The 56,546-nt window shown below is 71.8% G+C and carries 57 protein-coding genes (1 of these 57 running past the window's edge); 35 read left to right on the forward strand and 22 right to left on the reverse strand.

The features are described 5' to 3' along the window. The 3 genes from Csp2054_RS10670 to dxs form a co-directional block, all read left to right on the forward strand. A partial coding sequence (locus Csp2054_RS10670; protein ID WP_255252701.1) for a DUF3159 domain-containing protein occupies positions 1–812 on the forward strand: 812 nt, incomplete at its 5' end. A gap of 129 nt (positions 813–941) precedes the next feature. Next, positions 942–3,773 (forward strand): aconitate hydratase, encoded by a 2,832-nt coding sequence (locus Csp2054_RS10675; RefSeq protein WP_096899305.1) that lies wholly within the window; start codon positions 942–944, stop codon positions 3,771–3,773. A 132-nt stretch (positions 3,774–3,905) separates the two neighbouring features. Then, positions 3,906–5,846: a 1-deoxy-D-xylulose-5-phosphate synthase gene (gene dxs / locus Csp2054_RS10680; RefSeq protein ID WP_096899306.1), complete on the forward strand. Its 1,941-nt coding sequence runs from the start codon at positions 3,906–3,908 to the stop codon at positions 5,844–5,846. 90 nt (positions 5,847–5,936) lie between these two features. Here dxs and Csp2054_RS10685 read toward each other — a convergent pair whose 3' ends face one another. The 4 genes from Csp2054_RS10685 to Csp2054_RS10700 all read right to left on the reverse strand — a co-directional run bounded on the left by Csp2054_RS10685 (position 5,937) and on the right by Csp2054_RS10700 (position 11,255). Next, positions 5,937–8,075, reverse strand: coding sequence for a 3-hydroxyacyl-CoA dehydrogenase NAD-binding domain-containing protein (locus Csp2054_RS10685; protein ID WP_096899307.1), 2,139 nt, complete (start codon positions 8,073–8,075; stop codon positions 5,937–5,939). 2 nt (positions 8,076–8,077) lie between these two features. Continuing rightward, positions 8,078–9,319 (reverse strand): thiolase family protein, encoded by a 1,242-nt coding sequence (locus tag Csp2054_RS10690; RefSeq protein WP_096899308.1) that lies wholly within the window; start codon positions 9,317–9,319, stop codon positions 8,078–8,080. 105 nt (positions 9,320–9,424) lie between these two features. Further along, positions 9,425–10,678 carry an HRDC domain-containing protein gene (locus Csp2054_RS10695; protein WP_096899309.1) on the reverse strand — a complete coding sequence of 418 codons (1,254 nt, stop codon included), beginning with the start codon at positions 10,676–10,678 and terminating at the stop codon, positions 9,425–9,427. Beyond that, complete coding sequence (locus Csp2054_RS10700; protein ID WP_096899310.1) at positions 10,671–11,255, reverse strand: DUF3000 domain-containing protein; 585 nt, start codon at positions 11,253–11,255, stop codon at positions 10,671–10,673. The genes Csp2054_RS10695 and Csp2054_RS10700 overlap by 8 nt, the downstream gene beginning before the upstream one ends. Before the next feature lie 23 nt (positions 11,256–11,278). Between Csp2054_RS10700 and Csp2054_RS10705 the strand changes: the two genes are divergently transcribed. Beyond that, positions 11,279–12,502, forward strand: coding sequence for an alpha/beta hydrolase family protein (locus tag Csp2054_RS10705; RefSeq protein ID WP_141399227.1), 1,224 nt, complete (start codon positions 11,279–11,281; stop codon positions 12,500–12,502). A 72-nt stretch (positions 12,503–12,574) separates the two neighbouring features. Here the strand turns inward: Csp2054_RS10705 and Csp2054_RS10710 are convergent, their stop codons facing one another. Both Csp2054_RS10710 and Csp2054_RS10715 read right to left on the reverse strand, forming a co-directional pair. After that, positions 12,575–13,042 carry a SufE family protein gene (locus Csp2054_RS10710; RefSeq protein ID WP_096899312.1) on the reverse strand — a complete coding sequence of 156 codons (468 nt, stop codon included), beginning with the start codon at positions 13,040–13,042 and terminating at the stop codon, positions 12,575–12,577. Next, positions 13,039–13,950 (reverse strand): sulfurtransferase, encoded by a 912-nt coding sequence (locus Csp2054_RS10715; protein ID WP_096899313.1) that lies wholly within the window; start codon positions 13,948–13,950, stop codon positions 13,039–13,041. The genes Csp2054_RS10710 and Csp2054_RS10715 overlap by 4 nt, the downstream gene beginning before the upstream one ends. Positions 13,951–14,085: 135 nt before the next feature. Between Csp2054_RS10715 and zapE the strand changes: the two genes are divergently transcribed. The 5 genes from zapE (at position 14,086) to Csp2054_RS10740 (ending at position 19,218) form a co-directional block, all read left to right on the forward strand. After that, positions 14,086–15,120 carry a cell division protein ZapE gene (gene zapE, locus Csp2054_RS10720; RefSeq protein WP_255252703.1) on the forward strand — a complete coding sequence of 345 codons (1,035 nt, stop codon included), beginning with the start codon at positions 14,086–14,088 and terminating at the stop codon, positions 15,118–15,120. Between the two features lie 316 nt (positions 15,121–15,436). Beyond that, positions 15,437–16,711: an ammonium transporter gene (locus Csp2054_RS10725; RefSeq protein WP_096899314.1), complete on the forward strand. Its 1,275-nt coding sequence runs from the start codon at positions 15,437–15,439 to the stop codon at positions 16,709–16,711. A 285-nt stretch (positions 16,712–16,996) separates the two neighbouring features. Continuing rightward, positions 16,997–17,905: a DUF6177 family protein gene (locus tag Csp2054_RS10730; RefSeq protein WP_096899315.1), complete on the forward strand. Its 909-nt coding sequence runs from the start codon at positions 16,997–16,999 to the stop codon at positions 17,903–17,905. A gap of 1 nt (position 17,906) precedes the next feature. Continuing rightward, positions 17,907–18,260 (forward strand): hypothetical protein, encoded by a 354-nt coding sequence (locus tag Csp2054_RS10735; protein ID WP_096899316.1) that lies wholly within the window; start codon positions 17,907–17,909, stop codon positions 18,258–18,260. 301 nt (positions 18,261–18,561) lie between these two features. Beyond that, positions 18,562–19,218: a tyrosine-protein phosphatase gene (locus tag Csp2054_RS10740; protein WP_096899317.1), complete on the forward strand. Its 657-nt coding sequence runs from the start codon at positions 18,562–18,564 to the stop codon at positions 19,216–19,218. Positions 19,219–19,328: 110 nt separating this feature from the next. Here Csp2054_RS10740 and Csp2054_RS10745 read toward each other — a convergent pair whose 3' ends face one another. Next, on the reverse strand, positions 19,329–20,300 hold the full coding sequence (locus Csp2054_RS10745; RefSeq protein ID WP_096899318.1) for an aldo/keto reductase: 972 nt from the start codon (positions 20,298–20,300) through the stop codon (positions 19,329–19,331). 302 nt (positions 20,301–20,602) lie between these two features. Between Csp2054_RS10745 and Csp2054_RS10750 the strand changes: the two genes are divergently transcribed. Then, positions 20,603–21,571 (forward strand): beta-ketoacyl-ACP synthase III, encoded by a 969-nt coding sequence (locus Csp2054_RS10750; protein WP_096899319.1) that lies wholly within the window; start codon positions 20,603–20,605, stop codon positions 21,569–21,571. A 39-nt stretch (positions 21,572–21,610) separates the two neighbouring features. Here Csp2054_RS10750 and Csp2054_RS10755 read toward each other — a convergent pair whose 3' ends face one another. The 6 genes from Csp2054_RS10755 to flgN form a co-directional block, all read right to left on the reverse strand. Further along, a complete protein-coding gene (locus Csp2054_RS10755) occupies positions 21,611–22,600 on the reverse strand; it encodes a hypothetical protein (RefSeq protein WP_176491660.1) in 990 nt (329 codons plus the stop codon). A 116-nt stretch (positions 22,601–22,716) separates the two neighbouring features. Then, positions 22,717–23,640 carry a hypothetical protein gene (locus Csp2054_RS10760; protein ID WP_096899320.1) on the reverse strand — a complete coding sequence of 308 codons (924 nt, stop codon included), beginning with the start codon at positions 23,638–23,640 and terminating at the stop codon, positions 22,717–22,719. Between the two features lie 281 nt (positions 23,641–23,921). Beyond that, entirely contained in the window at positions 23,922–24,287 is a 366-nt protein-coding gene (locus tag Csp2054_RS10765; protein ID WP_096899321.1) for a flagellar assembly protein FliW, read from the reverse strand. Further along, the gene (locus Csp2054_RS10770) at positions 24,284–25,165 is read right to left on the reverse strand and encodes a flagellin (RefSeq protein ID WP_096899322.1); all 882 of its coding nucleotides are present in this window, start codon (positions 25,163–25,165) and stop codon (positions 24,284–24,286) included. The genes Csp2054_RS10765 and Csp2054_RS10770 overlap by 4 nt, the downstream gene beginning before the upstream one ends. 2 nt (positions 25,166–25,167) lie before the next feature. Then, positions 25,168–26,589 (reverse strand): flagellar hook-associated protein FlgK, encoded by a 1,422-nt coding sequence (gene flgK / locus Csp2054_RS10775; protein ID WP_096899323.1) that lies wholly within the window; start codon positions 26,587–26,589, stop codon positions 25,168–25,170. A gap of 2 nt (positions 26,590–26,591) precedes the next feature. Continuing rightward, positions 26,592–27,077 (reverse strand): flagellar export chaperone FlgN, encoded by a 486-nt coding sequence (flgN, locus tag Csp2054_RS10780; protein WP_096899419.1) that lies wholly within the window; start codon positions 27,075–27,077, stop codon positions 26,592–26,594. A gap of 460 nt (positions 27,078–27,537) precedes the next feature. Here flgN and Csp2054_RS10785 point away from each other — a divergent pair, with 460 nt between their 5' ends. The 18 genes from Csp2054_RS10785 (at position 27,538) to Csp2054_RS10870 (ending at position 42,972) form a co-directional block, all read left to right on the forward strand. After that, positions 27,538–28,356, forward strand: a complete 819-nt coding sequence (locus tag Csp2054_RS10785) for a sigma-70 family RNA polymerase sigma factor (RefSeq protein ID WP_096899324.1) — start codon at positions 27,538–27,540, stop codon at positions 28,354–28,356. Positions 28,357–28,472: 116 nt separating this feature from the next. Continuing rightward, positions 28,473–29,318 (forward strand): flagellin, encoded by an 846-nt coding sequence (locus tag Csp2054_RS10790; protein ID WP_217990907.1) that lies wholly within the window; start codon positions 28,473–28,475, stop codon positions 29,316–29,318. A gap of 159 nt (positions 29,319–29,477) precedes the next feature. Further along, complete coding sequence (gene fliD, locus Csp2054_RS10795; protein WP_096899326.1) at positions 29,478–30,887, forward strand: flagellar filament capping protein FliD; 1,410 nt, start codon at positions 29,478–29,480, stop codon at positions 30,885–30,887. 13 nt (positions 30,888–30,900) lie between these two features. Then, positions 30,901–31,374, forward strand: coding sequence for a flagellar export chaperone FliS (gene fliS, locus Csp2054_RS10800; protein WP_096899327.1), 474 nt, complete (start codon positions 30,901–30,903; stop codon positions 31,372–31,374). 31 nt (positions 31,375–31,405) lie between these two features. Beyond that, positions 31,406–31,693 carry a hypothetical protein gene (locus Csp2054_RS10805; protein ID WP_217990908.1) on the forward strand — a complete coding sequence of 96 codons (288 nt, stop codon included), beginning with the start codon at positions 31,406–31,408 and terminating at the stop codon, positions 31,691–31,693. A 321-nt stretch (positions 31,694–32,014) separates the two neighbouring features. Next, positions 32,015–32,359, forward strand: coding sequence for a flagellar basal body rod protein FlgB (locus tag Csp2054_RS10810; protein ID WP_096899329.1), 345 nt, complete (start codon positions 32,015–32,017; stop codon positions 32,357–32,359). Continuing rightward, complete coding sequence (locus Csp2054_RS10815; protein WP_096899330.1) at positions 32,356–32,751, forward strand: flagellar basal body rod protein FlgC; 396 nt, start codon at positions 32,356–32,358, stop codon at positions 32,749–32,751. The genes Csp2054_RS10810 and Csp2054_RS10815 overlap by 4 nt, the downstream gene beginning before the upstream one ends. Then, positions 32,751–33,101, forward strand: coding sequence for a flagellar hook-basal body complex protein FliE (fliE, locus tag Csp2054_RS10820; protein WP_176491661.1), 351 nt, complete (start codon positions 32,751–32,753; stop codon positions 33,099–33,101). The genes Csp2054_RS10815 and fliE overlap by 1 nt, the downstream gene beginning before the upstream one ends. Next, on the forward strand, positions 33,101–34,777 hold the full coding sequence (gene fliF / locus Csp2054_RS10825; RefSeq protein WP_096899331.1) for a flagellar basal-body MS-ring/collar protein FliF: 1,677 nt from the start codon (positions 33,101–33,103) through the stop codon (positions 34,775–34,777). The genes fliE and fliF overlap by 1 nt, the downstream gene beginning before the upstream one ends. A gap of 8 nt (positions 34,778–34,785) precedes the next feature. Then, the gene (fliG, locus tag Csp2054_RS10830) at positions 34,786–35,823 is read left to right on the forward strand and encodes a flagellar motor switch protein FliG (RefSeq protein WP_096899421.1); all 1,038 of its coding nucleotides are present in this window, start codon (positions 34,786–34,788) and stop codon (positions 35,821–35,823) included. After that, positions 35,816–36,484, forward strand: coding sequence for a hypothetical protein (locus Csp2054_RS10835; RefSeq protein ID WP_096899332.1), 669 nt, complete (start codon positions 35,816–35,818; stop codon positions 36,482–36,484). The genes fliG and Csp2054_RS10835 overlap by 8 nt, the downstream gene beginning before the upstream one ends. After that, complete coding sequence (locus Csp2054_RS10840; protein ID WP_096899333.1) at positions 36,481–37,818, forward strand: FliI/YscN family ATPase; 1,338 nt, start codon at positions 36,481–36,483, stop codon at positions 37,816–37,818. The genes Csp2054_RS10835 and Csp2054_RS10840 overlap by 4 nt, the downstream gene beginning before the upstream one ends. Then, a complete protein-coding gene (locus Csp2054_RS10845) occupies positions 37,818–38,249 on the forward strand; it encodes a flagellar FliJ family protein (protein ID WP_096899334.1) in 432 nt (143 codons plus the stop codon). The genes Csp2054_RS10840 and Csp2054_RS10845 overlap by 1 nt, the downstream gene beginning before the upstream one ends. After that, entirely contained in the window at positions 38,246–38,980 is a 735-nt protein-coding gene (locus Csp2054_RS17770; RefSeq protein ID WP_141399229.1) for a C40 family peptidase, read from the forward strand. Before Csp2054_RS10845 ends, Csp2054_RS17770 begins: the two co-directional genes overlap by 4 nt. Continuing rightward, positions 38,977–40,605, forward strand: a complete 1,629-nt coding sequence (locus tag Csp2054_RS10855; protein WP_096899335.1) for a flagellar hook-length control protein FliK — start codon at positions 38,977–38,979, stop codon at positions 40,603–40,605. Before Csp2054_RS17770 ends, Csp2054_RS10855 begins: the two co-directional genes overlap by 4 nt. A 23-nt stretch (positions 40,606–40,628) precedes the next feature. Then, positions 40,629–41,063 carry a flagellar hook assembly protein FlgD gene (locus Csp2054_RS10860; protein WP_096899336.1) on the forward strand — a complete coding sequence of 145 codons (435 nt, stop codon included), beginning with the start codon at positions 40,629–40,631 and terminating at the stop codon, positions 41,061–41,063. A 47-nt stretch (positions 41,064–41,110) separates the two neighbouring features. Beyond that, positions 41,111–42,286 carry a flagellar hook protein FlgE gene (locus tag Csp2054_RS10865; RefSeq protein WP_096899337.1) on the forward strand — a complete coding sequence of 392 codons (1,176 nt, stop codon included), beginning with the start codon at positions 41,111–41,113 and terminating at the stop codon, positions 42,284–42,286. A 158-nt stretch (positions 42,287–42,444) separates the two neighbouring features. Further along, positions 42,445–42,972 (forward strand): DUF6611 family protein, encoded by a 528-nt coding sequence (locus tag Csp2054_RS10870; protein ID WP_141399230.1) that lies wholly within the window; start codon positions 42,445–42,447, stop codon positions 42,970–42,972. Positions 42,973–43,156: 184 nt separating this feature from the next. Here Csp2054_RS10870 and Csp2054_RS10875 read toward each other — a convergent pair whose 3' ends face one another. Then, the gene (locus Csp2054_RS10875) at positions 43,157–43,768 is read right to left on the reverse strand and encodes a TetR/AcrR family transcriptional regulator (RefSeq protein WP_096899339.1); all 612 of its coding nucleotides are present in this window, start codon (positions 43,766–43,768) and stop codon (positions 43,157–43,159) included. Positions 43,769–43,907: 139 nt separating this feature from the next. On the opposite strand from Csp2054_RS10875, the gene Csp2054_RS10880 reads away from it, so the two are divergent. From Csp2054_RS10880 to Csp2054_RS10890, 3 genes are all read left to right on the forward strand, one after another. Then, positions 43,908–44,609 carry a stage II sporulation protein M gene (locus tag Csp2054_RS10880; protein ID WP_141399242.1) on the forward strand — a complete coding sequence of 234 codons (702 nt, stop codon included), beginning with the start codon at positions 43,908–43,910 and terminating at the stop codon, positions 44,607–44,609. A 29-nt stretch (positions 44,610–44,638) separates the two neighbouring features. Beyond that, a complete protein-coding gene (locus tag Csp2054_RS10885) occupies positions 44,639–45,640 on the forward strand; it encodes a serine hydrolase domain-containing protein (protein WP_096899340.1) in 1,002 nt (333 codons plus the stop codon). A gap of 211 nt (positions 45,641–45,851) precedes the next feature. Continuing rightward, entirely contained in the window at positions 45,852–47,786 is a 1,935-nt protein-coding gene (locus Csp2054_RS10890; RefSeq protein ID WP_096899341.1) for an ABC transporter ATP-binding protein, read from the forward strand. Positions 47,787–47,817: 31 nt separating this feature from the next. Here the strand turns inward: Csp2054_RS10890 and Csp2054_RS10895 are convergent, their stop codons facing one another. The 4 genes from Csp2054_RS10895 to Csp2054_RS10905 all read right to left on the reverse strand — a co-directional run bounded on the left by Csp2054_RS10895 (position 47,818) and on the right by Csp2054_RS10905 (position 50,222). Continuing rightward, positions 47,818–48,486 (reverse strand): Type 1 glutamine amidotransferase-like domain-containing protein, encoded by a 669-nt coding sequence (locus tag Csp2054_RS10895; RefSeq protein WP_096899342.1) that lies wholly within the window; start codon positions 48,484–48,486, stop codon positions 47,818–47,820. A 116-nt stretch (positions 48,487–48,602) separates the two neighbouring features. Beyond that, on the reverse strand, positions 48,603–48,926 hold the full coding sequence (locus Csp2054_RS18390; RefSeq protein ID WP_217990909.1) for a hypothetical protein: 324 nt from the start codon (positions 48,924–48,926) through the stop codon (positions 48,603–48,605). A 12-nt stretch (positions 48,927–48,938) separates the two neighbouring features. Beyond that, complete coding sequence (locus Csp2054_RS10900; RefSeq protein WP_217990910.1) at positions 48,939–49,886, reverse strand: NRAMP family divalent metal transporter; 948 nt, start codon at positions 49,884–49,886, stop codon at positions 48,939–48,941. A gap of 90 nt (positions 49,887–49,976) precedes the next feature. Continuing rightward, entirely contained in the window at positions 49,977–50,222 is a 246-nt protein-coding gene (locus Csp2054_RS10905; RefSeq protein WP_141399231.1) for a hypothetical protein, read from the reverse strand. 295 nt (positions 50,223–50,517) lie between these two features. On the opposite strand from Csp2054_RS10905, the gene Csp2054_RS18115 reads away from it, so the two are divergent. The 3 genes from Csp2054_RS18115 to Csp2054_RS10920 are packed head-to-tail and all read left to right on the forward strand — an operon-like array spanning position 50,518 to position 51,470. Beyond that, positions 50,518–50,658 carry a hypothetical protein gene (locus Csp2054_RS18115; protein ID WP_176491662.1) on the forward strand — a complete coding sequence of 47 codons (141 nt, stop codon included), beginning with the start codon at positions 50,518–50,520 and terminating at the stop codon, positions 50,656–50,658. After that, the gene (locus Csp2054_RS10915) at positions 50,658–51,101 is read left to right on the forward strand and encodes a bleomycin resistance protein (protein WP_096899345.1); all 444 of its coding nucleotides are present in this window, start codon (positions 50,658–50,660) and stop codon (positions 51,099–51,101) included. The genes Csp2054_RS18115 and Csp2054_RS10915 overlap by 1 nt, the downstream gene beginning before the upstream one ends. Positions 51,102–51,110: 9 nt before the next feature. Beyond that, the gene (locus Csp2054_RS10920) at positions 51,111–51,470 is read left to right on the forward strand and encodes a hypothetical protein (RefSeq protein ID WP_096899346.1); all 360 of its coding nucleotides are present in this window, start codon (positions 51,111–51,113) and stop codon (positions 51,468–51,470) included. A 27-nt stretch (positions 51,471–51,497) separates the two neighbouring features. Here Csp2054_RS10920 and mgrA read toward each other — a convergent pair whose 3' ends face one another. The 4 genes from mgrA to Csp2054_RS10940 form a co-directional block, all read right to left on the reverse strand. Continuing rightward, positions 51,498–52,541 carry an L-glyceraldehyde 3-phosphate reductase gene (gene mgrA / locus Csp2054_RS10925; RefSeq protein ID WP_096899347.1) on the reverse strand — a complete coding sequence of 348 codons (1,044 nt, stop codon included), beginning with the start codon at positions 52,539–52,541 and terminating at the stop codon, positions 51,498–51,500. Positions 52,542–52,678: 137 nt separating this feature from the next. Then, the gene (locus Csp2054_RS10930; protein WP_096899348.1) at positions 52,679–53,098 is read right to left on the reverse strand and encodes a VOC family protein; all 420 of its coding nucleotides are present in this window, start codon (positions 53,096–53,098) and stop codon (positions 52,679–52,681) included. Positions 53,099–53,180: 82 nt separating this feature from the next. After that, positions 53,181–55,472, reverse strand: a complete 2,292-nt coding sequence (katG, locus tag Csp2054_RS10935; RefSeq protein ID WP_217990911.1) for a catalase/peroxidase HPI — start codon at positions 55,470–55,472, stop codon at positions 53,181–53,183. Positions 55,473–55,487: 15 nt separating this feature from the next. Further along, positions 55,488–55,952 carry a DUF2231 domain-containing protein gene (locus Csp2054_RS10940; RefSeq protein WP_096899350.1) on the reverse strand — a complete coding sequence of 155 codons (465 nt, stop codon included), beginning with the start codon at positions 55,950–55,952 and terminating at the stop codon, positions 55,488–55,490. 159 nt (positions 55,953–56,111) lie between these two features. Here Csp2054_RS10940 and Csp2054_RS10945 point away from each other — a divergent pair, with 159 nt between their 5' ends. After that, positions 56,112–56,546 carry the 5' portion of a VIT family protein gene (locus Csp2054_RS10945; protein ID WP_255252704.1) on the forward strand. It continues 303 nt past the right edge of the window, so 435 of the gene's 738 nt are visible here — the first part of the coding sequence; the start codon lies at positions 56,112–56,114; the stop codon falls past the right edge of the window.

The following is a 56,546-nucleotide window of genomic DNA, read 5'->3' on the forward strand; positions in this document are numbered from 1 at the left end:
CGGGCGCGGCGCGCGGCGCGGGTGCGGCCGGCGATGCGGCCGAGGCCGACCGCTCCGCCGCCGAGGCCGACCGCTCCGCGGCCGAGCACGAGGAGCCGCTGTCGCTGAACGCCCAGCTCCGTGACGCCGTCCGCAACGCCGGCATCGCCCAGGTCGCCCCCGGCGAGGCGCCCTCCGGCCGAGCGCTCCTCACCGCGGTGGGCGGGGTCCGAGGCCTCGCGGAGTCCGTGTTGCCGGGGTTCGCGTTCCTCGTGGTCTACGCCGTCACGAAGGAGCTGGTCCCGAGCGTCGTCATCCCCGTGGTGATCGGCCTGGTCTTCGTCGTGCTGCGTCTCGTGCAGCGTCAGTCGCTCGCGATGTCGTTCGCCGGCATCCTCGGCGTCGCGGTGTCGGCCGGCCTCGCGCTCCTGACCGGCCGGGCCGAGAGCAACTTCATCCCGGGCATCGTCATCAACCTCGTGAGCCTGGTCGTGCTGCTCGTCACCCTCGCGATCCGCCGGCCGTTGATCGGGCTGATCGTCGGGCTGCTCGTGCCGCAGGACGAGGACGGCACCGGGACCGACTGGCGCCACGACCCCGCCAAGCGTCGGGTGCTGACCGTCGCGACCTGGCTCTGGGTCGGCCTGTTCGCCCTGCGCCTGCTCATCGAGATCCCGCTGTACCTCACCGCGCAGGTCGAACTGCTCGCCGGCATCAAGCTCATCACGGGCGTCCCGCTGTACGCGGCGCTGCTCTGGGTCACGTGGCTGCTGGTGCGGACGGCCTTCCGGAACGCGCACGGCCAGGACGGGGCGGACACCGCCGCGGTGTAGAGTTGTCTCGACATCGAGACACTTTCCCGTGGGCGACCCAACGGCCGCGGGATTAGGTTTGCCTTGCTGGTGGGTCGCCGTGCGGCCCGCTTGGATGGGGGCACACCGATCAACCAGGGAGGCGGCACAGTGGCTGCAGTCAACAGCTTCGGCTCGAAGGACACGTTGTCGGTTGGGGGTGTCGACTACGCGATCCACCGGATCGACACGGTGCCCGGGCACGAGAAGCTCCCGTACAGCCTGAAGGTGCTGCTCGAGAACCTCCTCCGCACCGAGGACGGTGCCAACGTCACCGAGGAGCAGATCCGCGCCCTCGGTTCGTGGAAGCCGGAAGCGGAGCCGGACACCGAGATCCAGTTCTCGCCGGCCCGCGTCGTCATGCAGGACTTCACCGGTGTCCCGTGCATCGTCGACCTCGCCACCATGCGCGAGGCGATGGCCGAGATCGGTGGGGACCCGAACAAGATCAACCCGCTGTCGCCGGCCGAGATGGTCATCGACCACTCCGTCATCGCCGACCTGTTCGGCCGCGAGGACGCGCTGCAGCGCAACACCGACCTCGAGTACGAGCGCAACGGGGAGCGCTACCAGTTCCTCCGCTGGGGCCAGACCGCGTTCGAGGACTTCAAGGTCGTCCCGCCGGGCACCGGCATCGTCCACCAGGTGAACATCGAGTACTTGGCGAAGGTCACGTACACGCGCGAGTTCGACGGCGAGCTGTACGCGTACCCGGACACCCTCGTCGGCACGGACTCGCACACCACGATGGTGAACGGCCTCGGCGTGCTGGGCTGGGGCGTCGGCGGCATCGAGGCCGAGGCGGCCATGCTCGGTCAGCCGGTGTCGATGCTCATCCCGAAGGTCGTCGGCTTCAAGCTCTCCGGGTCCATCCCCGCCGGGGTGACCGCGACCGACGTGGTCCTCACGATCACGCAGGAGCTCCGCAAGCACGGCGTGGTCGGCAAGTTCGTCGAGTTCTACGGCGAGGGCGTCTCCGAGGTCCCGCTCGCGAACCGCGCGACCATCGGCAACATGAGCCCGGAGTTCGGCTCGACCGCCGCCATCTTCCCGGTCGACGCCGTCACGCTCGACTACCTCCGGCTGACGGGCCGCTCCGAGGAGCAGATCGCCCTGGTCGAGGCGTACTCGAAGGCCCAGGGCCTCTGGCACGACCCGTCGGTCGAGCCGGCGTACTCGGAGTACATGGAGCTCGACCTCTCCACGGTCGTCCCGTCGATCTCCGGCCCGAAGCGCCCGCAGGACCGCATCGAGCTGTCGAAGGCGAAGGACCAGTTCGAGGTCGACCTCGAGAACTACGCCACGGCGGACCACTCGCAGCAGGACAAGGCCGTCGCCGACACCTTCCCGGCGTCCGACCCGGTGGCCGCCGCGCCCGGCGACGAGCACGCCGTGCAGGACGACGAGTACGCGCAGCCGTCCGAGACGCACGTCTCGAGCGCGCCGTCGACGATCACGAAGCCGACGAGCGTCACCGTCGGCGACGGCGACGCGTTCACGATCGACCACGGTGCCGTCGCGATCGCCGCGATCACCTCGTGCACGAACACGTCGAACCCCTCGGTGATGATGGCTGCCGGCATCCTCGCCCGGAACGCCGCGAAGAAGGGCCTCAAGGCGAAGCCGTGGGTGAAGACCACGCTCGCACCGGGCTCGAAGGTCGTCACCGACTACTACGAGAAGGCCGGACTCACCAGCTACCTCGAGGACCTCGGGTTCTACACGGTCGGCTACGGCTGCACGACCTGCATCGGCAACTCGGGCCCGCTGCCCGAGGAGATCTCGCAGGCCGTCCAGGACAACGACCTCGCCGTTACCGCGGTGCTGTCGGGCAACCGCAACTTCGAGGGGCGCATCAACCCCGACGTGAAGATGAACTACCTGGCGTCGCCGCCGCTCGTCATCGCGTACGCGCTCGCCGGGTCGATGCACTTCGACTTCGACAAGGACGCCCTCGGCAAGGACCAGGACGGCAACGACGTCTTCCTGCAGGACATCTGGCCCGATGCGGCCGAGGTGCAGCAGGTGATCGACGACTCGATCTCGACCGAGATGTTCACCCACGAGTACGGCTCCGTGTTCGAGGGCGACGACCGCTGGAAGAACCTGCCGACCCCGACGGGCGACACCTTCGAGTGGGACAGCGAGTCCACCTACGTGCGGAAGCCCCCGTACTTCGAGGGCATGACCATGCAGCCCGACGCGGTGTCGGACATCTCCGGCGCCCGCGTGCTCGCGAAGCTCGGCGACTCGGTCACCACGGACCACATCTCGCCGGCCGGCTCGATCAAGGCCGACAGCCCGGCGGGCAAGTACCTCGCCGAGCACGGCGTCGACCGCAAGGACTTCAACTCCTACGGCTCGCGTCGCGGCAACCACGAGGTGATGATCCGCGGTACGTTCGCGAACATCCGGCTGCGCAACCAGCTCCTGGACGGCGTGGAGGGCGGCTACACCCGCGACTTCACGACGCCGGACGGTGAGCAGTCGTTCATCTACGACGCCTCGCAGCACTACCAGGAGCAGGGCATCCCGCTCGTCATCTTCGGCGGCAAGGAGTACGGCTCCGGCTCGTCGCGCGACTGGGCGGCGAAGGGCACGAACCTGCTCGGCGTCAAGGCGGTCATCACCGAGAGCTTCGAGCGCATCCACCGCTCGAACCTCATCGGCATGGGCGTCGTCCCGCTGCAGTTCCCGGCGGGCGAGTCGGCGGAGTCGCTGGGGCTCGACGGCACCGAGGTCGTCTCGATCTCGGGACTGACCGAGCTCAACGAGGGTCGCACCCCGAAGACCGTGCACGTCACGGCCGAGCCGAGCGAGCACTCGCCCGCCGGCAAGCAGACGGTCGAGTTCGACGCGGTCGTCCGCATCGACACCCCCGGCGAGGCGGACTACTACCGCAACGGCGGCATCCTGCAGTACGTGCTCCGGTCGCTCGTCTGAGCAACGCGAGCACGGGTCGCTGACGCGACCACATGACGGACTGGAGGGCCCTGGCGACACCGCCACGGGCCTCCAGTCCGTCATCCGGTTGCGTGGATAGTGTGGGGACCTGCCCCACGAAAGGAGCGCCCCGTGGACCTGCTTCCGAGCATCACGTCGCCGCGCGACCTCAAGCGTCTGTCCGACACGCAGATGACCGATCTCGCGGCGGAGATCCGCCGCTTCCTGGTGGCCGAGGTCGCCAAGACGGGTGGGCACCTGGGGCCGAACCTCGGTGTCGTGGAGCTGACCCTGGCGATGCACCGCGTGTTCGACTCGCCGCACGACCCGTTCGTCTTCGACACCGGGCACCAGTCGTACGTGCACAAGCTCGTCACGGGCCGGCACGACTTCTCGAGGCTGCGGGAGCGTGGCGGCATCGCGGGCTACCCGCAGCGCAGCGAATCGGAGCACGACATCGTCGAGTCGTCGCACGCGTCGTCGTCGCTGTCGTGGGCGGACGGCATCTCCCGCGCCTTCCAGCGGACGGGACAGACCGACCGGACCGTCGTCGCGGTCGTGGGCGACGGTGCGCTGACCGGCGGGATGACCTGGGAGGCGCTCAACAACATCTCGGACAGCAACGACCGGCGCCTGGTCATCGTCGTGAACGACAACGGGCGGTCGTACGCCCCGACGATCGGCGGCATGGCGCGGTTCCTCAGCTCGGTCCGCACCCGTCGCGAGTACCGCGCGCTGTTCGAGAAGTCGCAGGCGGTCGCCTCCCGGTTCGGCGCACCCGGACGGGCGTTCTACCGAGGGATGCGCGGCGGGCTGCACGGGTTCCTGTCCCGGTTCACGAACAACGAGGCGCTGTACTCCAACCTCGACATCAAGTACATCGGTCCGGTCAACGGGCACGACCAGCGGGCGATGGAGGCGGCGCTCCGTCAGGCGAAGGCGTACGGCGCGCCGACCATCGTGCACGCCATCACCGAGAAGGGCCACGGGTTCGAGCCGGCGCTCCGTGACCAGGCCGACCAGTTCCACGCCGTCGGGCACATCGACCCGGAGACGGGGGAGTCGCTCGACGTCTCGTCGGGGCCCTCGTGGACGTCGGTGTTCGCCTCGACGCTGGCGTCGGTCGGGGCGGAGGACGAGCGGATCGTGGCGATCACCGCAGCGATGTTGCGTCCCACGGGGCTGCACCTCTTCCAGGAGCAGCACCCCGACCGGGTGATCGACGTCGGGATCGCCGAGCAGCACGCTGTCACGACCGCTGCCGGGCTGGCGTACGGCGGGCTGCACCCCGTCGTGGCGCTCTACGCGACCTTCCTCAACCGGGCGTTCGACCAGGTGCTCATGGACGTCGCGCTGCACAAGGCCGGGGTGACGTTCGCGCTCGACCGGGCCGGGATCACCGGGCCGGACGGACCCTCGCACCACGGCATGTGGGACCTCGCGCTCCTGCAGGTGGTGCCGGGCATCCGGATCGCCGCTCCGCGTGACGCCGCGACCCTCCGCGAGGAGTTCCGCGAGGCCGTCGCCGTCGACGACGCGCCCACCGTGCTCCGGTGGTCGAAGGGGCAGGTCGGGCCGGACATCCCCGCGATCCGCCGTCTCGACGACGGGGTGGACGTGCTCCGCGAACCGTCCGACGACCAGGAGCCGGACGTGCTGTTCGTCGCCGTCGGGTCGATGGTGCCGGTCGCGCTCGAGGCGGCCGCGCTGCTCGAGGCGCAGGGCATCGGCGCGACGGTCATCGACCCGCGGTGGGTGGTGCCCATCCCGGCGTCGCTCATCGACCTCTCGCGCGACCACCGTCTCGTCATCACGGTCGAGGACGGCGTGCGCGTCGGCGGTGTCGGGACGCGGTTGCGGCAGGACCTCCGGGCCGCGGGGGTCGACACCGGGGTGAACGAGCTCGGCCTGCCGGACGAGTTCATCGACCACGCGTCGCGGTCGGAGATCCTGCAGGACGTCGGGCTCACCGCCCAGGCGATCGCACGCGACGTGATCGACCAGGTGGTCGGGACGAAGGTGCCGCAGGCGAAGCCGGCGCGGTCGCGGCAGACGAGTTCCGCCGATCGTTGACGTGCCGGCTGCGAAACACCGTCGAACGGACACAGCACCGCGAAACGTCGCGGTGCTGTGTCCGGAACCAGGTTCCGGCGTTCGATCGGGTCAGCGGGAGGCGGGCCCCACGATGGCGGGGTCGTGGAACGTGCCGCCGAAGACGCGCTCGGACGCACCGGAACGATCGAGGTACGGGCTGATGCCACCGGCCTGGAACGGGTAGCCGGCGCCGAGGATCAGACCGAGGTCGATCTCCTCGACGTGCTGCACGACACCGTCCTCGAGCATGCGGTGCACCTCGTCGGCCAGGGCGTCCTCGAACCGCTGCTGCATGGTCGCGGCGTCGACCGGCGCGGCGTCCTTCTTCGACGGCGCGACGAGCTTCACGGCCGCGGGGTCGTACCCGGTCGCGTTGCCCTTCTTGTCGCGGGTCAGGATCTTCCCGTACTCGGCGATCCGCTTCAGCCCGTCACCGGGGTAGAACCGGTCGGGCCAGGCGGCGTGGTGCGAGTCGAGGACGTGCGCGCCGACCGGCAGCCCGACGAGCTCGAGCAGTTCGAACGGCGACATCGGGAGCCCCAGGGGAGCGGCTCCGTCGGCGACGACCTCGAACGGCGTGCCCTGCTCGACACCGCGCATGGCCTCGCCGAGGACGCGGGCGAGCACCCGGTTGACGACGAACCCGGGCTGGTCGGCCGTGATGATCGCTGTCTTCTTCAGGGTCTTCGCAACGGCGAGTGCGGTGGCGACCGTCTCGTCCGAGGTCGACGTCGTCCGGACCACCTCGAGCAGCGGCATCACCGCGACCGGGTTGAAGAAGTGGAACCCGACCAGACGCGACGGGTCGGCGAGCACCGATCCCATCTCGGTCACCGACAGCGAGGACGTGTTCGTGGCCAGGATCGCGTCCGGTGCGATCACCTGTTCGATCTTCCGGAACACCTCCTGCTTGACGCTCATCTCCTCGAAGACGGCCTCGATCACCCAGTCCGCGTCGGCGAAGGCGTCGTACGACACCGAGCCGCTCACGAGGGCCTTGATGCGGTTCGCGTCGTCGGGGGAGACTCGACCGCGCTCGAGCAGCTTGTCGACCTCGCCGTGGATGCGCGAGACACCGGCGTCCACGCGGGCCTGGTCGACGTCGGTGATGACGACCGGGACACCGAGGCGTCGGGCGAAGAGCAGCGCGAACTGCGACGCCATCAGCCCGGCACCGAGCACGCCGACCTTCGTGATCTTCTTCGCCTCGACGCCCTCGGGAGCCCCGACCGGCTTCTTCGCGCGCTTCTGCACGAGGTCGAACGCGTACATCGACGCGGCGAACTGGTCACCGGAGAGCAGGTCCGCGAGCGCGTCGTCCTCGTCGGCGAACCGCTCGTCGAGCGAGCCGGACTTCGCGCCGGCGACGAGGTCGAGCGCGCGGAACGGCGACTTCGGCACGGTGCCGATCTTCGACGCCACCTGGCCGCGGGCGACCTTCACGACGGTGCCCCACGCGGCCTTCTCGAGCATGCCGGGCTCGTTCTTCCGCACGACCTTGGTCCGGCCGGACACGACGCCGTCGGCCCACGCGACCGCCGAGGGCAGGAAGGTCACCGAGGGGATGAGTGCGTCGCCGATGCCGATCTCGACCGCGGCCTTCCCGTCCATGAGCCGGTTGTTCTTCAGCGGGTTCTCGACGATGACGCGCAGCGCCCTCTCCGGACCGATGAGGCGGGGGAGGAGGGTCGCGCCGCCCCAACCCGGGATGATTCCGAGGAACACCTCCGGCAGGCCGATCCCCTGCGCGGCCGACGAGAACACGCGGTAGGTGCAGTGCAGACCGATCTCGAGCCCGCCGCCGAGCGCGATCCCGTTGATGAACGCGAACGAGGGCACCCCGAGGTCGGACAGCTTGCGGAGCGTGGCGTGCCCGAGGGCGGCGAGGTCGTGGGCGACGTCCCGCGACGGCACGGACGCGGCCTGGGAGAGGTCGGCCCCGGCTGCGAAGCAGTACTCCTTGCCGGTGATCGCGACGGCCTGGACGGTGCCGGCCGACGCCTCCGCCCGCAGCGTGTCGAGCACGCCGGACAGCTCGTGGAGCGTGCGCGGACCGAGCGTCGACGGACGCTTGTAGTCCTTGCCGTTGTCGAGCGTGATGAGCGCGAGCGTGCCGCCAGAGGGGAGCGGGACGTGCTTGACGTAGGAGTGCGTGACGACCTCGTCCTCGCTGAGGGCGAGCAGCCGGTCGTTGTCGACGGTGGTCATGATCAGGCGTCCTTCCGTGCGGAGCGGGCGGCGGACTTCGAGTAGTTCGGGTTCTCCCAGATGACGGTGCCGCCCTGGCCGAGCCCGATGCACATGGTCGTGATCCCGTACTGCACGTCCGGGCGTTCGGCGAACTGCGCGGCGAGCTGGTTCATCAGCCGGACGCCGCTCGATGCGAGCGGGTGCCCGACGGCGATCGCTCCACCCCAGGCGTTGACGTTCGCGGAGTCCTGGGCGATCCCGTAGTTGTCGAGGAACGCGAGCACCTGGACGGCGAACGCCTCGTTGATCTCGAAGAGCCCGATGTCGTCGATGGTGAGTCCGGCCTTGCGCAGCGCCTTGTCCGTCGCGGGGACGGGACCGATGCCCATCACCTCGGGGTCCACGCCGGCGAACGCGAACGACACCATCCGCATCTTCTGCGGGAGCCCGTGCTCCTTCGCGGCGTCCGCGGAGGCGAGGAGGCTCATCGTGGCCCCGTCGTTCAGGCCGGCCGCGTTGCCGGCGGTGATCCGGCCGTGGGGGCGGAACGGCGTCTTCAAGCCGGCCAGTGCCTCCAGGGTGGTGCCGGGCCGCGGTGGCTCGTCCTTCGTGACGAGGTCCCAGCCCTCGCCGGTGTTGACCTCGACGGGGACCACGTCCGGCTGCAGCTTGCCGGCCGCCCACGCCGCGGCGTACCGCTGCTGGGACTGCACGGCGTACGCGTCGGTGCGGTCCTTCGTGATCGCCGGGAAGCGGTCGTGCAGGCGCTCGGCGGTGGAGCCCATCACGAGGGCGTCGGTCGCGACCATCCGCTCGGCGACGAAGCGCGGGTTGACGTCCGCTCCGAAGCCCATCGGGTGGCGTCCCATGTGCTCGACGCCACCGGCGATGGCGACGTCGGCGGCACCGAACGCGATCGCGCCCGCCAGCGTGGTGACGCTCGTCATGGCGCCGGCGCACATGCGGTCGATCGCGTAGCCCGGGACCGACTTCGGGAGCCCGGCGAGCATCCCGACCGTTCGGCCGAGCGTGAGCCCCTGGTCGCCCTGCTGGGTGGTCGCGGCGACGGCGACGTCGTCCACCGCGGCACCGTCGAGCGAGGCGTTCCGGTCGAGCAGGCCGCGCATGGCGTGCACCGCGAGGTCGTCGGCGCGGGTCTTCCAGAACACCCCCTTCTCGCCGGCGCGTCCGAACGGTGTCCGTACGCCGTCAACGAAGACGACGTCTGCTGCCTTGGGCAATCTGGGCCTCCAGATCCTCATCGATCGAGTCGGGGCACGTTCCGCCCCGACCGGCCGGGCCGAGCCCGGCGACGGTTCCGACGCTATGCCCGCAGCCTGGGCGGACGCATGCCGGTTGGGGTGTTCCTACGAGTCGGTGTTGCTCTCGGCAGCAGGCGCCTGTGCAGCCTCGACAAAGGCGTGCGCGATGATCGAGGCGGTCTCCTCGACCTGCCACGGCCGGGCCTCGTGTGCGGCGAGTGCAGAGCCGATCGTCTCGGTCGCGATCGGGGTGGGCGGTTCCCACGCGACCGTGCGGAGCGTGTCCGGCGTGAGCAGGTTCTCGACGGGGAGGTCGAGCGCCTCGGCCCGTGCGACGACGGCGGCACGTGCGGCCTTGTACCGCCGGTCGGCGTCGGGGTTGCGATCGGCCCAGGCCCGCGGCGGCGGGAGCGTCGGCTCGCCGCCACCACGGAGCTTCGGCAGGTCGTCGGTGGTGCGCCCGGCCTCGACCGCCGCCCACCAGCGGTCGATCTCGCTGCGGCTCGCCCGGCCCGTGAAGGCCTTGAGCCCGGCCAGCTCGCCCTTCGACGCGGGGTTCGCGGCGGCAGCGGCGACGATGGCGGCGTCGGGGATCGTGCGTCCGGGAGCGATGTCGGCGGCGCGGGCGTACTCGTCGCGGGCGGTCCAGAGGGCGCGGGCGATGGCGAGTGCCCGGGCGCCGCGGAGCGCGTGCATGCCGGACAGTCGACGCCAGGGCTCGGCGCGCGGCGGCTTCGGTGCGCGCGTCAGGACGGCGGCGAACTCCTCCTCGGCGATCCGGGTCTTGCCGGCCTCCTCGAGGACCGCGGCGAGGGCGTCGCGCAGGTCGGGGAGGAGCTCCACGTCGAGGGCGGCGTACACGAGCCACGACTGCGGCAACGGCCGGGTCGACCAGTCCGCGGCGGAGTGCGCCTTCGCGAGCGTGATGCCGAGCAGCTGCTCGACGACGGCGCCGAGACCGACCCGGGGGAAGCCGGCGAGCCGAGCACCGAGCTCGGTGTCGAAGATGCGCGTCGGGACGAGGCCGACCTCCGCCAGGCACGGGAGGTCCTGGGAGGCGGCGTGGAAGAGCCACTCCTCGTCGACGATGGCGTCCTGCAGCTCCGCGAACGACCCGATCGCGATCGGGTCGAACAGGAACGAGCCGGCGCCCCGGCGGAACACCTGGATGAGGTAGGCGCGCTGCGAGTACCGGTAGCCGCTCGCGCGCTCGGCGTCGACGGCGACCGGGCCGTGTCCCGCGGCGATCGCGGCGACCGCCGACTCGTACTCCGCGCGCGACTCGATGACGTGGACCGTGGCGTGGCCCTCTTCGAACGGCGACGCGGCAGCGCCGGTCGACGGAGCGGGGTCAGTCACGTGCGGTCCTCCTCGGGGCCAACAGGGTCACGCCGTCCGAGGTCGGCGGCAGTCCGGCGAGCATGGCGACGATCTCCTCCCACGCGCGGACGTGCGCCGTGAGGTCCTCGTCGCGCGGCGTCCACGAGGCGCGCAGCTCGAGCTGCGCGCCGTCGCCCTGCGCCGCGAGGTCACCGTACCCTCGGGAGATGATCTTGGTCGCCGTGCCGGAGGCGTGGTCGTACGTCGCCCCGTGCGCGGCGAGCGCGTCGACGAGCCAGCTCCACGTCACGTCGGCGACGAACTCGTCGACGCCGATCTCGGGTTCCAGCGGTGCCTGGGCGAAGGTGACGATGCGGAACGCGCCGTCCCAGCCCTCGGGCTCTGCGGGGTCGTACAGGGCGATGAAGCGGCCCGTGCCGAGGTCCGAGTCCACCCCGTGCACGGCGCCGGAGACGTCCGCCGCGAGGGCGAGCGAGTGCGGCGCGATCCGCGACGGCGAGGGGATCTCCGTCACGGTCGTCTCGGTGCGGGTCCGGTCTGACGCCACGAACGCGCGGAGCCGTGCGAAGGCGTCGGGCTCTCGGGTTTCGGACACGGATGCAGACTAGGCTCCGGACCATGTCCCGATCAGCGCGACCCGCCGAGGACGACGTCCAGCGATCGGCCAGGTCGGCCGGGTTCGTGGCGCTCGGGGCGGGGCTCGCGGTCGCCTCGGTGGGGGCCGCCGTGCTCGGCGGGTTCGTCGCCGCGGTCGCCCGCGCCGTCGTCACCCCCGACCGCAAGCGCACGGAGCGGGTGCCGATCCACGCGGTCGACCCGGTGTCGCGGACGGTGACGGTCGAACGCACCGCGGACACCGAGCTGCAGGGCCGGTACAGCCTGTGGTTCGGCGGCGGGACGGGCCACATGCGCGTCGGCGAGGTCCTCGGCACGACCGACACCACCGTGACCCGGCGCATCATCGCGATCGACGCGGGCGACCCGCGGAACGCCCGACGCGGACGCTGGGGCGGCTGGTTCTACCTGACCCCGGGGGAGCTCGACGTCCCGGTGGAGGACGTCGACGTCCCGACGCCGAACGGCCCGGCGCCCGCCTGGGTGGTCCGCGCCGACGACCCGGACGCCCCGTGGGCGGTGCTCGTGCACGGCCGAGGCGTCACCCGCGCCGAGACCATCCGCGCCGTGCCGGTGTTCCGCGCGGCGGGCTACTCGGTCCTGCTGGCGAGCTGGCGGAACGACGGCGTCGCGCCGCGGAGCGTCGACGGGCGGTACGGTCTCGGCAGCACCGAGTGGGAGGACGTCGACGCGGCCCTGCGCTGGGTCGGTGGACAGGGTGCCACGAGCGTGGTGCTGATGGGCTGGTCGATGGGCGGCGCGGTCGTGCTGCAGACGCTGCTGCGGTCGAGCGCGGCGCACCTCGTCGACGGGATCGTCCTCGAGTCGCCGGTCGTCGACTGGCACGCCGTGCTCAAGTCGCAGAGCCAGCTGCTCCGGTTGCCGCGGGCGGTCCGGAAGGTCGCGCAGTGGCTCCTCCGCGCACCGGTGCTGCACCGGGTCGCCGGGCTGCGGGAACCGGTCGACCTCCGCGAGCTCGACATGGTCGCCCGCGCGGACGAACTCCACGTGCCGATCCTGCTGCTGCACAGCGACGACGACGGGTTCGTGCCGTCGTCGGCCTCGCACGAGCTGGCCGCGGTCCGCCCGGACATCGTCCGGCTCGAGGTACAGCACACCGCGCGGCACACGAAGCTCTGGAACCACGACGCCGACTGGTTCGACGCCCGAATCCTCGCGTGGCTCACCGAGGTGGTGCAGCACCAGGGTGCGGCCCGCGCGTCGTAGACGCGACCCGTCAACGGACGGGAAGCCCGTGGCGGGTCCGCCACGGGCCTCCCGTCCGTCGGGTGCGCAGGATCAGGCGGAGGCCAGGGCGCGGACCTGCCGCTGCACCCGGCCGAGCATCCCGACCATGCCGCGGATGCGCAGCGGGCTCACCGCCTCGGAGAGCCCGATCGTGAGCGGGTAGTCGGCGGGCACGGCGAGGACCTCGTCGACCGTCAGGCCGGACAGGCCCTGGGCGAGGATCGACGCGAAGCCGCGGGTCGTCGGCGCCTCGCGCGGGGCGGTCGCGTGCATGCGGACGACGTCGGGGGCGTCGCCGTCCTCACCGACCGTCACCGTGATGAACACGGGGGACTGGCACTCCTCGACGCGCTCGAGCTCGTCCTCGTGGCCCCGCAGCCGCTCGGGCAGCGCCGGCAGCGCGTCGGAGAACTCGAGCAGCAGCTGGAGCCGGTCCTGCTGGGACAGCTCGAGGAAGTCGTCGCGGATCTCGGCGAGGGTGGTCGGCAGCGTTCCGTCGGTCGTCGGGCCCTCGGTCATCGGGCGGGCACCTCGCCCGGCTCCGAACCCTGTGCGATCGGGACGCGGACGGCGCTGCCCCACTCGGTCCAGGAGCCGTCGTAGTTCCGGACGTGCTCGTGGCCGAGGAGGTGCTGCAGCACGAACCACGTGTGGCTCGACCGCTCGCCGATGCGGCAGTACGCGATCACCTCGTCGGCGTCGCCGATGCCCGCGCCGTCGCGGTAGATCGCGTCGAGCTCCTCGCGGGTCTTGAACGTGCCGTCCGGAGCGGCGGCGGTGGCCCACGGGATGTTCACGGCGCTCGGGATGTGGCCCGCGCGGAGGGCCCCCTCCTCCGGGTAGTCCGGCGCGGTGGTCCGCTCGCCGGAGTACTCCGGCGCGCTCCGGACGTCGATGAGCGGCTTCCCGAGGTGCGCGAGCACGTCGTCCTTGAAGGCGCGGACCGGCTCGTCGCGGCGCTCGACGACCGGGTACTCGACCGGCGTCACGTCGGTGCGGTCGGTGGTGAAGGCGCGGTCCTCGGCGATCCACTTCGCCCGGCCGCCGTCGAGCAGGCGGACGTCCTCGTGGCCGAAGAGCGTGAAGACCCAGAGGGCGTACGCGGCCCACCAGTTGTTCTTGTCACCGTGGATCACGACCGTCGTGTCGCGGGCGATCCCCTTGCCGCCGACGAGCCGGGCGAACGCCTCGCCGTCGATGTAGTCGCGCTGCACCGGGTCGTTGAGGTCGGTGTGCCAGTCGATCTTCACCGAGCCCGGGATGTGCCCGGTCTCGTAGAGGAGGACGTCCTCGTCGGACTCGACCACGACGAGGTCCGGCGCGCCGACCCCGGCGTCGAGCTGCTCCTGCAGCCACTCGGTGGAGACGAGCCGCTCCGGGTGGGCGTAGGCGGCGAACTTCTCGGACGGGTCGACCGGTGCGGTCATGGCGGGGTACCTCCAGGTGGTGAGCGGGCGCCGGGCTAGGATCGGTCCTCGGTGCCTGTGGGCAACGGTACGCGTGCGCGCCGTGCTCCAGCCGCAACGTTGCACCGCACGACATGCTTCCCGGGAGGGGCTCCCTTGGCTGAACAGGCTGGACAGACGCAGGCGGCGCACGCGCACCTCGTCGACCGCGACCCGCAGGTGACCCCGCAGCAGATGGCGGCGGCGCTCGTGCCCCCGCCGCAGTTCGCCGACGCGTCCTTCGAGTCCTACCGGCCGGACCCGGAGTACCCGTCGCAGGCGTCGGTGCGGGACACGGTCGCCGCGTTCGTCCGCGGCGCCGGTGCCGAGGCCCCACGCCGCGGCCTGTTCGGTCGTCGTCGGGCGGCGACGACGGACGCGTCCGGCCGGTCGGGCGTGTACCTCGACGGCGGCTTCGGCGTCGGCAAGACCCACCTGCTCGCCGCGGCGTACCACGCGGCGTCGGGGCGGAAGACGTTCGGCACCTTCATCGAGTACACCGCCCTCGTCGGGGCGCTCGGGTTCCAGGGAACGGTCGACCTGCTCCGCGGCACCGCCCTGGTGTGCATCGACGAGTTCGAGCTGGACGACCCGGGCGACACGATGATGATGACGCGCCTGATCAAGGAGCTCGCCGACACCGGTACGCGGTTCGCGGCGACGTCGAACACCCCGCCGGGAGCCCTCGGTGAGGGGCGGTTCGCGGCACAGGACTTCCTCCGCGAGATCCAGGCGATGGCGGACCGGTTCGACACGCTCCGCATCGACGGGCTCGACTACCGTCGCCGTGCCGTCGACGAACACGCCGTGGTGGTGTCCGACGTCGCCGCGGCGCTCCCCGACGGTGCCGTGACGCTCGACGCCTTCGACGCGGTCGTCTCGCACCTCGGGACCGTGCACCCGTCGAAGTACGTCGCCCTGGTCGAGGGGCTCGACGCGGTCGGGCTCACCGACGCGCAGCCGTTCCGCGACCAGACCGACGCCCTGCGCTGGGTGGCGCTCGTGGACCGGCTGTACGACGCCCAGGTGCGGATCGTCGCCTCGGGCACGCCGCTCGACGCCGTGTACCCGCAGGCGATGCTCGACGGCGGGTACCGCAAGAAGTACCTGCGCGCGGCCTCGCGCGTGGTCGCGCTCACCCGCGCCGACTGACGCCGCGTCCCCCACCCACTGCCGGAACCAGGTTCCGGACACCACACCGTGTTCTTCCGCGGTGCTGTGTCCGGAACCTGGTTCCGCCCGACGGTCTCGTGGTCACCACGCTCGCGATGCGACCGTCCAGACGGTCGCAGGGGAGTCGTGGGCAGCATCCAGCGGACCTGGCGGACCCCGAAACACAGTGTTCACACAGCGCCGCATCGCGTTACATCCGTGAAACAGTTCGTGCCCATCGGTGAAACAGCACCTCGCCAAACTCGACAGCACCCGAGGCGGTCCGAGAGCCGCACTGCAATCGAGAGGTGAACAGATGCTTGATCAGGGCAACACGGCATTCGTGTTGATCATGGCGGCGCTGGTGTTGTTCATGACACCGGGCCTCGCCTTCTTCTACGGCGGTCTCGTCAAGGCCAAGTCCGTCATCAGCATGATGATGATGTCGTTCGGCGCGATCGCGCTCGTCGGCGTCCTCTGGGTGCTGTACGGCTACGCGATCGCCTTCGCCAACCACGGCGCAGGCACGAACGTCTCCGGCATCGTCGGCTTCTTCAGCATCGACTGGAACCAGTTCGGTCTCGGTCAGGCGTTCGAGGAGTCGCAGGCGTCCAAGATCAACGCCGCGTACCCGTCGATGGCGTTCGTCGGCTTCCAGGCCACGTTCGCGATCATCACCGTCGCCCTCATCTCCGGCGCCATCGCCGACCGCGCGAAGTTCGGCGCGTGGATGATCTTCGCCGGCGTCTGGGTCACCGTCGTCTACTTCCCGGTCGCCTCGTGGGTGTTCAACCTCACCTCGGGCATGTTCGCCACCTGGGGCGTGATCGACTTCGCCGGTGGCACCGCGGTCCACATCAACGCCGGTGCAGCGGGCCTCGCACTCGCCCTGGTGCTCGGCAAGCGCGTCGGGTTCGCCAAGGGCGCGCACAAGCCGCACAACCCGCCGTTCGTGCTCCTCGGTGCCGCGATCCTCTGGTTCGGCTGGTTCGGATTCAACGCCGGGTCCGAGGGCGCTGCCGACGGCGTCGCCTCGCTCGCCTGGGTCAACACGCTGTCCGCCCCCGCCGCCGCCGTGCTCGGCTGGCTCCTGATCGAGAAGCTCAAGGACGGCAAGGCCACCTCGGTCGGCGCCGCCTCGGGTGCCGTCGCCGGTCTCGTCGCGATCACCCCGGCCTGTGCCGCGCTCACCCCGGGCTGGGGCCTGCTGCTCGGCTTCCTCGCCGGCGTGATCTGCTGCTTCGCGATCGACTGGAAGTACCGTCTCGGCTTCGACGACTCGCTCGACGTCGTGGGCGTCCACCTGGTCGGCGGCATCTTCGGCACGCTCTACCTCGGCATCTTCGCCAACGGCACCGGCCTGATCTTCTCGGGCTCGTTCGAGCAGCTGGGCAAGCAGGCCACGGCCGCCGCGGCCGTCGGCATCTACTCGTTCATCATGGCCTTCGTGATCGGCTACATCATCGAGAAGACCATCGGCTTCCGCGTGAAGACCGAGGACGAGGTCGCCGGCATCGACACCGCCGTGCACGGCGAAGAGGGCTACGTCCTCTACGAGGAGGCCGACCGGACCCCGGTCACCGTCCGCTGACACGGCACCACCGCTCGACACGACGGGCCCCGCGCACACAGCAGGCGCGGGGCCCGTCGTCGTGTGCGGCGGGTGCGGGTACGGGTGCGGGTGGGCGTGGTGCGGACTCGGGACGGCGGTGTCGTCGTCCGACAGCGGCAGTGTCACTTGTGTCCGCATGCAACTGTGCGCGTGTGCAACGAGCGACGGGGTCGTCGTCGAACGACATCGGCGGCGTCATTCGGAAGCGGCGGAGGGTTGTGGCACGGACCGCAGTGGCCTGAGGCTCGCCGGTAGGGTTCGGGCGTGGACGACGTCACCCTCACGCACCCGCTCGTCGATGCCGTCGGCCCGGGCTTCCTCGTGAGCGAGACCGACGCCGCCGTGGTCGAGCTCTCCGCCGCCCGCACGGGCCTCGTCCTGGACACCCGCGCCGCCGACCGCGCGTTCGTGCTCCTCACACCCTCGACGAGCCGGATCACCACCGCGATGCTCGCCATGCTCCGCCGCACCGGGAGCGCGTGGATCGTCCGCGAGGGAGACCGCTACCGCGCGGCCGGCTCGACGACGATCGCCGACGACGTCGCGAGTGCGATGCTCTCCGAGCAGGCGACTCCGCGGTCGACGCGGCTCGGACCCGACGAGGTGCCGTGGACCGAGGTCGTCGCCTCGGTCCACCACCCGGCCACCGAGCAGGCGGGCATCGGCCGCACCGCCGAGCTGCTGCTCGACGGCCTCGCCACCACCGCACCGGCAGGGTGGGGCACGGTCGAGCCGGCGACCGTGGGCTGGAGCGTGAGCGCGGTCACCGACCTCGCCCGCCGACGGGCGCCGCGTCTGACACGACTGGTCGCGACCGCCCCCGTCGAGGGCGGCGTCGCCGCCATGCAGATCCGGGTCGAACGGTCCGCCACCGGGGTCACGGAGGAGACGCGGCTGGCTCTCCCCATGCCGGGAGGCGCGGCACGGCCCATTGAGACGGGTCCGGCTCCGGCCGGTGGTCGCGTCGTGATCTCGAACTGGTTGCACATGGAGCCGAAGCCCAAACCGAGAACATTCACAATCACCGCGACGTTCGACCAAGCGATCGGCCGGCGGTTCAGTGATGGTATTTTTACGGACGAGAAGCAGCTGTGGATGCAACTGTTGTGGGACAAGAACAGCCCAGGTGGATTTGTGATTCGGACCGCTTACCCGACCCGGCTCGGAGGTTGACATGACAGGGCTGACCTACACCGGCTACGAAAACTATTCTTCTGTGATTCCTCTTCTCGGGGGACTCATCGAGAACCTCTACCAATACTGGTGGGAGGACTACGATACGGTCGCCGACTACGTCGACTTCTACGTCGACGGATTCGATGCGAGCGATTTGGCCGAGATGCGGAATGAATTCGTCTCGCTGGACACCGATCGTGCCGATGACAACGAGGTGGAGTCATTCCTTGGTCGGATGAACGCGAATTACCGTATCGGGTCGGACCCCGGATCGGGGCGAGCATTGTTGCGCGAGGTCGGAGAGCGCGTGGGAGAGCTGGCTGAGGGTGCGGTCCCGAAGGTCTTCGACTGAAGATGCTCACTGGGCCGGAATCGCGGAAAATGCGGTACAGATTCCGATCAACGCCTTCATGGCGAGCGGGGAGCTCGGTGACATTCAAGCACGGTCACGTCGGATTTTGGGTCGCGAGGCAGCGCCGCGCGGGTCGTACGGGGATGCTCGACCAGGAATGGGCAACGGGAATCAAGTCGCTACCCGATGGACGGATCCCGGATCACGAGGCGCCAAACAGAGCACACCCGACTCACCCATTGAAGCTTGACGATTTCGGCGTGGTCGACGGACGCCCTACTGTGACTGACAAAGTGGACTCATGACAACGACGTCGGGCATCCTGACCAACCTCCGCCCAGTCGGAGGTCCCGCCCTCCAGGCCGGCCGCCCTCGCACCGTGTACCGCGCGAACACCGAGCCGGTCGGGCCAGAGGCCTACCCGGCCGGCCTCGCGGCGGTGATCGACCTCCGCCGGGCCGATGAGACCGCCGCCGTCCCGCACCCGCTCGCGGCGACAGCCGGTTACCGAGCGGTGCCGATGTTCGATCCGTCGTCCGGCACGGAGTCGGCGGCCGAGGCGGTCGCACTCGAGGACCAGTACGTCGACTGGCTCGACCGGCACCGCAGCGGGATCGCCGCCGCCGTCCGCGCCGTTGCGGCGACGGACGGTGACGTGCTCGTGTGCTGCTCGGCCGGGAAGGACCGCACGGGGATCATCAGTGCGCTGCTCGCACGACACTGGGGCGACGGCATCGACACCGTCGGCGCGGACTACGCCGCGAGCGCAGCCGGTCTCGTCGACCGCTTCGCGCGGGAACGCGCCGCGAGCAGCGACCCCGAGGCCACCGCGACCGCGCAACGGTGCGTGCCCGAGATCATGACGACGGTCATCGAGTACGTCGAGCGCCGCTGGGGGAGCGTGGACGACTACCTGCGGGCCATCGGCCTGCAGGACGCGGAGATCGCGGCGCTCTGATCGCGACGCTCGTCGCGTCCTCGACGTGACCACGGACAGGAGGCGCGGTGCGGGTCGGACCCGCACCGCGCCTCCCGGCAGGTGGTCGCGTCAGCGACGCGCTGTCGTCGTCACCAGGCGTAGTCCTCCGGCGAGGTCTTGTGCCCCGGGAAGATCTCGTCGAGCCGGTCGAGCGCCTGCTGGTCGAGGCGGATGTCGACGGCGCGGACCGCGGACTCCCACTGCGCCATGGTGCGGGGACCGGTGATCGGTGCGGTGACGGCCGGCTGGTGCAGGAGCCAGGCGAGGGCGAGCTCCCCGGGGGTGTGGCCGAGTTCCTTGGCGAAGGACTCGTAGGCTGTGAGCTGGTCGCGGTGACCCTCGACGTACTCGGCGCTCCGGCCCGAGAGTCGGCGGGAACCGTTCTCGGTCTTCTCGATGACGCCGCCGAGCAGACCGCCCTGCAGCGGCGACCACGGGATGACGCCGAGGCCGTAGTGCTCGGCAGCCGGGAGGACGTCGCGCTCGACGTCGCGGACGACGAGGTTGTAGATCGACTGCTCGCTGACGAGGCCGAGGAAGTTGCGGTGCTTCGCGGCCTCCTGTGCCTGCGCGATGTGCCAGCCGGCGAAGTTGGACGAGCCGGCGTAGAGCACCTTGCCCTGGGCGACGGCGACCTCGAGGGCCTGCCAGATCTCGTCCCACGGGGTCGCGCGGTCGACGTGGTGGAACTGGTAGAGGTCGATGTGGTCGGTCTGCAGGCGCTGCAGGCTCGCGTCCAGTGCCTGGCGGATGTTGTACGCGCTGAGCTTGCCGCCGTTCGGCCAGTCGATCATGTCGCCGTAGACCTTGGTGGCGAGGACGGTCTTCTCGCGTCGACCGCCGCCCTTCGCGAACCAGCGGCCGATGATCTCCTCCGTCGCGCCCTTGCCGACCGAGCCGCCGTAGCCGTTCGCCGTGTCGAAGAAGTTCACGCCGAGCTCGTGCGCCCGGTCCATGATGGCGTGCGAGTCGTCCTCGCTGGTCTCCGGTCCGAAGTTCATCGTCCCGAGCACCGCTCGTGACACCGACAGCCCTGTCCGTCCGAGATGTGTGTAGTCCATGGTGATGGTCTACGCGTGTGCGGGTGGGACAGGGAGGCACTGGCGGTACCGGTCCCGAGGCTCCCGAGGGGTCGGGCGTGTGGTGGTCGGGGTCGCCGGCGGTCCGTGCGCGTCGGGGCGCGTGGTCGGTCGGGGCGGTCGGCCGGGGCGCGTGGTCGGTCGGGGCGCGCGGTCGGACGCGGCGCGTGGTCGGTCGGGGCGCGCGGTCGGACGCAGCGCGTGGTCGGTCGGGGCGCGCAGTCGGGCGCGGCGCATGCTCGCCCGGGAATGGGTGCCGCGCGGTGAGGAGTACCGTGCCGAGGGTGGACATCCCAGCACTCCGCGGCAGCCGCATCCTCGGGTTCGGCCACCACCAGCCGTCGCGCACCCTGACCAACGACGAACTCTCGACCATGGTCGAGACGAACGACGAGTGGATCACCACCCGGACGGGCATCCGCACGCGACACATCGCGGGCCCCGACGACACCGTCACGTCGATGGCGGTGGAGGCCGGTCGCGCCGCCCTCGCCGACGCGGGGGTCGAGGCAGCTGACGTCGGACTCGTGATCGTCGCGTCGACGACCCACGAGGACCGGGCTCCCCACACAGCCGGACGGGTCGCCTCGGCCCTCGGCATGACCGGCCGGGCGGCTCCGATCGACATCAACACGGCGTGCAGCGGGTTCGAGTACGCGTTGGGGCTGGCCGACCAGGCGGTCCGGGTCGGCTCCGCGGACACGGCGCTCGTGATCGGTGCCGAGAAGCTGTCGGGCATCGTCGACTGGACCGACCGGTCGACCTGCGTGCTCGTGGGCGACGGTGCCGGAGCCGCCGTGGTCGGTGTGTCGGACGACGCGCAGATCGGTCCCGTGTCGTGGGGGAGCGTGCCGCACCTGCAGAACGCCGTGCGGGTCTCCGGCGAGCCGGCGTACTTCAACCAGGAGGGCCGCTCGATCTACCGGTGGGCGATCACCGAGGCCGCCGACCATGCCCGAGCCGTCGTCGCAGCGGCGGGGTTCGGCATCGACGACATCGCGGTCTTCGCCTTCCACCAGGCGAACCTGCGGATCATCGAGCCACTGGTCGAGGCGCTCGGTGGCTCGCCTCGGTACGTGGTACGGGACGTCGTCGAGTCGGGCAACACCTCGGCGGCGAGTGTGCCGCTCGGGCTGTCGAAGGCGTGGGCGAAGGGCGACCTGCCGGAGGGGGTCCCGGCTCTCCTGTTCGGCTTCGGCGGCGGGTTCGCCCATGCCGGGCAGGTGGTGATGACGCCGACGCGCCGCGCCTGACGACGCGCGCCGCACTGCTCGCGCTGCGGGGCGGTCGCGCTACGAGCGGTCGGCGGGCCCCGGGTCGGGCGTCTCGGCCCAGAGATCCTCGCGTTGTCGTCGCCAGGGCAGGGCCCCGCGCTTCCGGCCGTGGTCCTGGTCGCCGTGGTCGTCACGGACATCGTCCGCGCCGCGGTCAGCGTTCCGGCCGGCGTCGCGCGGCGCCGGTTCGAGGCGCTTGCGGCCACGCCGCGTCGGCTCCGCTGCCGGCTCGAGGACGACGGGGAAGTGCGCCGGCGGGACACCGAAGCCCGAGCGTGACGCCTGGACCACCCGACGCCCGAGCGCGTGGTTGCCGAGCCCGCCCACTGCTGCGCCGATCCCGAACGGGAGTGCACGTCCGACGATCGTCGACCCCTGGCGCGCGGCGAACCGACGGACGAACTGGTCGCGTACCTGTCCGCCGATGCCGGAGACGACCTGCTTCGGCAGCGAGGCCGTCACCATCTCGCCCCAGAACGCGGTCCGTGCCTGCCCGCCCGCGGCCTGTCCGGCCAGCTGCTTGATCAGTTGCGTGCCCGGCGTGCCGAGGATCATCGCCATCACCAGCGTCCGCGCCCGCTCGGGGTCGTCGAGGGCGATGCCGTGCACCTCCGTCACCGACTGCGCGAACAGCGCCGTGGTCTCGAGGAACCCGACGGTCTCGGCCCCGCTCAGTCCGAGGGCCGCCGCCATGCCGACCCCGGGGATCACCGCGCTGGCACCGACCGCGGCACCTCCCGAGGTGACGGCGGTGAGGTACTGCCGTTCGAGGATCTGGATGATCTCGGCCGGGCTCGCGTCCGGGTGCTTCCGTCGCAGCCGGTTGACGTGCGCCACCACGACCGGGCGTTGTACGTCGAGCACCCGGTCCAACCACTTCGTCCACCCACCGGGGGTGCCGGTGCCGGTACTGGTCGCATCGACCGTGCCGTTCGTCGCGCGGGTGTCGGGGTCGAGCGGGGCGACCGGCATCGGGATGATCGCGCCGTCCTTGTGCTCTCGGGCCATGCGGGAGACCGTACGCCGCGCTGGTGGGAGCCCTCCGCACGGTCATCGGCAGGGCCCCGGTACGGCCGTCGGCGCGGGAGCCACAGCACGGTCATCAGGGCGGGACTCCCGCCCGGTCACCGGCACGGGACGCCCGCGCGACGGAGTGCCGCGCGGATCCGCTCGGGGTGCAGCAGGTCCGTCCAGGTCAGTCGCACCACGAACCGGACCTCGGGGAACGATCGGATGAAGTCCTCGCGCTGTTTCTCGCGCCAGTGCGCCTCGGCGGTCGTCGAGCCCGCGAGCATGTCCGGGTCCTCGTACTTCGCGCGGCCGTCGACCTCGACGACGACTCCCTGATCCGGGAACCAGAAGTCGACCACAGCCGATCGTTCGCCCGAGCGATGGAACCCGTGCTGCTGCACCGGCTCGGGCGTGCCGAGCTGACGGAACCGGACGCGACACATCGACTCCGCCGGGGATCCGGACAGCGTCGAGGCCATCTCGACGACAGCTCGCGCCTTCGTGCCGCCGGTCTGGAGTCTGCTGAGTTCCTGTTGCAACGCCGCGCGTGTGGTCTGGTTCGTCCGGAGGACGTGGTCGACGATCGGGACGGCCACGAGCGTCGCCCGCCGCGATGCGATGTCCACCGCGGTCCGGGCAGCCGTGGTCGTCCGGAACCCGAGGACCTCGGTGTGTGCGGTGACGGGGCGGTCGCGGACGCCGTGACGGGTCAGCCGGGCAGTGACCCGAGTCGTCCCGGTGGATGAGTCGGCGGCGTGCACTCGGTCGGGCCAGGCGCTGATGACCGGCAGGCCGAGCAGGGCACACGCCGACTCGTGGGAGAGGACGAACGGTTCGGTGATGTACGGCGCGGTTGCCCGGATGAGGAGGGCGTGACGTTCGTCGGCACGGAGGTCAGCGAGCGTGTGGGCTCGGACCAGCACACCCGGCCGCACGCGTTCGTACACGCCGTCCGCGGCCCGACGTTCCAGTGTCCGCCGCTCCGCGCCCGTCAGGCCGCGTGTCCGGATGAGGTCGATGTCGAAGGCTCGGTTCACCTGACGACCATCGCCGACGACGGGTGCCGCGTCTGGCGGAGCGTTGTGAACGGTGGACGAGACTGTCGGGAACGCCCCCTGTGGAGGACTCGTGGCCAGCTCACGCCCGTGAACGTGCGACGAACCACCGGACGATCGACGGGTGTTTCGTCGGCAGATGCACGCGTTCCGGATGCGCGTGTATCTTCCGGCAAAACGCTCGTCGATCGACACGTGGATCGTCGAAGCGCGGGCGTTTCCTGGGCCTGGGCCTGGACCGGGGGGCGCGGCAGCGCCTCGCGCTACCGGCGCGCGAGCTCGGCGCGCAGCGGGAAGTCCTGGTCCTCGAGGATGAGCTGCGCGCCGACCGACGTGCGGGCGTTCACGACCACGGGTGCGAGCAGGTTGACGGTCGTGCCCTCCTCGCCCGGGTTCGCGACGACGAGCAGCATCGCGTCCTCCGGCGCCGCCAGCCCGAGCACGTCGACCTGCGCCGACGTCAGCTCCGGTGCGTACGACGGCAGGTGCACGGCCGCGTCGAGCAGGAACAGCCTGGCCCCGTCGCCCACGAGCGAGAACAGCCCGTCCGCGCCGTCGACCGGCACGAGCGTGAACGCGGAGCCGCCGAGACCGAACGGCGGGACGGGGAAGGTCAGGTCGATGCTCATCGGAGGTAGTCCATCAGGGTCGGCTGCAGCACCTTCGCCGTGACGGCCAGTGCTGCCTGGTAGTTGGTCTGCTGCACCTGCAGGTCGAGGACGGCCTTCGCGAGGTCCTTGTCCTCCACCCCGGAGCGACGGCCCTCGAGTGCGACGGACTGCGTCTTCAGCGAGTCCTGCGCGGCGAGGGCGGTGGCGTGCCGCACGCCGACGTCGGCCTGGGCGCTCCGCACCGTGGCGATCGCGCCGTCCACGTCGGTGATCCTCGGGTTCACGTTCACGCCGTTCTGCAGGTCGGACACGATGGAGTCGATCACGGAGAACACCGAAAACGACCCCGCCCCGAACACGGACGCCCCGGGGGTGTCGACGCGGACCGACTGGTCGTCGCCGACCCGACGGCTGACCGCGGTCGCGGAGGCCGTCCACCCGGTCGTGGGGTCGTAGGCTCCCGAGGCGGTCGACGCGCCCGCGAACAGGTTCCTGGTGCCGTACGTGTCGTTGGCTCGTCCCTCGATGTCGGTCTTCAAGGACCGGAACTCGGTGATGAAGGCGTCGCGGTCGGTGTCGCTCATGGTGCCGGAGTTCGCCGCCTGCACGGTGAGGTCGCGGACGTTGTTCAGCAGCGAGTACACCGAGGACAGCGTCGAGTCGGTCGTGGCGAGCCAGCCGACGGCGTCGTCCGCGTTGCGGGCGTACTGCGCGTTCGCGGCCTGCTCCTTGCGGACCTGCATCGACGTACCGGTGCCGACCGGGTCGTCCGACGGCTTGGCGATGTTCTTCAGCGTCGTGGCCTGGTCGGTGAGCTGCGCGACCTTCGCCGCACCGGCCTGCAGCCGAGCCGAGGCTGTCGCCATCGACATCTGGGTGGTCACCCGGGTGATCATGTTCAGCTCCTGCCGACGAGGCCGACGCGGTTGATGAGGGTGTCGAGCATCTCGTCGACGGCGGTGAGGACGCGTGCCGCGCCCTGGTACGCGTGCTGGTAGCTCAGCAGGTTGACGTTCTCCTCGTCGAGGTCGACGCCCGCCCCGGACTGCTGCTGGGTGCGCGCGCTGGTCAGGGCGAGTCCGGTCAGCGTCGATTCGGACGCGGCCGTCCTGGAGGCACTGCCCACCCCCGTCACGAACCTCGCCCAGGCGGCGTCGGCGCCGTCCGTCGCTGCGCCGAGCCGCGAGAGCGTGTCGGCGAACGAGTCGTCCAGCTCGCCCGACGCGTTCCGCGTCGCCAGCCCGTCCGCGCCGGTCGGCACGACCGAGAGCCCCTGCGCTGCCGGGGCGCCGGTGGCGAGGGCGAAGAACGGCGCACCGGTGGTGCCCGCCGGGGTCGTCCCCGTCGTGTGCACCGCGTTGACGGCGGTCGCGAGCGTCGTCGCGACGCTGTCGTACGAGGCGGCGGCCTCGGCCAGGGCGCCGCCCGTCCCCTGACCGTCGGCGGGGGCGAGGAGCGCGAGGTTCCCGCCGATCGAGCCGCCGGACAGCGTCACGGACCCGGCGGACCCCGAGGTCCACGTGAGCGTGACGGCGGTGCCGTCGCGGAGCGAGGTCGCACCGCCGAGCGCCACCGCGCGGGCGTCGGTGCCCTGCACGATCGGGTTGCCGCCGATGAGGACGTCGGCGGTACCGTCGGCGTTCGTCCGGACCGTGCCGCCGGCGAGCGTCGCGATCTGTTCGGTGAGCTGGTCGCGCTGGTCGAGGAGCTCGTTCGCGTTGCCGCCGCCGGCGAGCGTGGACCGGATCTGCCCGTTGAGGTCGGCGACCTGCTTCGCGGCGTCGTTGAGCTGCGTCACCTGTGCAGCGACCGTCGTCCTGGTGGTCGCCCACTGCTGCTCGACGGCCTTCGACCCGCTCGACAGCGTCGACGCGACGGTGTTCGCGGCACCGAGGAGCGTGCTGGCGGCTCCGGGGTCGTCGGGGTGGGCGGCGAGCTGCCCCCACGCCGACCAGAAGGCGTCGAGCCGGTTCGACAGTCCGTCGTCGCCGGGTTCGTGCAGGCCGGTCTCGAGCGCCGAGAGCGCGGTCGCCCGGGCGTCGGCGTACGCGGACGACCCCGCTGCCTGCCGCACTCCCGCGTCGAGCGTCAGCGAACCGAGCCGGGCGATCCCGTCGACCGAGACGCCCTGACCCGCGAGCGCTGCCGTCCCACGCATGAACCCGGTCTGGACGGCGGGGACCGACGACTGCGTCACGCGCTGCCGGGTGTACCCGGCGGTGCCGGCGTTCGCGATGTTCTGCCCGGTCACGTCGATGCCGGCGCGGGCTGCGGCGAGGCCGGAGGCCGCGGTCGCGAGTGATCCGAAGGTGCTGACCACGGCTACAGGTTCCCCTCGAACAATCGGGCGCCGTCGGTGCCGGAGCCGCTCGACCCCGACGCGTCGTACGTTGCGGCGCCGGTGACGGTGCCGGCGAGGGTCTCCTCGGTGGCGTGCGCGGCGGCGCGGAGGAAGCGGTCGTTCTCGTCGCGGAGCGCACCGATCTGCGTGGTGAGCTCGACCATCGCGGTGAGGTGCGCGGCGAGGATCTCGCCCCAGGGGCCGTTCGGCGCCGCGGCGACCACGTCCCGCAGGGGAGCGTCGGCGGGGACGCCCCACTCCTCGGCGACGGCGGCGCTCGAGGCGGCGCGCTCGAGTCCGGTGCTGCGGAGCCGCTCGAGGACCTGCTCGACCTCGCGGCTGGCGTGCGAGACCCAGCGGGAGCGCCCGGCGGCGAGCAGCAGCTGCTCCTCCTCGAGCTTGAAGGTGAGCAGTTCGAGCAGTTCGCGCTCGCGCCAGAGGACGGCGGACAGGTCGTTCACGCTCATCAGCTCCTCCCGTGTGGTCGATCGGTCCGTCATGTGGCGGACACCGGGGACTATCGGCCCGAGGCGACGCGCCGTAAGCGCGGTGCGTGCCGAGGCGTGCGTCCGGCGGTCGTGACGCGCCCGCCGGACGTACCCCGTGCCTCCCGGCCGAGCGGCGAACGGGGGACAGAACGTGCCGTTCCACGTCCCCGGTCCCCCCAAATGCCGACCCGGAAAGCGGCGGGACACCCCCGCACTGGGTACGCATGAGGGCCTGTTCAGAGCATTGCCAGCCGATACATTCGGAATGCACACCGGGGGACACCCGGACCGCGCGATCAGGATCGCGGGTGCACCCGCCCGGAGGGACCCGGGCGGTCTTCGACGTCCGTTCCGGCCTGCCGAGGCCGGTCGTCGTCGTGCCCACCGACGGGCAGGCCCACGGACGGGTGAGACGCAGGTCGACCAGGGGATCAGCAGCATGGACCGCACCGAACGCAACGCGATGATCGTCGAGCACCTCCCGCTCGTCGGCTACATCGTCGCCGACGTCCGAGCCCGCGCCACCCACCTCGACCGCGACGACCTCGCCGCCGTCGGCTCGCTCGCGCTCGTCGCCGCGGCCGACGCGTTCGACCCCACCCTCGGCGTGCCGTTCGGTGCCTACGCCAGGACCCGGATCACGGGTGCGATCGCCGACGACATGCGGTCCGCCGACTGGGCGTCCCGCGGCACCCGCAAGCGCATCCGCGAGACCCTCGCGACGCAGGAGGCCCTGTCCGCCCGGCTCGGGCGCTCGGTCGGCGTGCAGGAGATCGCCGACGCGATGGGCGTCGACCGGCAGACCGCCGCCGACGCGATGAGCGACGCGGGCCGGACCGTGACGGCCATCGACGAGACCGTGCACGACGTCCTCGCCGCCGAGACCGCGCTGCCCGGCGACGACCTGCTCGAGGCGGAGCGACGCCGGTACCTGCGGGCCGCCGTCGAGGCGCTGCCCGAGCGGATGCGGTTCATCGTCGAGGCGGTGTACTTCGGCGACCGCTCCGTCACCGAGGTCGCTGCCGAGCTGGGCATCACGCACTCCGCGGTCTCGCAGCAGCGGTCGGAGGCGATGCGGCTGCTCCGCGACGGCCTCGCCACCCACTACGGCGACGGCGGTGCCGCTCCAGAGCCGGCCTCGCGCACCACCGCTGCCCGGCGCAGCGCCTACCTCGCGAAGGTCGCGGCGAACGCGGCCGCCGGGGTCGCGCGCGCCGTCCACGACGTCACGGCACCCCCGGTGCCGGCGGCGGGGTAGTCGACGGGAAGGAATTCCGTCGATTCCCTAACGGCTCCGGCCGACCGGCCGAGAGTGCCCGTTGTCAGCCCACGGACGGGCAGACGTACGACCCAGATTTCACGGAGGAAACCACCATGGGTATGTCCATCAACACCAACCTCTCGGCACTCAACACGTACCGGAACCTCAACTCGACGCAGAACGACCTGTCGAAGTCCCTCGAGAAGCTCTCGTCGGGTCTCCGCATCAACCGTGCTGCCGACGACGCGGCCGGTCTGTCGATCTCCGAGGGGCTGAAGTCCCAGGTCGGTGGCCTCACGGTCGCCGCCCGCAACGCCCAGGACGGCATCTCGGTCGTGCAGACGGCGGAAGGCGGTCTCACCGAGACGCACGCCATCCTCCAGCGCGTCCGTGACCTCGCCGTCCAGGCGGGCAACGACTCGAACAACGCGGACTCGCGCACGGCGATCCAGACCGAGGTCACCCAGCTGAGCGCGGAGCTCGGCCGGATCTCGCAGTCGACCAACTTCAACGGCATCAACCTGCTCGACGGCACCGCCGGCAGCGCAGGCGACGGCAAGCTGAACTTCCAGGTCGGTGCGAACGGTGACGCGGCCAGCCAGATCACCGTGGACCTGTCCGGGGCGAACGTCTCGACCGTCGCGACCGCCGTCGCGGGTCTGAAGTTCGACACCGCGGCCGACGCGCAGGCGTCGATCACGGCCATCGACACGCAGATCAAGAACGTCTCGACCGCTCGTTCGAACATCGGTGCCGTCCAGAACCGCTTCGACCACGCCATCAACGTGACGAACGTGGCCAAGGAGAACCTCACCGCGGCGGGCTCCCGCATCACGGACGTCGACATGGCGGAGGAGATGGTCAAGTACACGCGCGACAACATCCTCAGCCAGGCCGGCACCTCGATGCTCGCCCAGGCGAACCAGAGCACGCAGGGTGTGCTCTCGCTGCTCCGCTAGTGAACCCCGCGGTGTCCGCCGGAGCCGTTCGGGTGCTCCGGCGGGCACCGCACCCCCTCGTCGATCGTCCGGGCCGGCGTCCGGTCGGTCATCCGGACCGGCGTCCGGTCGGTCGTCCGGACCGGCGTCCCGTCGGTCGTCCCGTCTGAAGGAGCGCGCGTGTCCACCTCGTCGGTGTCCTCGTCCTCGGGCTCGTCCCTCGCGATCGACGGCCTGGTCAGCGGCCTCAACACCACCAGCCTGATCAACTCGCTGATGTCGGTCGAGGCCGTCCCGCAGACGCTCCTGCAGAACAAGGTCGTCTCGACCAACTCGTTCATCTCGTCGCTGCAGACCATCAACGGGCTCGTCCAGACCCTCGCGACGAAGACCGCGGACGCCGCGAAGGCGACGTCCCTCAACGTCTTCGCGGCCACGTCCTCCTCCGCCGCGGTGACCGCCACCGCGGGGGCGAGCGCCGCCGCCGGCTCGGTGACCTTCACCGTCGGGGCGACCGCGGCCGCCCAGGTCGGGGTGACCGCCGCGATGTCGACCTGGTCGTCCGCCGCGTCTCCGCTCACCATCGTCGGGTCGGACGGCAAGCAGACGACCGTCACCCCCGCCTCCGGGTCGCTCGACGACACCGTGACCGCGATCAACAAGGCCGGCGCCGGCGTCACCGCGACCAAGGTCGCAGCCGGCACCGCCTCCGACGGCTCCAAGCTCTTCCGGCTGCAGGTGACGTCGACCGCGACGGGTTCCGCCGGAGCCTTCAGCCTGTACCGCGGCTCCGGCGCGGACGTCACCGCCGGAACCGCGACCGACGTGTTCGCCGAGACCGGCGCCGCCGTCGTCACGCAGGCACGCGACGCCAGTGTCACCCTCTGGGCCGGGACCGCTGCGGCGCAGACGGTGACGAGCGCCTCGAACACGTTCACGGACCTGCTGCCGGGCATCGGCGTCACCGTGTCGCAGACCACGACCGACCCGGTGACCGTCACGGTCGCGCAGGACACCACCAAGGCGCAGGCCGTGGCGTCCGGGCTCGTCGACGCGATGAACGCCGTCACGAAGTACTACGACACGAACACGGGCGTCACGAGCACCACGAGCCCGACGACCGGCACGACGAGCACCACCGCCGGCGTGCTGCTCGGCGACGCCACGACCCGCTCGGCCGTGCAGGCGCTGACCTCGGCGATGGCCGCACCGGTGAACGGCAAGTCGCCCTCGTCGATCGGCATCTCGATCACCCGCGACGGTGACTTCTCGTTCGACGCCGACGCCTTCCAGCAGGCCCTCGCGACCGACCCGGAGGGCACGCAGGCGATCCTGTCCGGCATCGCCGGCGCCGTGAACACCGTCGCGTCCACCGCGTCGGACAAGTACACGGGCTCGATCACCACCGCGATCACCGGGCAGCAGTCGGTCGTGAAGGACCTGAACGCCCAGATCGACAGCTGGACCGACCGGCTCGCGCAGCGCCGCGCGACCCTGCAGGCCCAGTACTCCGCACTCGAGACGAGCCTCAGCTCGCTGCAGTCGCAGTCGGCGTGGCTCACGAGCCAGCTCGCGACGCTGTCGAGCTGACGAGGGACCCACCATGACCTACGACTTCCAGGCCGCAGCGTTCCGCCAGGCCGCGCAGCCCCGCACCGTCACCGAGCAGCGTCGTGCCCAGTACACGAACGAGGCCGTGCTCTCCGCGACCCCGGCGCAGCTCGTCACGATGCTCTACGACCGGCTCCTGCTCGACCTGCACCGTGCCGAGGCCGCGCAATCCATCGCGGACTGGGACGCTGCACGCGACCAGCTCCTGCACGCCCAGGCCATCGTCGGGGAGCTCTCCTCGACCCTCCGCATCGACGTGTGGGACGGCGGCGAGGGCCTCCTCGCCATCTACAACTACGCCTCGACGTCGCTCATCACCGCGAACGTGCACCGCGACGTCCAGGCCACCCGGGACTGCATCCGGCTGCTCGAGCCGCTCCGGCAGTCCTGGCACGAGGCCGCCGCGTCGCTCCCCGCGACCCCGGCCACCGGTCACAGCGCTGGCGGTGCGCTCGGTGTCGCCTGACGACGGCGCCCTCCGGGCCGGGTGGGAGGCCTTGCTCACCTCCCTGGAGCAGGACGCGGCCGGGCAGGCGGCTGGGTCGGCGGACGGACCCGCGCCCGCGGACTCGCTCACATCGGCGACCTGGACCGAGCCGACCGGGCTGGGTCCGTTGCCGCGCGACCTGGTGGGTCGTGCCTCCCGGCTGCTGGCCGCGCAGCGGGACCGGATGCGGACCCTGGAGGCCGAGCGCGCGGCCGTGCTGGAGCACCTGGGTGCGCTCCGCGCCGTGGACGCGACGCGGGAGCCGCTCGGCGCCGTGTACCTCGACGCGTCCGCCTAGGCGCGCCGGCCCGCTACACGGGGAGCATGCGGTGCGACGGCGCTCGCGTCGAACGACGGGTGGTTCGTCGCGGGCGTGAGATCAGGGTGTGTGCGCGTGCATGCAGCGACGGCGCGCGGGTCGATCGACGGGCGGACTGTCGAAACGCCCGCGCCTCGTGATCTGGGCCCCGCCCCCCGTTCGGGGCAGCGGCTAACGCGGGCGCCGGGCGGTGCCGACAGCGCCCCGTGAGCACGGATCGCTCGACCACCGGCCAGGGATCGGCCACCGCCAACCGGCGACGTCTGCAGGGGACGCCGCCACGAAGGGGACGGTCCGACCGTGTTCGATTCCGTGACGAGCGCCGCGCTGCAGAGTGCCCTCGACGGGCTGTCGATGCGCCAGCGCGTGATCGCGAACAACATCGCGAACATCAACACCCCGAACTACCACGCCGAGAAGGTCCGCTTCGAGGACGCCCTCGCGCAGTCGATCGTCGACGGCGACGGTGCGACCACACCGACCATCGCGCGGAGCCTCGAGCCGACGAACCAGAACGGCAACAACGTCAACCTCGACGAGGAGACGCTCTCGAACGTCGACACAGTGCTCCGGTACCAGTTCGCGACGCAGGCGATGAACAGCGAGCTCACGAGTGTCCGTGCGGCGATGCGGACCACGTCGTGACCACCTTCGACGCGATCGGCATCGCGAGCACCGGCATGACCGTGCACCGGAAGTGGCTCGACGCGATCTCGGACAACATCGCCAACGTCAACACGGTCCGGTCGATGGACGACTCCGCGTTCCAGGCCCGCTACGTCGAGGTCCAGGAGGGTGCCGGTGTCTCCGGCGCCTACGTCAAGGGCGCCGCGTTCGGCAGCGCCGCCGGCCGGGTGACCTACGACCCGGACAACCCGCTCGCGAACGCAGAGGGCTACGTCCGCATGCCGGACATCGACCTCGGCACGCAGATGGCGGACCTCATCATGGCCCAGCGCGGCTACCAGGCGAACGCCGCCGTGGTCGACCGTGCCAAGACCGCCTACGAGGCGGCACTGCAGATCGGGAAGAACTGATGCCCATCGACGCCGTGAACGGTGTGACCACCAACGCGATGACCCGCGCCTTCGCCGGCGCGACCGACGCCGCAACCGGTGCGAGCGGAACAGGGGCGACCGGGATCGGGGCCACGGCCGCGACGTCCGGCGACGGCTTCGCCGCGAGCCTCGCGGGCGCCGTCGACGGTCTCCAGCAGCTCCAGAGCGACTCGAAGACGCTCGCGCTCAAGGCGGTCACCGGCAACCTCGACGACATCCACGACGCCACGATCGCCGCCACCCGCGCGCAGGTCACCCTCGAGCTCGTCGCCGCCGTCCGCAACAAGGGCGTCGACGCGTTCAACGAGATCATGCGGATGCAGGCCTGATGCCCGCCGCGGTCAAGAACGTGTGGGCGAGCCTCGCCGCGTACGTCAAGGGGTTCAGCGCCGCGCAGCGCACCATCGCGATCCTCGTCGTCGCGGCGCTCGTGCTCGGCGGCATCGCCCTCGCCAGCTGGCTCGGCAAGGCGTCCTACGCGCCGCTCTTCACCGGGCTCGCCGCTGCCGACGCCGCGAGTGTGACCGACCAGCTCCAGACCGACGGGGTGCCGTACCAGCTCACCGACGGCGGGGCGACGATCCTCGTGCCGCAGGGCTCGGTGTACTCGGAGCGGCTCAAGGCGGCGTCGAACGGGCTGCCGTCGTCGAACGAGGGCGGCTACTCGCTGCTCGACCAGATGGGCGTGACGAGCTCGGAGTTCCAGCAGAACGTCACCTACAAGCGGGCGATCGAGGGTGAGCTCGCGAAGACGATCATGGCGATGGACGGGGTGCAGACCGCCTCGGTGCAGCTCGCGATCCCGGAGAAGACCGTCTTCGTGTCCGAGGAGAAGGACCCGACGGCGTCCGTCTTCATCGCGACGAAGAACGGCGCCCAGCTCACGCCGGACCAGGTGCAGGCGATCGTGCACCTGACGAGCGCCGCGGTCGAGGGCATGCAGCCCACCGACGTCTCGGTGGTCGACTCGAAGGGCCAGACGCTCTCGGCCGTCGGCACGGGCGCGACCGGCTCCGGCGCGGACCAGGCGGCGGACTACGACCAGACGACGAGCAAGAAGATCCAGGACCTGCTCGACACGACGCTCGGTGTCGGCAACGCGACGGTCGTCGTGTCCGCGACGATGAACCAGAACACGGGCACGAAGACCGCGGAGACGTACACGTCGCCGACCACCGGGCCGGTCGCCCTGAACGAGTCGAGCAGCACCGAGCAGTACGGCTCGGGCTCCGGCGCAGGGGCGTCGAGCGGCGCGACGGGGGTGCTCGGACCGGACAACATCGCGGTCCCGAACGGCACCGCGACGACCGGCACCGGCACCGGCGGCTACACCAACGAGTCCGCGACGAAGAACAACGCCGTCGACCACACCACCGAGACGACGCAGATCCCCGCCGGTGCGCTCGAGAACCAGTCGATCTCGGTCGCACTCAACTCGAAGGCCGCGAGCGTGCAGAACGCGAACCTGCAGAGCATCAACGACCTCGTGTCGCGGGCGGCGGGCATCGACCCGACCCGTGGCGACAAGGTCGCGGTCGCGATGATGGACTTCGACACGAGCGCCGCCGCCGCTGCCGCCAAGGCCCTCAAGGCGCAGCAGCAGGCCGACCAGCAGGCGCAGATCTGGTCGTCGATCCGGACCGTCGGCATCGTGGTCGGGGCGCTCCTCGCACTGCTGACGATCGTGTTCTTCCTGCTCCGCCGCGGACGTCGTCAGGAGCGGGAGGCGGTCGACCTCGGCGAGCTCGACGCGTTCGCCGGCGACACGTTCCAGCTGCCCCTCGCCGTCGACGGCGCCGCCGAGCGCGGGGCCGTCGGGGCCGGGGACGCGCCGACGGTCGCCCTGCCGACGCTGCCCGCGGACGAGCCGCCGACCGAGGTGCTCACCTCCGAGGACATCTCGGCCGAGCGCCGCCGCCAGGACATCCAGGCCCTCGCCGAGCGCGACCCGAAGCGCACCGCCGACCTGCTGCGCGGCCTCCTCGACGACCGGGCACCGGTGTGAGCGCGCTGATGCCGGGCGCCACGTCCGGTCCCGCCGCCGACCGCCCGCTGACCGGTGCGCAGAAGGTCGCGCTCATCCTCATGCAGATGGAGACCGACCGCGCGGCCGAGGTGATGAAGCAGTTCACCGAGCTCGAGGCCGAGGAGATCTCCGCCGAGATCGTCCGGATGCGCCGCGTCGAGGACGTCGTCGTCGACCGCACCATGACCGAGTTCCACCGCATGACCCAGAGCGGTCGCCTGCAGAAGCGCGGCGGCAAGGACACCGCGATGGGGCTCCTCGAAGCCTCCTTCGGTGCCGAGCGCGCCGCGGGCGTCATGGACCGGCTGGCCTCGAACCTCGCCGGGCAGTCGTTCGACTTCCTCGACGACGCCGAGCCCGGCCAGGTCGTCACCCTGCTCGAGGGGGAGCTCCCGCAGACCATCGCCCTCGTCCTGGCACACCTGAAGCCCGGGCAGGCGAGCGCCGTGCTCGCCGGGGTCGACGAGCGAGCTCGGACCGACGTGGCCCAGGCGTTCGCGACGATGGGCTCGGCCACGCCCGAGGCGGTCGGCATCGTGGCCGGAGTGCTCCGGCAGCGTGCCGGCGCCGTGGTGTCCCCGCGCGAGAGCGTCGAGGTCGTCGGCGGGATCGCTCCGCTCGTGGACATCATCAACCGCTCGGACGTCGCGACCGAGAAGGCGGTGCTCGAGGGGCTGGAGGCCCGCGACCCGGAGCTCGCGGAGGACATCCGCTCCCGCATGCTGACCTTCGAGGACATCGTCAAGCTGGAGGCCCGCGACATCCAGCAGGTGCTCCGCGGCATCGACTCGAAGATCCTCGCGACCGCCATGAAGGGCGCCGCTGGGCCGGTCGTCGAGACCATCCGGGCGAACGTCTCCGAGCGCAACCGCGAACTGCTCGACGACGAGCTGCAGGCCATGGGCCCGATCCGCGTCTCGCAGGTCGAGGAGGCCCGTGCCGAGGTCGTCCGGTCCGTCCGCGAGCTGGAGTCGCAGGGCGTCATCACCGTGCACCGCACCGAGGAGGACGAGCTCGTTGACTGACCAGACCGCCCAGCACCAGACCGTCCAGCGCCTGACCTTCCCCGCCCTCACCAGGAACACGCACGACACGACCGCGAGCGGTGCGACCGCGACCGCAGCGGCCGCCGCCGAGGTCCGCGGGCACGCGACCGGGTACGCGGCCGGCCTCCGTGCCGCGCAGGCCGAGACCGACGCGCTCCACGCGCGCCTCCGCGCGGAGCACGACCAGCGCCTCGCGTCCCTCACGGCGGACACCGTCCGCCGTGTCGCGGTGCTCGACGCCGCGACCAACGCGTTGCTCTCGCAGCTCGTCCCGGTCCTCCGGGACGCGGAGGCGTCCCTCGCCGCGGCCGCCGTGGACCTGGCGGAGGCCGTCGTCGGCCACGTGATCCGTGCCTCCCGTCCGGTGGACGGTGACGCTCTGGAGGAACGGCCCGGGCCCGGCGCGGAGGCGACCGTCCTGCGGGCGCTCGCCTCCGTCGACGCGTCGGTCGCGCTCGCGGTGCGGGTCAGCGTCGACGACGCGGCACGCGTCGCCGGGCTGGCGACCGCGGTGCCGATCGTCGCCGACCCCGCGCTGTCCGACGGCGACGCCGTCGTCGACCTGCCGGACGGCCTGCTCGACGCCCGGATCGGTGCGGCCCTCGACCGTGCCCGAGCAGCGCTGGGGGTGGCACCGTGAGCGCGACCCTGCTGCGCCCTCGCGGCCTCGACACCGCGATCGCCCGCGCCCGTCCCGAGCGACAGGGTGTCGTGACGAGCGCCGTCGGCCTCGGGCTGACCGTCGCCGGACTCGACGCGCACGTGGGCGAGGTCGTCCTCGTCGGTGCCGAGGGCGGACCGCAGACGGCCGTCGAGGTCGTCGCGACCGACTCGACCGGGGTGCGGTGCATGCCCCTGGGGCGACTGGTCGGCGTGACGGCGGGGACCCCCGTGCGGCCCACCGGTCAGCCCGTGCTCGTGCCGACCGGCCGTGGCCTGTTCGGCCGGGTGCTCGACGGACTCGGGCGGCCGATCGACGGTCGGGGTCCGCTCGTGCACGACGCGCTCGTGCCCCTCGACCACGCCACACCGGACGCCATGGGTCGGGCGCGCATCGACACGCCGGTGCAGCTCGGTGTCCGGGTGCTCGACACCATGACCACCGTCGGCCGGGGGCAGCGCCTGGGCCTGTTCGCCGGGTCCGGCGTGGGCAAGTCCTCGCTGCTGTCGATGATCGCGCGGGGGAGCGACGCGGCCGTCACCGTGATCGCGCTCGTCGGCGAGCGCGGCCGCGAGGTGCGGGAGTTCCTCGAGGACGACCTCGGGCCGGAGGGGCTCGCCCGGTCGATCGTCGTCGTGTCGACCTCCGACGAGCCGGCGCTGATGCGGCTGCGTGCGGCGTTCGTCGCGACCCGCATCGCGGAGTCGTTCCGTGACGCCGGCGAGGACGTCGTGCTCATGATGGACTCGCTGACCCGCGTCGCGATGGCGCAGCGGGAGATCGGCCTCTCGGTCGGCGAGCCGCCGGCCACCCGGGGCTACCCGCCGTCGACGTTCTCCGTGCTCGCCGGCCTGCTGGAACGGGCCGGGACCGACCGGGTCGGCAGCGTCACCGGGCTGTACACGGTGCTCGTGGACGGCGACGACCACAACGAGCCGATCGCCGACGCAGCACGGAGCATCCTCGACGGACACGTCGTGCTCGACCGGAAGCTCGCCGTCACGGGGCACTTCCCGTCGGTGGACGCCCTCGGGTCGGTGTCGCGCGTGGCGTCGAAGGTGACCTCGCGCGAGCAGCGGGACGCCGCGACCACGCTCCGGACGGTGATGGCGGCGCGACGTGCGGCACAGGACCTGCTCGACGTCGGCGCGTACCAACGGGGCACCAACCCGCTCGTCGACGCCGCAGTCGACCACCAGGACGCCATCGACGCGTTCCTCCGGCAGGGCATGGCCGAGCGCGCCACCGCCCCCGAGTCGTGGGCTGCACTCGACCGGCTCGTGCGCACCCTCGGCGTCGGAGGTGCCCGCTGATGCCCCGACGGTTCCCCCTCGCCGGACTCCTGCGGCTCCGGCACACCGAGCAGGGTCGGGCCGCCGCCATGCTCGCCGCCGCGAACGACCGGCTCCGCGACGCCGCCGACGCCCGGGTCGCGGCCCGACGCTCGCTGGCCGACCGTGCCGACGCGCAACCGATCGAGGACGCCGCCACCCTCAGCGCCGTCGCGGCCGCCCGCGCCGCGACCCGCGGGATGCTCGAGGAACTCGACGCCGTCGTGCGGAGCCGCCGGACCGAGGCGGACGCCGCACAGGAGGCCTACCGGGCCGCGCGCCGTGCCGCGCTCGGGCTCGAGAAGCTCGAGGAACACCACACCGCGGCCGTCGTCGCGGAGGAGCTCCGGACCGAACAGAACGCCCTCGACGAGATCGCGGCCAGGAACCGCGCGGAAGGTGGTGCCCGATGAGCGTGGACGCCGTGCTCTCCCGGATCTCCGACATCCGGAGCCAGATCGACGCCCTCCGCACCGGAGCGCCGACGACCGACACGACGGCGAGTGCCGCCTCCGCCGACACCTCGACCGCCTTCGCCGATGCCCTCGCGACCGCGACGGGCACCACGACCGGCACGTCGGCGGCAGCCGGGACCACCGCCGCGACCGGTGCCGCTCCGGCCACCTCGGTCGACGCCGGGAAGGGCACGCTCGCGACCGGCAGCGGTGCCACCGGGGACGACGTCGTGGCGGACGCGAAGAAGTACCTCGGTGTGCCGTACGTGTTCGGCGGCACGACGAGGTCCGGCATGGACTGCTCCGGACTCGTGCAGACGGTGTTCAAGGACCTCGGGGTCACGATGCCGCGCGTGGTGCCGGACCAGGCGGCGATGGGTGTCGAGGTCGGCTCGCTGAAGGACGCGCGGCCGGGGGACCTCATCATCCCGAAGGGCGAGGGGCACGTCGTGATCTACGTCGGCGACGGCAAGGTGCTGCACGCGCCCCACCCCGGCAAGGACGTCCGCATCGTGGACAACTGGTACTCGGACGCGGACATCGCCACCATCCGCCGCATCGTGCCGTCCGCGCAGGAGGCCGCCGCGACCCGTGCGACCGCTGCCGTCCAGGCGCCGTCGGCGTCCGGCGGGACCGACCTGCAGACCGCGGCGCTGCTGTCACTGCTGAACTCCGGGAGCGCCGCGTGAGCCTCGTCACCACGCCCGCAGCCGTGTCTCCGGGACCGACCCCGGCCGCATCGAGCACCCGTGCCCGGGAGCGGGGGAGCACCGCGTTCGACGACGTGCTCGCCGCCGCTGCTGCGCCGGACGACCGCCCGCGGAACACCGAGTCGACCACCCCGCGCCGCCCGCGCACGGACCGCCGCGAGGACGACGCGGCATCGGCATCGGCGGCGGTGCAAGCGACCACCGGTGGGAACTCCGCCGCGCCCGGAACCGCGGGCCTCGTCGCCGCCACCCCTGCGGCCGCGGACGCGGCTGCCGTGGACGCGGCGGCGTCGACCACGGCCGGTGCCGGGTCCACGAGTCCGGCGCCGTCGAGTGCCGCGTCGTCGGCGGCTGCTGCGGCCGCTCCGGCAGCGACGAACACCGTTGCGGGGACGACCGCCGTGACGGCGACACCGACGACCGGCATCCCGCCGGGGACGACGCCGGGGACGGCGGGTGCCCCGGCCGCGGGCACGACCGCCCCGGGCACGACGACGCCGGGCATGACGACCGCGCACGCTGGCAACCTCGGCGCGATGACCGCGCCCGCACCCGCCGCCGACCGCTCGACCGGCTTGCCGACGGGAGGGAACCCGGCCGGGACGACGTCCTCCGCGACGACCCCGCCGACCGCGCCGACGACGAGCCCGGCGGTCACGGCCGCAACCGCACCACCCGTCGGCGCGACCACCGCCGACACCACCGGCAGGACCACTGCGCCCGCAGCCACCGCAGGCGGGACCGTCGGCGGCGCGACCGCAGCGGCACCGACGCCCGCGCAGCCGACGGGCGTCCTCCCGACAGGCTCTGCCCCGATCGTCGCCGTCCCGGCTCCCGGCACGGTGGCGGCCGGCACAGCGACGGTCGCCATCACGACCGCCGGCACGAACCCGCCCCACACCGCGACCCCCGGCACCGCGGCGGCCGGCGCGCCGACGACGGACGCTCCGACGACCTCCTCGACCGCGGTGGCCGGCGGCGGCAGCGCGGGGACGGCCGCGATCGGCACGTTGGCGGGCACCGCGGGCGGGGGAGCCGGCCACGCCGACGACCGCCGGCCGGCCGACGAGGGCGATCCGGGCCTCCCGTCCGTCGACCAGGCGCGGTCCGCCGCCACCCCGTTCGTCGTCGGCACCACCGCGACGACCGCGACGGCTGCGCCGTCCGGCGCCGCGACCGCGAACCAGGTGCCGACGCCCCTCGGCACCCAGCTCGCCCGACCGGTGTTCGCGCTCGCGCAGGCCGGCCCCGGCGAGCACGTCGTCACCGTCCAGGTGACGCCGGACACGCTCGGGCCCGTCACGGTGCGCGCGCACGTCGGTGCGCACGGGATGCACGTCGAGCTGTTCGCCGCCTCCGACGCCGGTCGCGACGCCGTCCGCCAGGTGCTGCCGGACCTCCGCCGCGACGTGGCGGGCACCGGCCTCGCGACGACGCTCGACCTGTCGTCGCAGAACCACCCGGACTCGGCACCGCAGCGCGACGGTCGTCCGGCAGACGTCCGTCCCGCGCCCGACGGCCGGGAGGCCCGTCCCGCCCCCGCCACGCCCCGCGCCTCCGTCCCGACCAGCGTCCGCACCGCGGGCCTCGACGTCCTCGCCTGAGCGAGCCCACGAAAGGACCAGCCATGCCCATCGACGGCATCACCGGATCGGTCGACCAGGCCACGCAGGCCGCGGCCCTCGCCGCGAACCAGACGTCCTCGCGGTCCCAGACCATGGACTCCGAGGTCTTCATGAAGCTGCTCGTCACGCAGTTGCAGAACCAGGACCCGTCGTCCCCGATGGACACCAACCAGATGATCTCCCAGCAGACGCAGCTCGCGATGATGGAGCAGGTCACCAACCAGACCACGACGGCGAACGAGAACTTCTCGCTGCAGATGCGGATCGCCGCCGCCAACCTCGTCGGCAAACAGGTCAGCTACACCGACGCCGCCTCCGGACAACCGATCACGGGGACCGCGACAGCGGTGTCGTACGCGCAGAGCGTCCCCACGGTCACCGTGAACGGGAAGGAGGTCAACCTCGACGTGATCTCCGGCATCACCACCGCTCCCTGACCCACCCCTCCTTCCTCTTCCTCGGTACCTCCACGAAAGGACGCACCATGCTCCGCTCGCTCTACTCCGGCATCTCCGGCCTCCGCTCCCACCAGGAGATGCTCGACGTCACCGGCAACAACATCGCCAACGTCAACACCGTCGGCTTCAAGTCGTCGTCCACGGTCTTCCAGGACACCCTGTCGCAGATGACCCAGGGCGCCGGCGGTCCGCAGACCGGCATCGGTGGCACGAACCCGGCGCAGATCGGCCTGGGCGTCCAGGTCGCCGGGGTCTCCACGAACTTCGCGCAGGGCTCCGCCCAAGCCACGGGCAAGGCCACCGACCTGATGATCTCCGGCGACGGCTTCTTCGTCACCCGGCTCGGCAACGACACCCTGTACACCCGCGCCGGTGCGTTCGACTTCGACGCGAACGGGCGCCTGGTCACCGCGGACGGCAAGATCGTGCAGGGCTACTCCGCAACGGACGGCGTCGTGAACGACGGTGGCCAGCTGACCGACATCACGCTCCCGCTGCAGGCCGCCGCACCGGCGACGGCGACGAGCTCCGCCACGGTGTCCGGCAACCTGCCCTCCGACACCGCCGTCGGCGACACCATCAACCGGGACGCCACGGTGTACGACCAGTACGGCACGAAGCACACCCTCTCCCTGGCGTACACGCGCACCGCCGGTGGCTGGTCGGTCGCCGCGTCGAACGGGCAGGGCACGTCTGCGACCGGGACGATCACCTTCGGGACGGACGGCAAGATCGCGAGCGGGCAGACGCTGCAGGTCGGTGGCATCACCGTCGACATGACGCAGCTCTCCGGCTTCGCCACCCTCAACACGTCCAGCATCTCGTCGCAGAACGGGCACGAGGCCGGTTCGCTCCAGGGCTACTCGATCGCAAAGGACGGCACCGTCACGGGCACGTTCTCGAACGGCGCTTCGCTCGCCCTCGGCCGCATCGCCCTCGCGACCTTCGCCAACCCTGGTGGTCTCGAGAAGGCGGGCGCCTCGGGCTACCGCGCCACCGCGAACTCCGGCCAGGCGAACGTCGGCGTGCCCGGGTCGGCCGGCGTCGGGTCGCTCGCGGCCGGCACGCTCGAGATGTCGAACGTCGACCTGTCGCAGGAGTTCACGAACCTGATCGTGGCGCAGCGCGGGTTCCAGGCGAACGCGCGCATCATCACGACGTCGGACGAGGTGCTGCAGGAGCTGACGAACCTCAAGCGCTAGGGGTCTGGGGGTGGCGTCCCACACGGGACGCCCACCCCCTGGTCGCGCTCGCGGTGCCGGATGCCTTGCCGCCGCCGGACCGTGAGGATCCCGCTCCTGGGCGTGAGGAGTCCATCAGCGACCTGGTACCGGCCCACCCGCGGGTGGAGGCTGCGGACGTGCACCAGATCACGACGTCGCTCCCGCCCGACACCATCCGCGACCACCACCTGCACCTCTGGGGACGCGAGCGCGTCCAGCCCGTGGGCCGGACCCTCTGGAGCTCCAGGACCCTCGTGGTGTTCCCGCCCGGCACCAGCGTCCGCGAGCGCCTCCTCCTCCGACTCCTGCACGGCTGGGGCATCCTCGGAGCACTCGCCGGCATCGGGGTGATGGCCGCCCTGAACGGCCGGACCGTGCTGGGGATCGGGTCGGCCCTGGCCGTGTACGGGCTCGGGTACGCCGTCCTCCGGCGCGCCACGCGTCGAACACGCCCGTCGGTCCGGACCCTCGTCGTGACCACGTTCCACGGCGGGGGCCGTCCCCGGGTGCACGGCGACCACCGGCTGCTCGCGTCATCGCTCGACGCACTCATGGTGTCCGAACGGCTGGTGCGGGCCGGTCGGATGAGCCCGGTGGACTTCGAACTCGTCTGGGCGGACGTGTGGGCGTCCTTGCCCGAGACGGCACGACGGGGTCTGCGGTGACCGCCGGACCGGGGGAGGACGGCACCGTGGCCGTGCCCGACGACGGCGACCCGGTGGTGCTCGGGTACGACTGACCCTCCACTCTCGCAGCCGGAACGGATGCGGCGACCGCGTGCGCACCCGACGACCGGACGGGAGGCGCGGTGCGGGCCCGCCCCGCGCCTCCCGTCCGCTGCCCCGCACCTCACGCGCGCGGCGCGTCCTGCCGGAGCACCGCGTCGACGGCCAGCCGGAGCATGGCCGGTTCGGAGGGGATCCGAGCGCCCGCCCCGGGCAGCGCGCGTCCGAGGGCGAGCCCGTCGACGACGGTGAGCAGGAAGCGGGCTGCCTGATCGGGGTCGCCGTGCAGGACGACGCCCTCGTGTCGCAGCGCGTCGAGCCAGGCCCGGACCCGGCCGACCCCGAGCCGCTCCATCGCGAGGAACGTGTCGCCGCTGTCCTCCGGCGCGGAGGCGGCGATGTGGGCGTCGTGGAGGGCGGTCCAGCGCCGCCGTGCCTCGGCGCCGCGGCCGGTCGACGCGAGCAGCAGGTGCAGGCAGTCCACCAGCCGGTCCGCCGCCGGTCGGGAGGTGTCGGCCATCGGGTCGTCGGGGACCTCGAGCGTCTCGAGTCCCGCGACGACGGTGTCGAGCAGCTGCTGCTGCGTCGGGAAGAAGTGCCGGAGCGAACCCGTGCTGACACCGGCGCGGGCAGCCACTGCGCGCACCGTCAACCGTGCCGTGGGGTCCTCGCCGAGCATCGTGGCGGCTGCGATGAGGATCCTCGACCTCGTGTCGGGAGCGGTCGGTCCGGTCATGTCCTGGTTCCTCCTCGGCGCGCTCCCCGTCGAACGGGACGCGCGTGTCACATCGTACTAGTACAGTGTGCTAGCCTCGCTCACCGACTGGTACAGCGTACTAGTCGCGACCGATGTGACGACGACCGACGGGAAGACGATGGACCAGGCACGAGGGAAGAACGGCGCGGTGACGCCGACGACGAGCACGATCAGGAGATCGCGGCCGTGGGTGACGAACGTCCTCTGGCACCGCCCGATCGCGATCGCCCGGGCGAATGCCCGGGCCTGGCTGCTCGTGAACACCGGGACGTACGGACTGCTGGTGATCGGGTTCGTCGTGGGACTGCTGTTCCCCGAGCTCAGTCAGGACCGAGCGACCGCGCTCGAGGACGACGGAACGGGGGAGCTCGTCCGGTCCGTGTTCGCGACCCCGGCGCTGTTCGCGCTGCTCATCCTCGCCGTGAACGTCTTCCGGCTCAGCCTGCTCACGATCATCGTGCCGTCGGTGGTCGTCCCGTTCGCCGGCCTGGCCTGCTTCGGGTACTGGGCCGTGCAGACCGGGGTCACCCTCGTCCCGGCCTCCGCAGGCGGGTGGGTGGCGCTGATCCCGCACGTTCTGACCGTGGTGATCGAACTGCAGGCCTACGCCCTCTGCTGCCTCGGCGTGTACGTGCTGGGGCGGTCCTGGGTGCGCCCGCGCTCCGCAGGGGTGACGCTCCACCGGCAGGGCTACCTCACCGGCCTCCGGCAGCTCGCGGTCCTCGCCGTGCCGGCGCTGGTGCTCCTGGTCGTCGGCGCGGTCTGGGAGGCGTACTCGCTCCGGTACCTCGTCGGCCCCCTCGCCCGTCTGCTCGCCTGATCGGACCGGGCGCCTCGTAGGCTCACGGCATGGACACCGACGTTCTCGACCGCACCGACGTCCTCGACCGCACCGACTGGTCCGGATCGCTGCTCGTGGCGGACGACTCCGGCCGGGTCGTCGAGCGCTCCGGCGGTCGGACGGACGGACCGGCTTCCGCGCCGTGCGGTCCGGACACCCGGTTCCAGGCCGGCTCCATCAGCAAGAGCGTCATGACGGTCGTGGTGCTCCACCTCGAGGAGCGTGGTGCGCTCCGCCTCGACGAACCGATCGACACCTGGTTGCCGGAGCTCCCCGCGGCGATCCGGTCGACCACCCTGCACCAGCTCCTCGGGCACACCTCGGGCGTCGGGCACTGGGGTGACGTGCCCGGGCTCCCGCCGGTGCTCGCCGATCCGCCCGGACGCGACGCCCTGGTCGCGATGGTCCTCGCGGCGCCGGTGGTCGACGGTCCGGGGCGGTCGTGGCGGTACAGCGGCCCGGGGTTCCTGCTGGTCGCGCTCGTCGTCGAGGCCGTCACCGGGCAGCCGTACGGTGCGGTGGCGGCGGAGGTCGTGTTCGCCCGGGCCGGCATGCACGCGACGACCTCCGGGACGTGTCCGATCGGAGACCCCGGTGCGGCTGACGTGCGGGTCGCAGTCGGTCGTGTCGACGGCCGGCCGATCGCGGTGGCGCCGCGGTTCGCGGGGATCCCGGGGACGGGCGACCTGTGGACGACCACGGGGGACCTGCTCCGCTACACGCGGGCCCTGCGCGCCGGGGCGTTGGTCGGCGGGACGGAACGGATGTGGGAGCCGCGGGTGCCCCTGCCGCCGTCGGACCAGGACGCGCCGCTCGTCGCGACCGCGTACGGGTACGGCACCTTCACCGGACGGGTGCTCGGGCAGGAGGCATGGTTCGTCCCGGGGGACAACCCCGGCTACCAATCGCTCCTCGCCCACCTGCCGGGCACGGGGACCGACGTGGTGCTCCTGAGCAACGACGCGGACGGTGTCCGGACGGTGCTCGCTCGGCTCGCCGAAGCGGGCTGACGAGGGTGTGACGCATGCAGCCGGCTGACGGACGGGAGGCGCGGTGCGGGCCCGCACCGCGCCTCCTATCCGTCACGTGGTCGCGCCACGGCGCTCCGGCGGTGTCGGTGTCGCCCCGTATCCTGTCTGCCTGATCGCCGTCGCCGCTGCGCGGCGCGGTCGCGGGCGGATCGCGTGCCGCACCGCCTGGACGGCCGTGGGAGGAACCGCCATGAGCATGGAGAGCGCCGCCTGGAGCTCGCTGTACAAGATCTCGACCGCCAAGGACGGCGGACGGGGCATCTCGCGTGCGTCGCTCCGGCGGATCATGACCTTCGCGGTGCCGTACCGATGGAAGCTCGTCGTGTTCATCGCGCTCTCGGTCGTCGGTGCGTTCCTCGCGGTCGCGACCCCCGTGCTCGCCGGGCAGGTCGTCGACGTCATCGCGGCGCGTGGTGCGGTCTCGACGATCGTCTGGCTGGCCGTGGTCATCGCGGTCGTGGCGGTCGCCGACGCCGGTTCGTCCTTGCTGACCCGCTGGTACTCGGCCCGGATCGGCGAGGGCGTCATCCTCGACCTGCGCACGGCGGTGTTCGACCACGTGCAGAAGATGCCGATCGCGTTCTTCACGCGGACCCGGACGGGCGCGCTCGTCAGCCGTCTGAACAACGACGTGATCGGGGCGCAGCAGGCCTTCAGCGGCACGCTGTCCGGCGTGGTCACGAACCTCGTGGCGTTGGTCCTGACGCTCGTCGTCATGCTGAGCACGTCGTGGCTCGTCACGGTACTGGCGGTCGTGATGCTGCCCGTCTTCCTGGTGCCCGCGCGCCGCATGGGCACCCGGCTCGCGGCGCTCCGGCGCGAGGCGGCCGACCACAACTCGGCGATGAGCACGCAGATGACCGAGCGGTTCTCGGCGCCGGGCGCCACCCTCGTCAAGCTGTTCGGCCGTCCCGACGAGGAGTCCGAGGAGTTCCGGGTCCGTGCCGCCCGGGTCCGCGACATCGGGGTCCGGACGGCCATGCTCCAGTTCGTGTTCGTCACCGCCCTGACCCTCGTGTCGGCGCTCGCCCTCGCGCTCGTCTACGGCCTCGGCGGATCGCTCGCACTCGGCGGCGCGCTCAACACCGGCGACGTCGTGACGCTCGCGCTGCTCCTCACCCGGCTCTACGCGCCGCTGACGAGCCTCGCGAACGCCCGGGTTGAGATCATGAGCGCGGTGGTGAGCTTCGAGCGGGTGTTCGAGGTGCTCGACCTCGAACCGCTCATCCGCGAGAAGCCGGACGCCGTGACGGTGCCGGAGGGCCCCGTGGCCGTCGAGTTCGACGACGTCCGGTTCGCGTACCCGTCGGCCGACCGGGTGTCGCTGGCCTCGTTGGAGGAGGTCTCGACCCTCGACACCCGCGGCGGCGACGAGGTGCTCCACGGCGTCTCGTTCCGGATCGAGCCGGGGCAGACCGTCGCCCTCGTCGGGACCTCGGGTGCCGGGAAGTCCACGATCGCGCAACTGCTGTCGCGGCTGTACGACGTCGACAGCGGCGCGGTGCGGTTGGCGGGGCGGGACGTCCGCGACGTCACCTTCGAGTCGCTCCGGCACACCATGGGCATGGTCACCCAGGACGGCCACCTGTTCCACGAGACCATCCGGGCGAACCTCCGACTGGCACGCCCGAGCGCCACGGACGACGAGGTCTGGGACGCCGTCCGCCGGGCACGACTCGAACCGCTGATCCGGTCACTGCCGGACCAGCTCGACACCATGGTCGGCGAACGCGGCTACCGGCTCTCCGGCGGTGAACGGCAGCGGATGACCATCGCACGGCTGCTGCTCGCCCAGCCGCGCGTCGTGATCCTCGACGAGGCGACGGCAGCGCTCGACTCCACCTCGGAGGCCGCGGTGCAGGCCGCGCTCAGCGAGGCGCTCGAGGGACGAACCGCCATGGTGATCGCCCACCGGCTGTCGACGATCCGGAGCGCCGATCTGATCCTCGTCGTCGAGGACGGGTCGATCATCGAGCGCGGGACGCACGAGCAGCTGCTCGCGCAGGGTGGCCGGTACGAGGAACTGCACCGGACCCAGTTCGCCCAGCAGGCCGAGGCGGCAGCAGGAGCCGCCGATGCGGCGGCAGCGGATGCCGCCGACGAGGTGCCCGCGGCGCAGGGGTGACCGCCGACCCCAGGGGTCTGCTCCTGCCGGGTCACTCGCTCGGGTCGAAGCGCTCCCACCGGCCCTCGGAGACAACCGTCACGTCGCCGTCGACCACCGCCAGGGCGGTCTGCTCGTCGATCACGTAGGCGGGGCCGTCGATCGCCGCGGCCCAGCGCTCGGCGGCTTCGAGGGTGTTCTCCGGGAACGCGTCCAGGTGCGGGAAGATCGAGAAGTCGACGACGCCGAGCGTGCGGTCGTCGGGGGCGTCCGCCCACGCGACGAACGGGCGTCCGATCCGCGGGGTCATGACCATGCTCCCGGCGCTCACGCCGACCCAGACGGTGTCCGGCGTCGACGCCATCACGTCGAGCAGGCCGCTCGCCCGCATCCAGTGGGCGAGGTAGGTCGCGTCGCCGCCGTCGACCAGGAGGACGTCGGCCTCGCGCACCCACGGCGCCCACCGGTCGACGCCGATCGTCGGGAGCGCCGTGAGCTCGAGCACGCCCAGCGACGCCCAGCCGAGTCCGGTCAGGTGGGCCGATCCGCCACCTCCGGCGATGAGGCGGACGACGGAGGACGGGCCGCACATCGGGTGGCCCCACTGGGCGGTCGGGACCACGAGCGCACGGCACTCCTCGACGGGCTTGCCGAGCATGTCGACGAGTGACGCGTGGATGGTGGGGTTCGTCACCCCGCCGGACGTCAGGAGCATCCGCACGCTGGACTCCTTCCGGTGCGGTCGAGACCCCGATCAGCATCGCGCCGATCGCGGGCGTCCGCAAGGCCACGGACCGCGCCAGCCGGCCGGACGGGACGCTCAGCAGTGCGGTCCGGTCAGCCGAGGAGCCCCAGCGCCCCCGGCACGGAGTACAGGCTGAACGCGATCACGACGAGGGCCAGCCCGGTCACGACCCAGCGGTAGGGGCCGCGCATGCGGTGCTCCGGCGGCAGCGCCCGGCGCTCGAGCACAAGCAGGAAGCCGAGGACGATCGGCAGCAGCAGCGCGTTCATCACCTCGACGTCCACCGCGAGCTGCACGAGGTCGACGCTCGACAGGACGATGACCGCGCCGACGACGTGGGTGAGGGCGTACACCGTGAAGAAGCGACGGTTGCCGCGGTCGATCCCGCCGTTCAGGGAGTGCTTCCACCCGAGCACGTCCGCGATGCCTCACGACCCGGCGAGCGAGACCACGATCGCGGCGACGAGGGCACCGCCGAGGATCGCCAGGCCGACGAGCACCCGGGCCGGGGCGTCACCGAGGAACGGCATGAGCGCGGTCGCGATGTCGCCGACCGTGCCGAGGTGGGCGGACGCGCCCGCGCCGCCCTTCCAGACGGTGGCTGCCAGGGTGATGACGACGACGATCATCACGCCCTGCGTGAGGACGGAGCCGAAGGCGGTGTCGCGGCGTTCCCGCCCGAGGTCCCGCACCGTGAGTCCCTTGTCGATCACCGCGGTCTGCTGGTAGAAGATCATCCACGGCATGATCACGGCGCCGACGTTCGCGGCGAGCAGGTACAGGTAGGCGTGGTCACCGAGGGGGAGCGCGGCGAAGTGTGCGGCGAGGTCGCCCCAGTCCGGGTGCGCCAGCAGCATGGCGGGCAGGAACGCGAGCTGGCCCAGCCCGACGACGATGCCGATGCGTTCGACCCGCCGGTAGCTGCCGAGCATGGCGACGACGACCAGGGCGATCGTGACCACCGGCACGGTGATCCAGCGCGACACCCCGAACAGCTCGCCGACGCCCGCGATGCCCGCGAACTCGGTCAACAGCGCGCCCACGGCGGACAGTACGAGCGTGCCGGCCGACACCCAGGCCCAACGGCCGCCGAAGTGGTCGCGGATGAGCTGGCCGTGGCCCTTGCGGGTGACGACGCCGAGCCGCACCGTGATCTCCTGCACCATGAACAGGATCGGGATGAGCACGAGCTGGGGGAGCACCATCGTGTAGCCCCACTGCGCACCCGACTCGGCCGCCGTGATGAGGCACCCCGCGTCGGTGTCGGCGAGCATGACGATGAGGCCGGGGCCCCAGACCTCCAGCGGGCTGCGCCGCCGGCGTGCGGGGACGACGGATCCGTCCGCCGCCGGGCCGGTCGACGGAGAGCTGGTCACGGTGGAGCTGGACGGTGGCACGATGACGAAGGTAAGGCAACCCTTACCCCCGCCACCATGGGAATGCTCGAAGGATTGCGCCTCGGCCCCTCAGCGGGACGACGGTCGGCGCGCCGGGAACGCGCGCCCCGGGTCCTCCCCGCGGGCGACGGCGTCGTAGCGCGCCCACGCCTCGAGCTGCGCGTCCGACGGTGTCTCACCGCGGTGCACCGCGGCGGCGATCTCGTTCGCGTAGACGTCCCGCATCTCCTCGGCGTGCTTGCGCCACGGCATGTTCGTCCTCCCCGGGGCACCGCTCGCTGCCGACGGGTCCGGCCCGCGAGTGTCGATGCGCACGCATCATCCTCCCGGACGGGCGCCCCCGGCGCACCGTGCGTCGCCGCCCCCGACCGGGGGAGCGGTCGGCCCCAGTGCGGGGCACAGGAGCGGCGTGGACCACCGGACAGGAGGCGCGGTGCGGGCCCGGCACGTGCCTCCCGTCCGGCACGCCCGACCGGACGCGACGACGCGCGTCCGTGCGTCGCGCGTCCGTGCGTCGCGCGTCCGTGCGTCGCGCGTCCGTGCGTCGCGCGTCCGTGCGTCGCGCGTCCGTGCGTCGCGCGACCGCGCGTCGCGCGACTACGGTGTCCTCGTGGAGCCTCAGCAGCCGCGCGAGCGGCGCAACCCCTGGTGGGCGGTCGCCCTCGTGTACGCGTTCGGCGGGATCCTCTTCCTGGTCGCCGGACGGATGCTCCCCTGGCAGGACCAGGACCGTCAGGACCCCGAGTACTGATGGCCGACCGCGAGACCGGCCCCGTCGAGCCGGACCTGGTACCCGAGCTCCTCGTCACCGACCTCGACCGCAGCCTCCGGTTCTGGTGCGACCTGTGCGGCTTCGCGGTCCGGTACGCCCGACCGGAGGAGCGGTTCGCGTACCTGGTCGGCGGGAGCGCGCACGTGATGCTCGAACAGGCCGGCGTCGGACGCAACTGGGTGACGGGTGCACTCGACCGTCCGCTCGGACGCGGGGTCAACCTGCAGATCAGCGTCCCGGACAGCACGGCGGTCGCGGATCGGCTCGTCCGCGCCGGGATTCCGCTCTTCATGCAGCCGGAGACGAGGTGGTACCGGGTCGGCGACGAGGAGGCGGGCGTCACGCAGTTCCTCGTCCAGGACCCGGACGGCTACCTGCTCCGCTTCCAGACGTCGCTCGGCCGTCGGCGCCGCACCGCCTAGGCTGGAGCGATGCTCTCCCGCCGTGCAGCCGCCGTCCGGCTCGACATCCCGCTCGAGATGGCCACCCGCCACGGCATCCCGGCGCACATCTCGGAAGCCGACCTGACCGCGCTCGAGCAGGACCCGCCGGCGTGGCTCGTCCAGTCGCGGGCGAACCGCACCGGTGCGCGGCGGGTCTGGGTGCACCTGGAGTGCGCCGTGTGCGGCTTCGCCGAGGACGCCCGCCCGAAGAAGTGGTGGCCGGAGTGGGACGTCCTGGTCTGTGAGCACCACGACCCCGCTGAGACCCCGGCACCGCCCGCCGGGGCCGTCCGCGGCGAGGTGCCGGGCATCGGGTCCCGGTTCGTCGCACTCGTCGACGTCGAGTAGCCCGGCCCTCGCCCGGTACCGGTCTGCTCAGCTGACCTGGCCCGACCGTGCGCCCGACCACAGGTCCACGTCGAGGACCCCGACCGAGTGCTCGTCGATGCGCCGCAGCTCGTCGTCCGTGAACGTCAGGTTGCCGAGGGCGGCGACGTTCTGCTCGAGCTGCTCCACCCGGGACGCGCCGATCACGAGCGAGGTGACCCGCTCGTCGCGGAGCGCCCACGCGAGTGCGAGCTGCGCCAGGCTCTGGCCCCGCTCCGACGCGATGTCGTCGAGTGCCCGCAGGTGCCCCACGACCTCGTCGGTCAGCCACTCGGTGTCGAGCGACTTGCCCGCCGCTGCGCGCGAGTCCTCCGGCACCCCGTCCAGGTAGCGCCCGGTGAGCAGCCCCTGTGCGAGCGCGGTGAAGCCGATGACGCCGAAGCCGACCTCACCGGCCGCGTCGAGCAGGCCCTCGTCCTCGATCCAGCGGTTGAGCATCGAGTACGACGGCTGGTGGATGAGCAGCGGGGTCCCGAGGTCGGCAAGGATCGCCGCGGCCTGCCGGGACCGCTCGGCGTCGTACGACGAGATGCCGACGTACAGCGCCTTGCCCTGCTGCACGGCGGTGTGCAGCGCGCCCATGGTCTCCTCGAGCGGGGTGGACGCGTCGAGCCGGTGCGAGTAGAAGACGTCGACGTAGTCGAGCCCCATCCGCTGCAGGGACTGGTCGAGCGAGGCGAGCACGTACTTGCGCGAGCCGCCGCCCTGTCCGTACGGCCCGGGCCACATGTCCCAGCCGGCCTTGGTCGAGATGACCATCTCGTCGCGGTACGGCCGGAAGTCCTCCCGCATGAGCCGACCGAAGTTCAGCTCGGCGGAGCCGTAGGGCGGGCCGTAGTTGTTCGCGAGGTCGTGGTGCGTGATGCCGAGGTCGAACGCGCGGCGGCTGATCGCGCGCTGCGTCTCGAACGGCTTGTCGTCGCCGAAGTTGTGCCAGTACCCGAGCGAGAGCAGGGGCAGGTCGAGGCCGGAGCGGCCGGTCCGGCGGTAGGGCATGGAGTCGTAGCGGTCGTCCGCCGCAGTGTAGGACATGCTCCCGAGCCTACGGACGCGTCGCGGTCCGCGTCGCGTTCCACCGCGGTACGGACGGAACGCCTCAGGCGTGCCCACCATCGGACGGGAGGCCCGTGGCGGCGCCGCCACGGGCCTCCCGTCCGGCGGGCACCGCGTCAGCCGAGCTGGGTGGTGGTCGCGTTGACCAGCCAGGTCGTGCCGAAGCGGTCGGTCAGCATGCCGAAGGTGTCACCCCACGGGGCCTGCGTGAACGGCTCGATGATTGTCGCGCCCTCGGACAGGGCGTGCCACCAGCGGGTCAGCGCCTCGACGTCGTCGCCGCTCAGGGACACCGAGATGCTGCTGCCGGCGTCGACCGGGTGGTCCGCCGGGGCGTCCGAGGCCATCAGGACGAGCCCGCCCCCGATGTCGAGCTGCCCGTGCATCACCTTGTCGGCGTCGTCCGGGCCGACGTCGGCGCCCATCTCGCGGAACGTGCCGATCCGGAGGTCGCCACCGAACACCGAGTGGTAGAACTCCAGCGCCTGGCGGGCGGAGTCGCGGAACCCCAGGTACGGGTTGAGGTGGACGGTCATGGTGTTCTCCTTCGAACCGGGCGGACGACGGCGCCCGCTCCGCCACCATGGTGACAGAGCGGGCGCCGCGTCCGGAAGGGAGTCAGGCGGCCATCGGGCCGTACCGCTTCGCACCCTTGACGTCGTACCGGTCGAGCATCATGAGCTTGTCCCACGCGGCGACGAAGTCGCGCACGAACCGCTCCTGACCGTCGCTGCCGGCGTAGACGTCGACGATCGACCGGAGCTGCGCGTTCGACCCGAACACCAGGTCGTGGCGGGAGGCCGTCCAGCGCTGCTCACCGGTCGCCTGCACGGTGCCGGCGAAGGTCGTCTCGCTCTCGTCCGTCTTCGTCCAGACCAGGTCGGTGTCCGTGAGGTTCACGAACCAGTCGGTCGACAGGGTGCCGACGCGACCGGTCAGCACACCGACGTCCGACCCGTCCCAGTTCGTGCCGAGGACCCGCAGCCCACCGGTCAGCACCGTCCACTCCGGCGCGGTCAGTGTGAGCAGGTTGGCCCGGTCGAGGAACACCTGCTCGAGCGCGACCCCCGGGGCGAACTGCTCGAAGCGCTCCGACCGGAAGTTCCGGAAGCCGTCCGCGATCGGACGGAGCCACTCGAACATCTCGATGTCGGTGAGCTCCTGCGTGGTGTCGACCCGGCCGGGCGTGAACGGCACGGTGACCTCGACGCCGGCCGCACGGGCGGCGTCCTCGACACCGACGCAGCCCGCGAGCACGACGAGGTCGGCGAGCGACACCGACGGGTGCTGCTCCCGGATGCGCTGCAGCGCCTCGACCACCGGCACCGTCCGGCCGTTGACCGCCCAGTCCTTCTGCGGGGACAGGGCGATGCGACCACCGTTCGCGCCGCCGCGCTTGTCGCTGTCGCGGTAGGTCGACGCGGCCGAGTACGCCGTGAACACGAGGTCGGACGTGCTGATCCCGGCGGAGCGGACCGCGGCCTTGAGCGCCTCGACGTCGGCGTCGCCGATCGGGGCGCCCTCGGCGTCGGGCAGCGGGTCCTGCCAGAGCAGGTCGTCCTGGATCGTCGCCTCCGGGCCGAGGTAGCGGAACTTCGGACCCATGTCGCGGTGGGTCAGCTTGTACCAGGCTTTCGAGAACGCGAGCGTGAACGTGTCGAAGTCGGCGAGGAACTTCTCGCACACCTTCCGGTACTCCGGGTCCACCTTGAGCGCGATGTCCGAGGTCATCATCATGAGCGGGTTCATCTGCCCGGCGACGTGCGCGTCCGGGGTCTTCGGCGCGTCCGGGTCCTTCGGCGTCCACTGCAGCGCACCGGCAGGGCTCTTCGTCTGCTCCCACTCGTGCGCGAAGAGGTTCTCGAGGTAGCTGTTGTCCCAGCGGGTCGGGTCCGGCGTCCAGCTGCCCTCGATGCCGTTCGTCGAGGTGTACTCGGCGTTGCCGGTCCCGACCGGGTTGTGCCAACCGAGGCCCATCTGCTCGATCGGCGCGAGCTCGGGCGACGGACCGATCTCGGTCGCGGCGACCTGGCCGTGGCTCTTGCCGAACGCGTGGCCGCCGGCGATGAGAGCGACGGTCTCCTCGTCGTTCATCGCCATCCGGGTGAACGTGATGCGGATGTCGCGGGCGGAGCCCATGGGATCCCCGTTCGCGTACGGTCCCTCGGGGTTGACGTAGATGAGGGCCTGGTGCGAGGCCGCCAGCGGGCTCTGCAGGTCGTAGTCCTCGTCCCCGTTCTGCCCGTGCCAGCGCTCGTCGCGGGTCACCATCTCGTCCATGCTGTGCACGTCGTGCGGGTTCCACACCTCCGGGCCCCACCACGTGCCGTCGTCCGGCTCCCACGCGTCGAGTCGGCCGCCGGCGAACCCGTAGGTCGGCAGGCCCATCAGCTCGAGCGAGCAGTTGCCGGTCAGGACCATGAGGTCGGCCCAGCTCAGGGCGTTGCCGTACTTGTGCTTGATCGGCTGGAGCAGGCGACGCGACTTGTCCGTGTTGCCGTTGTCCCACCAGCTGCCGATCGGTGCGAACCGCTGCATCGCCGTGCCCGCGCCACCGCGGCCGTCGGCGATCCGGTAGGTGCCGGCGGCGTGCCAGGCCATGCGGATCATCTGCGGGCCGTAGTTGCCGTAGTCGGCGGGCCACCAGTCGACGCTCGTGGTGAGCAGCGTCTTGATGTCCTGCTTCAGGTCCTCGAGGTCGATCGTCGCGAACGCCGCCGCGTAGTCGAAGTCGGCGCCGAGCGGGTCGGCGTCCACGGCGTTGCGGTGCAGCGCGTCGACGCGGAGTCGCTGCGGGTACCAGTGCTCGAGGGTCGGCGACTGCCCGAAGGCCCCGCCGACGTGGTCGCCGCCCGCGGGGAGCGCACCCCCCATGTGGTAGCTGCAGGTGTTCGTCTCGTCGTGCTCCATCGATCCCATCTCTCTCTATCCCTTCCAGACGGACACGGCCCCTGCGTGTCCGATCGCCACGACCTCGATCATCGAGCCGATGCCGGCCGCGATCAGGAGGAACGGTCCGACGATGCCGACCGCACGGACCAGCCCGCGGTTGTCCACCCGGTCGACCGCGAAGCGCTGCCAACCCCACCAGAGCACGAGGAGCGCGAACACGGCGATCGACCACGGCAGCATGCCGTCGGCGAGCTCCGTGTGCTTCTCGAGCAGCGCCGTCTCCTTCTCGTGGTGCTCCAGCCACTCGCCCGACGACGTCGCGAGCGGGACCGACACCAGCGCGACCAGCCCGATGATCGGTGCGCCGACCGCGAGCCAGCGTCTGGCGGCAGGCCAGGCGGCGACCGCGATCGCGGTGAGCGCCGCCACGGGGACCGCGACCGAGGTGAGGTGGACGAACAGTGGGTGGAGCGGAACGCCGCCGAACTGCCAGTTCATCGAGGACCTTTCATCGTGTGCTGCCGGGCACTCCCGGCTCGTCGCCCACACAACAGGTCGACCGAGGGGTGCGCACGGAACCAGGCCGATCGGCGCACAACCGCGATCGTTCGAAAACACACACGAACAGGCCGTCGGTCGCATGGTTGTCTGGCCCGTGTGACCGACCGCGACACCGAACCCGACATCGACCACCACGACGGCGAGCCGCACAGCGGCGGGCTGTCCTCGAAGCTCAACTGGTTGCGGGCCGCCGTGCTCGGTGCCAACGACGGCATCGTCTCGACCGCGTCGATCGTGGTCGGCGTCGCCGGGGCGTCGACGTCCGTCCCTGCGATCGCCACGGCGGGCGTCGCGGCGCTCGTCGGCGGTGCGGTGTCGATGGCACTCGGCGAGTACGTGTCCGTGAGCAGCCAGAGCGACAGCCAGAAGGCCCTCATCGCCAAGGAGCGCAAGGAGCTCGCCGACGACCCCGAGGCAGAGCTCGAGGAGCTCACCCGGCTCTGGGAGGCCCGGGGCCTCCAGCGGTCCACAGCCGAGCAGGTCGCCTCGGAGCTCACCGACCGCGACGCCCTCGCCGCGCACCTGTCGACC

It is taken from the genome of Curtobacterium sp. 'Ferrero', from assembly GCF_002412165.1.
GTDB lineage: Bacteria > Actinomycetota > Actinomycetes > Actinomycetales > Microbacteriaceae > Curtobacterium.

What these genes read in the sequence shown, in the direction of transcription:
- flgN (WP_096899419.1), bottom strand. Translation starts at nt 27,077, where the DNA reads ATGAGCGTGAACGACCTGTCCGCCGTCCTCTGGCGCGAGCGCGAACTG.
- Csp2054_RS10890 (WP_096899341.1), top strand. Translation starts at nt 45,852, where the DNA reads ATGAGCATGGAGAGCGCCGCCTGGAGCTCGCTGTACAAGATCTCGACC.
- katG (WP_217990911.1), bottom strand. Translation starts at nt 55,472, where the DNA reads ATGGAGCACGACGAGACGAACACCTGCAGCTACCACATGGGGGGTGCG.
- Csp2054_RS10860 (WP_096899336.1), top strand. Translation starts at nt 40,629, where the DNA reads ATGCCCATCGACGGCATCACCGGATCGGTCGACCAGGCCACGCAGGCC.
- Csp2054_RS10915 (WP_096899345.1), top strand. Translation starts at nt 50,658, where the DNA reads ATGGCCGACCGCGAGACCGGCCCCGTCGAGCCGGACCTGGTACCCGAG.
- Csp2054_RS10710 (WP_096899312.1), bottom strand. Translation starts at nt 13,042, where the DNA reads ATGACCGAGGGCCCGACGACCGACGGAACGCTGCCGACCACCCTCGCC.
- Csp2054_RS10785 (WP_096899324.1), top strand. Translation starts at nt 27,538, where the DNA reads ATGGACCGCACCGAACGCAACGCGATGATCGTCGAGCACCTCCCGCTC.
- Csp2054_RS10930 (WP_096899348.1), bottom strand. Translation starts at nt 53,098, where the DNA reads ATGACCGTCCACCTCAACCCGTACCTGGGGTTCCGCGACTCCGCCCGC.
- Csp2054_RS10745 (WP_096899318.1), bottom strand. Translation starts at nt 20,300, where the DNA reads ATGGACTACACACATCTCGGACGGACAGGGCTGTCGGTGTCACGAGCG.
- Csp2054_RS10705 (WP_141399227.1), top strand. Translation starts at nt 11,279, where the DNA reads ATGTCCCGATCAGCGCGACCCGCCGAGGACGACGTCCAGCGATCGGCC.
- Csp2054_RS10765 (WP_096899321.1), bottom strand. Translation starts at nt 24,287, where the DNA reads ATGAGCATCGACCTGACCTTCCCCGTCCCGCCGTTCGGTCTCGGCGGC.
- Csp2054_RS10940 (WP_096899350.1), bottom strand. Translation starts at nt 55,952, where the DNA reads ATGAACTGGCAGTTCGGCGGCGTTCCGCTCCACCCACTGTTCGTCCAC.
- Csp2054_RS10875 (WP_096899339.1), bottom strand. Translation starts at nt 43,768, where the DNA reads ATGACCGGACCGACCGCTCCCGACACGAGGTCGAGGATCCTCATCGCA.
- Csp2054_RS10865 (WP_096899337.1), top strand. Translation starts at nt 41,111, where the DNA reads ATGCTCCGCTCGCTCTACTCCGGCATCTCCGGCCTCCGCTCCCACCAG.
- Csp2054_RS10690 (WP_096899308.1), bottom strand. Translation starts at nt 9,319, where the DNA reads ATGAGGATCTGGAGGCCCAGATTGCCCAAGGCAGCAGACGTCGTCTTC.
- Csp2054_RS10685 (WP_096899307.1), bottom strand. Translation starts at nt 8,075, where the DNA reads ATGACCACCGTCGACAACGACCGGCTGCTCGCCCTCAGCGAGGACGAG.
- Csp2054_RS10735 (WP_096899316.1), top strand. Translation starts at nt 17,907, where the DNA reads ATGACAGGGCTGACCTACACCGGCTACGAAAACTATTCTTCTGTGATT.
- Csp2054_RS10770 (WP_096899322.1), bottom strand. Translation starts at nt 25,165, where the DNA reads ATGATCACCCGGGTGACCACCCAGATGTCGATGGCGACAGCCTCGGCT.
- Csp2054_RS10790 (WP_217990907.1), top strand. Translation starts at nt 28,473, where the DNA reads ATGGGTATGTCCATCAACACCAACCTCTCGGCACTCAACACGTACCGG.
- Csp2054_RS10880 (WP_141399242.1), top strand. Translation starts at nt 43,908, where the DNA reads ATGGACCAGGCACGAGGGAAGAACGGCGCGGTGACGCCGACGACGAGC.
- fliF (WP_096899331.1), top strand. Translation starts at nt 33,101, where the DNA reads ATGCCCGCCGCGGTCAAGAACGTGTGGGCGAGCCTCGCCGCGTACGTC.
- Csp2054_RS10920 (WP_096899346.1), top strand. Translation starts at nt 51,111, where the DNA reads ATGCTCTCCCGCCGTGCAGCCGCCGTCCGGCTCGACATCCCGCTCGAG.
- fliG (WP_096899421.1), top strand. Translation starts at nt 34,786, where the DNA reads ATGCCGGGCGCCACGTCCGGTCCCGCCGCCGACCGCCCGCTGACCGGT.
- Csp2054_RS10740 (WP_096899317.1), top strand. Translation starts at nt 18,562, where the DNA reads ATGACAACGACGTCGGGCATCCTGACCAACCTCCGCCCAGTCGGAGGT.
- Csp2054_RS10715 (WP_096899313.1), bottom strand. Translation starts at nt 13,950, where the DNA reads ATGACCGCACCGGTCGACCCGTCCGAGAAGTTCGCCGCCTACGCCCAC.
- Csp2054_RS10885 (WP_096899340.1), top strand. Translation starts at nt 44,639, where the DNA reads ATGGACACCGACGTTCTCGACCGCACCGACGTCCTCGACCGCACCGAC.
- mgrA (WP_096899347.1), bottom strand. Translation starts at nt 52,541, where the DNA reads ATGTCCTACACTGCGGCGGACGACCGCTACGACTCCATGCCCTACCGC.
- Csp2054_RS10845 (WP_096899334.1), top strand. Translation starts at nt 37,818, where the DNA reads ATGCCCCGACGGTTCCCCCTCGCCGGACTCCTGCGGCTCCGGCACACC.
- fliE (WP_176491661.1), top strand. Translation starts at nt 32,751, where the DNA reads ATGCCCATCGACGCCGTGAACGGTGTGACCACCAACGCGATGACCCGC.
- fliS (WP_096899327.1), top strand. Translation starts at nt 30,901, where the DNA reads ATGACCTACGACTTCCAGGCCGCAGCGTTCCGCCAGGCCGCGCAGCCC.
- Csp2054_RS10755 (WP_176491660.1), bottom strand. Translation starts at nt 22,600, where the DNA reads ATGGCCCGAGAGCACAAGGACGGCGCGATCATCCCGATGCCGGTCGCC.
- Csp2054_RS17770 (WP_141399229.1), top strand. Translation starts at nt 38,246, where the DNA reads ATGAGCGTGGACGCCGTGCTCTCCCGGATCTCCGACATCCGGAGCCAG.
- Csp2054_RS10725 (WP_096899314.1), top strand. Translation starts at nt 15,437, where the DNA reads ATGCTTGATCAGGGCAACACGGCATTCGTGTTGATCATGGCGGCGCTG.